Raw genomic sequence first — 44,917 nt, 5'->3', positions numbered from 1 at the left:
GCGAGGGCGGGGCCGCCGGGGCGCCGGCCCACGCGGGATCGCCCGCAGGGTGACCCGGAAGCGCCCTTCGCGGCCGCGGCCTCCGCCCCCTCGTCCGACCAGCGCAACGACCACCACGGAGTGATCCCTGACGGCACGGGTATGGACGACCCGGCCCGCGGAGCCGGCGGAACCGCGGACCGGGAGGTGACCGGGGGCGGCTACTTGCGGCGGGCCACGTCGTAGAGGGCGCAGCCGATCAGTTCGAGGGACACTTGCAGCCGCTCCAGGCTGACGTTCTGGGCGATCGTGTCCTCGGGGGTGTGGTAGAGGGGCTCCAGCTGGCTGGGCGCCTCACCGCCGCGCCAGCTGAAGTTGCCCGCCGGGATACCGCGCTCGTAGAAGGCCTCGTGGTCGCTGGAGCCCCGGGCGGTGGGGCCCTTGGTCTGGTCGGAGTAGCCGAGGCGGGCCGCGGCGGCGTTCACCGCGGCCGTGGTGGTGTTGTCCGCGCCGTCCACGGACAGCAGCCAGTACGTGCCCGCGGGGGGATGGCTGGTGGCCACCATGTCGTTCTGGAAGCAGCCGGTGATCTGCCCGACGCCCTCCGCGTCGAGTTGCTTCACGTAGTGCCGCGCTCCGACCAGGCCGGACTCCTCCGAGCCCCACAGGCAGACGCGGATCGCCTGCTGGGTCGGCAGCCGCTTCAGCACGCGGGCCAGTTCCAGGCACAGCGCGGTTCCGCTGCCGTCGTCGTTGGCGCCGGGCGAGCCCGGGACGCTGTCGTAGTGGGCGCTGACGATGACGGCCTTGCCGGTGGGATTGGGCAGCGTCGCCTTCCGCTCGGCCAGGACGTTGTACGAGGTCAGCCCCGAGTGGTGGGTGATCCCGAAAGACAGCCGCCGGGCGCCCGCGCGGATCCGCTCGCCGTGGTACTCGGCCAGGCCCAGCACCGGGATCGCGACCGTCTCCTTCAGGGTCGGGACGAAGCTGCCGGCCTTGCGCTCGGGGTAGGTGACCGAGCGCGCGTTGACGATGAGCGCCGCGGCGGCGCCCGCGCCCGCGGCGGCCTTGGCCTGCTCGGTCTCCATGCCGGGTATCCGGTCGAACAGCACGAGGCCGCCGCGCACGTCACCGGTGACCTCGGTGACCCGGCCCACGTCCACCACCGTGCCGTCCATGGAGGCGACGGCGCCCTGCGGGGAGGCACTGCACTGCCAGACCCGCTCGCCCTGGGACCGGATCTCCGCCAGGTACTTGTCGGCGACCGGGAAGGGCTGGAGTTCGACCGTGTAGCCGAGATCGCGCAGGCATCCGGCGATGTAGCGGGCGGCCCGGTGCTCCGACGGCGTGCCGGCGATGCGCCAGCCGATCTCGTCGCTGAGCACTCTCAGGTGCCGCAGCGCCCGGCGGGCGTCGACGCGGGCGACCACCGCCTTGTCGCCGGCGGTGAGGGAGGGCGGCCGGAGGGCACCGGGGCGCTGCCGGGTCGCGGCGGCGGCGGTGCCGGGGAGCAGACCGACGGTCGCGAACCCGGTGAGGGCGGCGACCCCGGCCAGCAGATCGCGGCGTTTGACCTCGGACATGGCGTCTCCTCGGGAGATCGGCGGCCGGCGTCGCCGGCCCGGATCCCGAGTCGGCGGCGGACGGCGGGACAACGGACTTCCCCCGGTTGAAGTGAACATACAAAAAGGCCATAAAACCGACAAGACTCTTACCGTCCGCAGACCGGATCGTGATCAGGTTCGAGAGCCGTCCCAGGCCAATGGACCTCCGGTTTCCGCTGGGCAACCCGGCTTGCCCGGTAGGCCAATAAGGGAAGCCGGCTGGATTGAATGGAGTTACGGCATTACAGCGGAAAACGGCTGAGTCTTGGGGTAGTTCCGGTTTCGGATGTCCGCGGGGTTCAGGGCCTGGGCGCCAGGCCCGAGTAGACCGACGCGACGTACTCCGGGGCCTTGGCCCCGCGGCGGGGCCGGAAGTCGAACGCGGACCCGTCGGTGAAGTCGATCCGGATGAACCATTCCGGCTGCGGGGTGCGGCCGAGCGGCACCGCCCGCAGTCCGCGGACGGCCGCGAACGGGATCTCCCAGCAGGTCGTCAGGGGCACGGCGGAATCGCCCGAGTCATCGCCCCGGGCACCGCGGACGCGACCTCGCAGCCCGCCAGGCCGCCCGGAGGGACGCGCGAACCGCGACTCCACGGACACCGCGAGCCGCCGGTCCGTGAGCAGCAGCCACGCCTCGTCGGCGTAGCCGGTCATGTGGCCGGCGACGGCGGCCGCCGCCGCGTCCGGTCCGGGCGCGTGCGCCCACCCCCAGATCACCGGATCGTCGGGCCATTCGTCGTACCAGAACCGGCCCGTCCGGACCGGATCGGTCGGCAGGGGCCAGGACGGGTCCGGGACGGACGAGCCGTCCGGGACGGCGGACGGGGCCGGGGCCGTGCTCAGCCCCCGCACCGTCGCGCCGATGTGGCCGGCCGCGTGGTCGCCCATGACCAGCCTCTCGCCGGGCGCGCACCAGTGCGCGCGGGCGATCTCATACAGTTTCTGCTCGTTGCGCGGCATGTGGTCGCCCGTCAGGAACGTTGCGTGGCGAGGTGGAGGAGCCGGCCCGCCGCCTCGTCGTCCGGTGCGGTGACGTCGAAGCCGGAACCGTCATGGAGCCCGATCCGCAGGACCGGGACCTTGCGGGGACGGAACCCGGACGGCAGCTTGCGCCGGTCCAGGCCGAGGTGCGCGATGTGCGCCGACGGGATCTCGGCGAGGCCCGCGACGCGTGACAGCGGCACCGGTTCGCCCGGTGGATAGGGATGGTCGCGAGCGAGCGAGCGCCCGAGCTCCGCCGCCCCGGCGGCGATCCTCCGGGCCCGTGACAGCACCCCCGCCTGCGGCTCGCGCCGCACCCCGGACTCGGCGGCCTCGCCCGGCATCATCGCGACGATGCCGATCCGGAACGGGGTGAGGACGAAGCAGCGGGGCTCCGCGGAGTCGGGAAGCGCCACCCGCGCGGCCATGCCGCCGCCCGGCCCGAAGACCACCATCGCCGGCGGAGTGAGGCTGTCTTCGCGGAACGCCGAGTCCACACCGGCTCCGACGGCGTTCAGCACGGCGCGTCCGGCGCCGCCCGGGACGCCCCGCCAGTCGTGGCCGTCCACGTCGAAGCGCAGGGCGGCGCCATGGCAGTACAGGCACAGCAGGACGGGCTCGTCCGGCCGGCACCAGTGCCGCCGCACCGCCAGCGTCCCGCTGAGCTCGCGTCCGCTCATCCCCGGCGCCCTCCCCGACCGTGATGGCGAGATCCTATTAGAATCACCGCAATTCAGCCCTCACCAGACCTTCGGGGAATCCGGGTACGGGCGCTCCGGCGCGGCCGCCGCTGGCTGCTGTCGCGGGAGCCGGTCGTCGTCACGTCGTCCGATCCCGATCCCATGCGAATCTCGGCTTGGGCGGGCCGTTCCAGCGTTCGGCCATGCGGTCGAGTTCCGCTCTCACCCCGGACCGGCCGAGCCGGCCGAATCCGGCGTACTGGAGCTCGCGGCAGAGGGCGTCGAAGTCGTCCTCTGTCCACTCGGGAGCGGCCCGCCCTTCCAGACCGCGGAGGGTGAGGAAATTGGTCAGGAACGGCCGTGCCCTGTCGTCCCAGTCCGACGGGTCCCGCACGCGCAGTTCCCAGTCGAGCTCCCACACGCGCACTGTGCCGTCGAGGCCCGCGGCGAGGACGTGCCGGCCCGCGTCGGTGACGCGCACAAGGGCCACCTCGCTCCCGCCATCGGCCAGGACGTGGTGCGGTTCGCCGCTGCTCCGCCGGCGCAGATCCCACATGGTCACCGCTCCGTTCGCGGAGCCGGTCAGCCCCCAGCGCCCGTTGACCATGGCGCAGGCGGCCGTAACCCCGGTCCCGTACGCCCCGACGATCGAGACGTTGCCGAGGCGGCGCAGGAAGAGCATGGAGTCCTCGGACCGGACGTCACCGGAGAACCCGGCGGAGACGCCCAGGACATGGCGGCCGTCCCGGGTCATGCCGACGCCCGCGGCGCCGTCCGGCCAGATCCTCGCGGTGGCCTCGGCGTCGCCGAACAGATCCCATACCTCGTTCCGGCCACCGATGATCAGATGGCGGCCGTCGGGAGTGACGGTCAGCGCCGTGACGCCGCGGGCCGGGGGGATGCCGGGGCCGCCCTCCCGACCGCCGTGCAGAATCGCCGTGCGGCCGGATTCGATGTTCCACAGCCGTATCTCTTCGCCGTCCCCTCCCGCGGCTCCCGCCGTGATGACATGGCGGCCGTCCGGGCTCGCGCACACGGCGACGAGCCGCCCGCGCCCGGACGCGCCCGTCCGCAGGGTGCGCACCAGCCGCCCGGCGGCCAGATCCCACACGTTCAGCTCTTCGCCTGACGACGAGGTGACGCAGCGATGCCCGTCCGGGGTGAGGCAGGCGCGCACGCCCGGGCTCTCCTCGACCAGTCGGTGCACGAGGCGCCTCGTGGCGACGTCCCATACCCGCACGGCGCCGTCCGCGCCCGCCGACACGGCCCGTTCACCGTCGGGCGTGACCTCAAGGCACGTCACCGGCCCGGCGTGGACGGCCAGCGTCCCCAGCTGCCATGACGCCCGGACCCCGGCACGGGTGGACACCAGCGCGAGCCGGTGCCACGCGTCGAGGGCGGGCGCGCTTCCGCCGAGATCGGGCTCGCTCCGGAGCCGTTCGAGCATCGCCGCGGCCTCGGTGTACCGCCGCGCGTCGATCTGCCGCTCCGCCTCCGCCACCTGCGCCCTGACGCGGGAGTCGAGCCCGCTCAGCTCGCCGTGGGAACGGGGGCGGCAGATCTGCAGCGGGGCCGGGCGCCGCCGCCCCAGATCCACGACCCGTGGCCGACCGTGACCGGGCCCGATCACGACGCGGCGGCCGTCCGGGGCCGCGCAGACGCTTCGCGGATCGGGCGGGGCGCTCATCGTCCTGATGCAGCGCCAGGTCTCCAGCTCCCAGAGCCGCAGCACGCCGTCGATCATCACCAGGTGGCGTCCGTCCGGAGTGACGCACATCCTCTTCAGCTCATGGGACGAGGGATCGGCGAACGTGCGCGCGACCCGGCCGGTGGCCATGTCCAGCGTGACGACGACGCCCCGGGGGAAGGCCGCGACGGCGTGCCGGCCGTCGGGGGTGACGTGCACCAGCGACGCGTCGTGCAGGAGGCGGCCGCCCGTCTTCTCCGGGATCTTCGTCGTCCAGACCGTCTGCCCCGTGACCAGATCCCACAGGCACAGTCGGGGACCGCGGTGTGCGGACAAGGCATGGCGCCCGTCAGGGCTGACGCAGACCGCTTTCATGACGCTGTGACCGTTCTCGTCCCGCAGCCCCGGCATCGTGCGCACTCGCCGGAGCGTGGCCACCTCCCAGAGATGGATGGAGTCGCGCCGACCCGCCGTCAGGGCGAAGGCCCCATCGGGCGTCAGGCAGATCGCGTCCGTCCCCGATTTCCTCCCCCGCCACGGACCTGTGCGTTCGCCGGTGACCAGGTCCCACGCCTGCAAGCTGTTCTTCCCGGCCAGCGCGTGCCGCCCGTCGCGCGTCACGCAGAGCTGGGAGATCACCCAGTTGTCGGTCGGGATGATCCGCACACGGCGGCCCGTGTCCAGCTCCCAGACGAGCAGACGCCCGCTCGAACCCGCGCCCACGACGTGCCGGCCGTCAGGTGTGGGGCACAGGGCGAAGACGGTCTCGTTCCCAGGCGTGTCGAACTCGACGTCCTCCTCGACCTCCGCCCGGAACTCGGTGTCCTCCTCGTCCTCCGTCTCGACGTCGGCGCCGCGCTCTTCGCGGACCTCGGTGTCACCGCGCTCGCAGTCGACCAGGCGGAGGAGCCGTCCCACCCGCTCGGGGTCGTCGCGGCGGACCGACTCCAGCTCCGCCGTCAGATCGGCGTCGGTGACGCCGGCGGCGCGCCAGCGCAGCAGGCCGGAGTTGTAGATCACTTCCGGATGGCGCGGGTCGGCGGCGCGTGCCTCCCGGAAGGCGGCCGCCGCCTCTTCCGGCCGCCCGAGGTCGAGCAGCGACAGCGCCCGGTTGTTGAGCTCGTTGGCGCGCAGTTCCGCCGTCCTGGGCAGGGCCCGCGGGTAGGGCGTCTCGAACTCCGCCTCGTAGAGGGAGACCAGTTCCGCGGCGACCGAGGCCATGGCTCGCGGGCGGTGCTCCGGCTCGTCGCGCAGGCACCGGGCCAGCAGGTCGGCGAGCCCGGCGGGCATGGCGCCCATGGGCGCGTCGGGATTCTGACCGTCCAGGTAGCGGGCGAGGCCCGTCCCCGCGGCCGGGCCCAGGCGCCAGCGGACCCGGCCGGTGAACATCTCCAGCACGCTGACGGCGAAGCTGTACACGTCCGCGCGCCGCCCGAGGGGGCGCCGGGCCGCCTGCTCGGGCGAGGCGTAGGCAGGGCTCAACCCCCCGGTGGTGACCAGAAGCGTGCCGTCGCCTGGCTCCGCCGACGACCGTCCAGCCATCAGCTCTCCGGCACGCGCCAGCCCGAAATCGCTCACCTTGGCGTTCCCGGCCGAGTCGAGCAGGACGTTGGCGGGCTTGACGTCCTGGTGCACCACGCCGAGGCGGTGCGCGTGCGCCAGGCCCCAGGCGGTCTGGATCGCCACGTCCAGGATCCGCTCCAGCGCCGCCCGCGGGCCGCCCTCGTACAGGCGTCCGCCGCGGATCCACTGCCGCAGGCTTCCCCCGTCGACGAACTCGGCGAAGACCCGTGGAACCGCGCCCAGCGTCTGCACGTAATGGCAGGTGCAGATGTTGGGGTGCAGCCCCAGCGCCACCCACGTCTCGGCCTCCTGGACGAACAGCCGCACAAGGCCCTCGCTCGCCAGCATGTCAGGGCGCGGGCACTTGACGGCCAGGTCGATGTCCCAGCCAAGGTGGCGGACGCGGTAGACCAGCCCCATGCCGCCGTCGCCGTACAGCTCGCGGACCTCGTAAAGGTCCAGGATGCGGTCGCCGACCGCCCACTCCTCCGTGACGCCGTCCGCCGCCGCGGCCGCGGACGTGGCAGGGTCCACGAGCGTCGGCGCGGGCGGCGGCCGGTAGACGCTCGCGCCCCGCGACCATGCCCGTCTCGCCACGGCTTCCCTCACCTCGGCCGCGAATCATCACGCCGGTACAAGGATGATCCACGGCCGGCCGGACGAACAGCCCTCAGAGGGCTTGGGCGGGAGGCCTCGTGGTCGAGTTGGTCCAGCGCTTGTTGGTGTCGTTGACATCGCGCTCGACCGACGTGAGCTCCACCTTGAACGGGATGCCCGGGCGGCCGCCGACCTTGACCAGGAACCTCCCGCGTCCCGGGGGCTCGCTGTCCCGCTTGAGCTCGGGGTTCCAGGACGGCGGCGTCGACCAGTCGATGATCATGCGCTCCTCGATGGAGGACATCCGGACCACCTCGTTCACCATCGGCATCTCCGCCTGGGGCAGCCCACCGCAGATCACCATGCCCGCGCGCTCGGCGAAGCCCTTGGCCTTGAGCCGGTCGGCGCGGTCGCTCAGCGACAGCAGGTCGGCCATGGTGTGCGTGATCATCACCTGCCCCGTGCCGCGCTGCCGGTTGAGGCGGGTGAGGGCGTCGACCCGGTCCACCAGGCCGCGCCCCGACCGCAGCACCCGCCACAACTCGTCCAGGACGACGAAGAAGTGCCGCTGCGGTTCGAGCCCCTCGTCGGCCAGCGCGTGCGCGGCCTCGATCGAGCCGAACCCGTCCGACCAGCACGCCAGCAGGACGGCGGCCTGCAGCTCGGCGTCGGCGTCGTCGATCCCGCTGATGTCGATGCAGACGCCGCCAGGATTGTCGAGCTCGATCGCGGTGGTGGTCTGGTGCGCGAACGTCTCGCCCATCGGACCGTCCAGGACGCCGAGCAGCGAGGCGTGCAGCGGGTCGACGGCCGCGCGGTACCGCGCCTCGTCCCCGCGCGCGAGGGTCACCGCGCGCAGCCGTTCCGGCCCGTCGTCGATCACCTTGATGAGGTCCGGCAGGACGGGCACGCCGCGGTGGCGCTCGTCCAGCACCCGCAGGGCCGCGTTCAGAACGGTGCGCTCGGTGTCGGCGATCGGCCCGCCGCGCAGCAGCGTGACCAGCGCGCTGACCATGTTCAGCCGGCGGCCGTGCGCGTCGGCGATCAGCTTGGCCCGCGCGGCCTCGGGGAGCCTGGCCGCCGCGTGCGCCGTCGCCCCCGGGTCGAGCACGTTCAGCGAGCCGAGCCCGCGGCCGAGCTTGATGATCTGCCCGCCCATCGCCCGGACCAGGTCGACGTAGTCGGGCTTCAGGTCGCCGAGCACCATGGGGAACACCCCCTGCCCGACCAGCCCCACCACCATCCTGCGGATCAGCGTCGACTTGCCCAGCCCCGGCTTGCCCAGCACCAGGGCCGACGGGTTGTGGATCAGGTTCGCCCGCTGGAACCACGAGATCGGATCGCAGCACAGCGCCGCGCCGGTGGTCAGCTCGCGGCCGAGCGGCACGCCCACCATCGGCGTTCCCGACCCGGCCCCGAACGGCCACAGCCCGCACACCTGGACCGTGGTCCCGCGCCATTCCGACGGCATCTCCACGTAGGAGGCCCGGCCGCCGCCGCGGCGGGAGAAGCCCCTGAACCCGGGCTTGAGCTCGGGCTTGGCCTTCTTTTCCTTCTCCTTCTTCTTCTTGCTCTTCTTGCCCTTCTCGTCATCCTGTTCGGCGAGGAGCTCTCCGACCACTCCGGGAACCGGTTCGGCGGGACGCTTCACAGGGCCTCCCTCACCAGCGCCGGGACCTGAAGGTGGTCGGGAATGACGATGCCCAGCGGAAGGGCGGCCGCGAACGCCGACGCCTGCGACCCGTACATCTGCCGCAGCCGCAGCCGCGCGGGGCCCGTGAGGGTGTCGACGGCCGCCGCCGCGACCGGGAGCTCCTCGGCCGAGCGGACGGTCGCGGTGACGAGGACGGTGAACCGGATCACTCCCGCCCCCCTGGCCTCCTCCAGGGCCGACTGGTCGCTCTTGATGACGTCGATCTCGTTCCGGGCGGCGCTGGAGGCGCCGTCGAGGCGGAAGCGCGAGTCCCGGCGGTCCCGTTCCACGATCCGGGCCGCGGAGGCCGGATCGTGCGGACGGTAGAGGAAGGTGACGCGCTTGCGGGCGATGTCGTGGTGCGGGGCCACCAGCCCCGTCATCACGTTGGACAGCACCTCGCCTCGCGGCGCCTCCGACATGCCCCAGGTGATGGAGCAGCCGCTGTCGTGGACGTAGTGGTCCCACGACTCCTGCGCCGCGACCGGGCCGGCGTCCTCCCAGCGGATCTCCTGGTCCTCGGTGGCCTCCAGGACCTGCTGCGCGTCCGGGTCGTAGGCGATCCGGACCGCGCGGGCGAGTTCCTTCGCGGTCAGCGCGCGGGCGGATCCGGCGCCGGTCATCGCCAGCCCGGAGATCAGTCCGGGAATCCGCATCCCGATCTCCCGCACCATCGCGTCCTGGTCGCGCCGCTTGCCCCCGAGTTGCGGCAGGGCCGTGTAGGTGACCGCGATGCGGGTGGAGACCCGCGCGCTGCCCACCGGGTAGTTCCAGACGATCTCGTCCAGAGCCTGCCGGGCCAGCTCGGGCGCGTTCGGGTCGGTGTTGGCGTAGATCTCCTCCCGGAGGCGGGTCCCGGTGTCGGGAGCCGTCTCGATGGTCACGCTCGCGGCGGCCAGCCCCGGCTCGTAGCTCAGCGAGGCCAGCCACTGCCCCCAGTGGGAGACCCACGTGTCGATCTGGGTCTGGTCGACCAGCGCCGCCCCTTCGGCGTTGCACTCGAACACCACGGTGTAGTGCTTCGTGGACGGGACCATGACCAGGGCGAACGGGCGCCCGTAGGAGTCGCGGCCCTCGACCAGCCGGGACTGGGCGAGCAGCCCCGGAAGGCGGCACGTGCCGTGCGGGACGACGCTCAGCGGCCCCGAACGGTAGAGGTGCCACCCCTGGGAACGGCCCGACCACCAGGTCACCCGTGCCGTGAGCGACTGGAGGGCGGTCCGCCCATGCGCGTCCTGGATGATGAGCGGCAGCATGACCACACCCAGCGCGACGGCGCCGAACAGGGCCAGCATCAGCGACAGCGTCGCGACCAGGGTGATGACGATCAGCCCGATCATGAGGATCAGCGTGCCCGCCAGTCCCAGCCGCCCGATTCCAGGGGACACCGGCTTCCGCCAGTTCCCGTACGTGGGTTCACGGTAGTCGGACGTCACGCCGCCTCCACCTCATTCCTTCGGCTACGCACTGCCACTGGGACCGCCCCCGCCTCCGCTGCTACCGCTCGGACCACCGCCCCCGGAAGGGGGTGAATATCCAGTACCTCCGCTGGAGGAGGAACCGGGATCGGGGGGCCGATAGCTGGGCGGCTGGCTGCCATTGCCTCCGATGGAGGAGAAGTCAGGAGCGGGAACGTCATACGGGGGGACGCTGGAAGAAGGGTCGGCCCCCGAGGGGCCCTGCGGACCCCCGCCGCTGCCCGGGCCGCTGCCCGAGCCACTGCCCGGCCCGCCGCTCGGACCACCACTCGGTCCGCCGGTCGGTCCACCGGTCGGTCCACCGCCCGGCCCACCGGTCGTCGGTCCACCGCCCGGCCCGCCGGTCGTCGGTCCACCGCCCGGTCCGTTGGGCGGCCTGGGGGTCGTTCCGCCGCCGCCCGAGCCACCGCCCGAACCGCCGCCTCTGTTACCCCAGCCCCAGCCCCAACCGCCGCCGGAGCGGGTGCGCGGCGCGGGAGCCGCCCCGCCGCCGCCACCGCCCCCGCCGCCACCGCTCGCCAGCAGGCCCGTGAAGAGACCCGTCGCCGACTTGCGCATGGTCACGGCGGTACCGCCGTAGGTGAAGTGGCCGACCTGGCGGATGCCGAAGAAGCCCAGGCCCTCCGTGGCCACGGGCATCACGGCGCGGATGGTGGCCGGCATCGCGAACACCGACCCGGCGGCGAGGGCCAGCCCGGCGAGGCGGTCGGCCTCGTACTTGGACGCCATCAGGGCCAGGGCGCTCGCGTCGATCGTCGCGATGACCGGCTGGACCACGGTGAAGGCGACCAGCAGGCCGAGGCATCGCTTGTAGGCGGCATCTCCATACGAGGTGAACCTGGCCGCCGCGACCGTCGGGAGAATTCCCACCAGGACGACGAGAGCGCCGTTGCGGAAGAGCATCAGAACGAACTGGATCGCCGACGAGAGCGCCGCGGCGAGGGCGAAGAAGGCAAGGATGAACGACGTGTCGTCCTGGTTTCCCCCGAGGAGATCGATCCCGTTCTTCCAGTTGTCGATCCAGGCGTCGCCCTTCGGGCCCATGCCCTCGACGATCCAGTGCGAGTACCTCTGCCCGGCGATGTTCAGCAGGTTGACCAGCGTGGCCAGCGTCAGGACGATGACGGCCAGTTCGAAGAACTGGGACATCGCCTGTCTGAACGGCTCGCCCTTGCGTTTGACCGCGATCCGGAACGCCGCGACGAGGAAGCCGACGAAGGCTCCTCCGGCGGTCATCCAGTTGCTGTACTCGCGGATCCCGTAGAGCACTCCGCCCTGTTCTCCGCTGATCTGCACGCTGTAGGCGTCGCTCATCCACCAGGTGAGGAACGTCTGGAAGCTCGACAGCGCCCAGTCCAGCAGCTTACTGACGAGCCATGCCCACGCCTGGTTGAGGAGATCGTCCATTACGAACCCCCCGAACGACGTGGAGCGGAGACTGCGAAATCGCTCGACCTAAACACGACGGGCCTTCTTCTCAGAAATCGTCGATGAGAAGGGTGACGAACGCGAGGGCCAGCCCCGAGCCCGCCATGACGCACGCGAGCAGCACCCACCTCAGGTCGGTGGCGTGCGCTCCGAACTCGCCCCTCTTGTGCTTGAGCCCCATATTGCCCCCGACCAGGATGAAGCCCAGGACGCATGCCGTCAGCGCGGTCCAGACCATCCAGCGGAGCAGGGGTTGGATCGGTTCGGTGACCGTTCCGACGCCCTTGGCGTGGCCGCGCGGCAGCGAAGCGTCGGGCCTGGCGTTGACGTCCGGCTTTCTGCCGGTGGGAGGCTTGAGTACGCTCGTCTTCTTCTCAGAATGGTCCTTCTCGCACTGCTTGGGGAACATTCCGCTGGTGTGCTGCCACTGGTTGCAGAACTCCTCCACTCCCCCCACGCAGTCGATCTTCTCGTCATCGGTCTTCAGGTCCCAGCAGGAGTCGTTCTTCTTGTCTTCCTTCGGCCACTGGGTGGTGTTGCTGGTGTTGCAGTACCCATCCGGGTCTGAATTGCTTCTGGCGATGCAGACCTTGAACTGGTAGTTCGTGGTGCGCTTGTAGTCGGGGATCTGGATCTCGTCGCAATGCCCCTTCGTGCCCTTGTGCACGAAGGCCACCTCTCGCCCGTCGAGGATGGCGTAGCCGCGCGCGACGTGACCGTCCGAGTTGGTGTCGCACACTCTGATCCGCCCCGACTCGGGGTCGAACTGGAGCTTGCCGCCGGGGTCGGTGTCGATCGACTCGATGTCTTCCGTCTTGTCCCAGTCGACGGGCGCCGCCAGCGCCGCGAGGCCGACGGTCTCCACCCGGCCCGGTCCCTGGACGGCCGGGAGGGCCTCGACCGCGAGCCGCGCCGGGCCCGCGGCGAGCGGGCCGGCCGGTTCAGAGCGTTCCAACGAGGCCGCCCCGCGCTGCCCGTCCAGGGCGATCTCGGGTGCGGGAGCGGGGAGAAGGCTGATCGTGAGCAGGGCGGCGCCCAGCGCCAGGAGCGCGGCGGACAGGACCGACACGCGCCGGCGCGCGGGCGCCCGGCCCCTGCGGCCCCTGCCGCGTGCGCCGAGGTGCCGGGGCGCCGGCATCAGGCCGCGAGGTTTCTGACGATCAATCCCGCGCTCACGATGAGCAGGCAGCCGAAACCCACGATGAACATGCTTCCGAGGTGACTGCCCCCCTCGCCCTTCTTGTGCTGGATCCCCATCCGGGCGCCGATGATGACGAAGCCCGCCACGCAGGCGAGCAGACCGCCCCAGGCCGCCCAGCCGAGCAGCTTCTCGATCTTGTTCGCGAACGGCGGCGCCTCGCCCTGCCCGGGGTTCGGGATGTCCCTGGCAAGGGCTGCCGCATGGTCGAGCAGGTGGGCCGTCCACGTGATCGTCGCGTCGAGCATGCGCGTCCTCCGAGATGATGCGATGAGGGTTCTGTCCGGCCGGAGTTGGCGGACGGCGACTTGGCCGGGGCTCACCGGCGCGCGTCGCGGCGCGTTCCGCCGTCCGCGCGATCGATGGGCCCCTTTCCGGAAGGGGTCGCCGCCTGTCAGCGCTGGACCGGCGGGGCACCTTCCGAGCACGGTTCTGTACTTGTACTGGACGGTCCGGGGGCCGCACTGATCGTCAAGCGCCGCAGGGCGGCGACTGTGTTGCGATCAGACGGGAGCCAGACCGCCCACGTCACGGACCAGACGCGCGTAGGCGGGGGGAAGCCTCACCTTGTCCGGAGGGTCGCCGAGGCGGAAGGCCTCGACCCACGGCAGGTCCCAGAGTCGCGGAACGCCGCCGGCGATCAAACGCACGAGGTCCGCCAGCGGTTTCGGACGCTTTCCGGGAGCGTCGGCCACCACGGCCAGACCGATCAACTGGACGCTCGGGAGGGTTCCCGCGGCCCACTGCGCCACGGCCGCCTGGGCGGCGCACAGCCCCGCGGCGTGGCTCCTGGCGACAAGCAGCACCTGGGACTGACCCGGGGGTGCTGGCGTCGGCCAGTAGCGTCCCGCGCTCACACTGTTGGGGATGAGCGCGGCGAGTGTGGAGGCGCCGGCTCCCCCATGACAGGAGGAGAGCCAGATCCCTGGAGCTCGTCCGTTGTAGGTGACCAGGCCGAGCGCGCTTCTCGGCACCGGTCCTTGTTCTGCTGGTATGACCGCTTGCGCAGCATACCCCTCATGCTGAGGCCGGATCTGCCGAACAGGATAAGCCGGCGCACCCGGCATGCCGTGCGGCGCCTCGGGGCCGATCCCCCCGCGCTGCGGGGCGTCGCTCTCTGTTGCCCGCACCACGGGTGCCCACCTCCGGGAATGTCACGAGCGGCTCTGCTCTGGCTTGCTGGCTCCGCACCAGCGGGGATCAACCTACTGGGACCGACCGTCCGCGAGCCGCCGCTCCCGTCAACCCGTCGGCCTGCGGTCTCCTGACGCCCGTTCCCGCGCGCGACCGCAGGACGCACCTTGCATCACCGCGCGTTGACCGCACTGTCTTGGTCGGCGGGTCCGTGCAGGCGGGCACGCCCGCAGAGGACGCCGACGGTGGCGGCTCGGCCCTCCGCCCCCCGGCGGGAGGGCCGGCGACGTCACCGCCGATCTGGGAGGGCCACATCATCAACCGTTCCGGGATTGATCCCCGATGGTGACCTTCAGCCTGGGCAAGTTGATCTTCAGGACGGGCTGCCTCGGGTCGATCGCCATCGCGTTGCTCCTGATCGCGGCGATGTTCGTGGCGGTCCAGAACGTCCTTACGCCGGGCTTCACCAATGTGTGCGGACCGGCGAATCCCGACGGCCCCGAACTGCTGAGCCCGGCGCCCAAGCCGAGCCGGACCGGCGGCCCGACCGTGGCTCCGGCGGCCTACGAACGCGCTCCGGGCAACGGGCCGTTCGGCTCCGCGGCCGTGCAGAACGTCGCCGCCGCGGCCAAGGCCCCCGCGGACAGCATCCCCGCCAACTACGTCAAGCTCTACAAGGCCGCGGGGCCGAAGTACAACATTCCCTGGTACGTGCTCGCCGGGATCGGAAAGGTGGAGACCGACCACGGTCGCTCCAAACTGCCGGGCGTTTCCTCAGGGGAGAACTATGCGGGCGCGGGCGGTCCGATGCAGTTCCTGCAGAGCACCTTCGACGCTTATTCGATCGACGGCAACAACGATGGGAGAAAGAGCCGCTACGACCCGGCGGATGCGATCTTCAGTGCCGCGAACTACCTGCACGCCAGCGGCGCGCCCGGCGACACCAGGAAGGCGATCTTCGCCTACAACCATTCCTGGGACTATGTGAACCTGGTGCTGTCGTGGGCCGAACGCTACGCAGGCGGTCAGTTCTCCCTTGGCGGCCCCAACAATGCCGGAATGTCATGCGCCTCGTTCGGCAGCGGTCCCGCGTCGGCGATCGGGCAGAGCATCATCTCCTATGCCAAGAAATGGCTGGGCACCACCTATGTGTGGGGCGGCGGCGATATCAACGGCCCCACCATGGGCGGTTTCGACTGCTCGGGCCTGACCCTGTACGCGGTCTACCATGCGACCGGCGGAAAGATCCAACTGGCGCACTACACCGGAGACCAGCTCAGGGACCGCCGCGGCACGAAGGTGAGCCGATCGAACCTCCAACCCGGCGATCTCGTCTTCTTCACGAAGCCCGGCGACGCCGATCCGCACCACGTCGGGATCTACGTCGGCGGAGACCAGATGCTCCATGCGCCGTACACGGGCACCGTCGTCAAGATCGGCCCTATGAACGAGAAGGAATTCAGCGGCGGCGTCCGGTTCAGCACGCCGAAGACGGTGAAGGCATGATGCGGAATCCTCGCCGTGAAATGCCGTCCGGGCGCTGCCGCCGGCCCGCCGTTCTGGCCGTGACCGCGCTGCTGCTCGCCTCGGGCTGCGGGCTGCCGCACCGGGGAGAGGCGGCCGGCTCCGCCACGTCCCCGCCGGCCGCGGTCCCTTCGACTCCTCCCGCACCGACCGGGACCCCCTACGGCGGCCTCCCCGACCCGGCGGACGTCGACCGGAGCGACCCGACCGCGGTGTCGCGGGCCGCCGTCCAGACGATGTGGACCGTCGACGCCGTGATCGACCGCGGCCAGGGCGACGCCTACCGGCGAGCCCTGCCCTACCTGACCGGGCAGTACGCCGAACGGTTGCAGACCCTGCCGCTCGGGGGCGTGCCGCCCGCCTGGCGCGACCACCACGCCTACGCCCGGGTCCGCCTGTCGCCCCAGACGCTCGAAGACGGGGCGCCGCCCGACAACGCCCGGACCGCCCACCGCCAATGGGAGGTCACGGTCACCCCCACCGGCCGGGACGGCTGGAAGGGAACGGCCACCCGGGCCATCGTTTTCGTCACCCTGACCAGCGACGCCGAGGACATCTGGCGGGTCTCGGCGGTCACCACGGCATGACCCACGCACCACGAACGAGGAGAACCCATGGCCGGTAGCGACGACGACGACGTTTACGTGGTCTTCATAGGTATTGGCTTTGTGAGCGCGCTGCTGGGCGGGGCGAGCAGTTTCCTGACGTGGTTGGCGGGCCAGCTGTCCGGGGTCCTCTCGGGCAGCGGATGGCCGGATTCCAGCCCGACGGACTGCCTGCGCATCACCTACAACCTCCTGCGCCATCCCAACGATCCGCGGGGTGCGTGGCCGCCCGCCGCCGCGGCCGCCCTTGGGTCGGCCCCCGTTTTCTTCACCCTGCTCATCGTGCTGCTCGCGGCGATGGCCCTGAGCGCCTACGTCCTCATCCGGCTCCTGCTGAACTGGCGGCGCCACCGGGAGTTCCGCCGCCTGCGGCTGGGATTCGCCTCCGGCTGGGAGGTCCGCAAGCTGCTGAGCGCCCGGACCGTCCAGAGCAAGGCCGCACAGGTCCGGCCGTCCACCCAGAAGGTCCCCGCGCGCTCCGTGAACCCCGAGGACGTCGGGTTCTACATCGGGAGGGACATCAGGTCCCGCCGGAAGCTGTACGCGTCCCTGGAGGACACCGCGATCATCCTCGCGGCGCCGCGGCAGGGCAAGGACGTGCACTTCGTCACGCCGTTCACCATCGACGCGCCCGGCCCCTGCATCGTCACGTCCAGCCGCCGGGAGACCTTCATCAACACGGCCATGGTGCGGTCGCAGTTCGGCGAGGTGTACGTCTTCGACCCGTACAACTGGACCGGCTGGCCCAACCGGATGCGCTGGTCGCCGCTGCAGGGCTGCGAGGACCCGAACGTCTGCGCGGTCCGGTCGGGGACGCTCGTCCAGTCGAGCGGTTTCGACCTCGGCCATGAAGGCGGCAAGCTGCTCAGCGGCATCGTCACCATCATCCGCTGCCTCCTGCACGCCGGCGCGATCGGCAGGCTCAACTTCCGCGAGGTGATGCGCTGGGTCTACGAGGCCAACGGGGAGGAGGCACTGGAGATCCTGCGCCAGGGCGAGCGCGAGGGGCGGGTCGCCGCCGGCTACCCCGGGCAGCTCGAGTTCAACATGCGGAACCAGGACCTGTGGGCCGGAGTGATCCAGGTCATGTCGTGCTTCTCGCAGCCCGAGGTCCTGGAGGACTGCACGCCGGACCCGGGCGAGGAGTTCGACTTCAGGAAGTTCCTCCAGGGCCGGAACACCCTGTACTTCGTCGCCAAGAAGCAGAGCGACTGGGGAGGCATCGCCCCGATCGTCACGACCATCATCGAGCAGTACTTCCGCACGGCGCGCGGCACCGCGATGAAGAATCCGACCGGTCGCCTCGACCCGCCGCTGACGTTCGAGCTGAACCAGGTGGCCGACATCTGCCCGCTCGGCGGCCTGGCCACCTACATGGGCGAGTCCGGCGGCTACTCGATCAGCGTGCACGTCTACCTGACGTCGCTGGCGGAGGCCCGCAAGGTGTGGGGCTCCGACGGGGCCGCGTCCCTGTGGGACAACGCCACGGTCAGGATCATCTCGGGTGGCTCCGGTACGGCCAAGGACCTCTCCGACCTCGCCGACCTCGTGGGCAAGCACAACGGAAAGCACATTCTCACCCCCGAGGAGCTGCGGACCATGCCCTTCGGCCGCGCCGCCGTCGTCGCCGGCACCGCCCGTCCCGTCGAGATGTGGCTCACCCCCTGGTGGAAGCGCAAGGACCGGGACGCCATCGCGCGGGGCAAGGCGGCGGCCGAAGCGATGATCCAGAAAATGAACGCCGGTCAGCCGGCCGCGACCGCCACGCTCCACGACGTGGCCGCGCCGGGCGACGAGGGAGGGGACGAGTCGGCCGTCGTCTGGTGAGATCGAGCGGCGGATCGGGAGCCCTGGGGGGTTGCGCAATGACCGCGCGCACGGACGTCTAGAAGGGATGGGCTATACATTCATCGACAGGTCAGCGAGGAGGGTCCCTGTGCCGACGTCCGACCTTCTCGACCGGGGCCTGAGGTAATGGTCACCGCACCGAACCTCATCGTGGCGGGGAACCCGGACCTCTCCCGGAGGCTGCGCGCCACCGGCCGCTTCGCCGCCGTGTTCGACGCCGCCTCCGCCAGCGGGCTGCGTGACCTGTCCAAGAGCGGCAGGGTCCGCGCCCCGGCGGCGTTCATGTTCGCGCCGGACTTCGAGGAGGACCTTCCGGAGGCCGGCGTCCCCTTCCTGGCCGACAGGCTCGCGGCGAGCGGCCACACCGTCATCGTCCACGGTTTCTACACCGAGCGCGGCGACGTCTTCTCCCCCGAAGTGATCGCGACGGCGAAGCCGCTGACCCTGGCGGAGCTCCTGGAGCTGCTCGGCGCCCCCCGGTCCGAGCCGGCGACGGGTCCCGCGGGGACGACGTTCACCTGGCCGTCCGACGGGCCCCCGCCCGAGCTGAGGGTCGCCGCCGCCCCCCGCGCCACCGACTCGTCGAGCCTGATCCCCGGGTACGGCGGGCTGTCGATCCTCCGTCGCGGCGCCGGCTCGGTGACCTACCGCGCCGTGCACGAGGCGTCCGGCGCCGCCGTCGCCGTCAGGGTGCGGCTCGACGGTTCCGAGACCCCGGCGGAGGAACTGGCCGCCCTCGAACGCGCCTCCCGCAGCGAGCACCTGGTGAGCGTGCTGGAGAGCGGCCGCGCCACCAGCGGGCAGCGGTACACGGTGGCCGTGTACTGCCCCGGCGGCGCCCTCCCGCCGGAGCCTCTGCCGGTCGCGGACGCGGTCGGGACCGCCGTCGCGACGGGCCGGGCCCTGCAGGCGCTGCACGACGAGGGACTCGTGCACGGCGACGTCCGTCCGAGCCGGATCATGCGGGGCGAGACGGGACCGCTGCTCACCGGTTCGGCGACCGCGCGGGGACTGGCGGCGCACACCGCGCCGGGCGTCCTGGCGCCGGTCGCCCGGGACCGCGTCGAGCCCGGGTTCGCCGCGCCGGAGGCGCTGCTGGGGCGTCCGCAGACCGTGCAGGCCGACGTGTTCGGGCTCGGCGCCACCCTGTGGGGCCTGCTGGCCGGGCGTGCCCCCTTCGCCCCCGGCGGTGGACGCGCCTCGAACGAGGCGGCCCCCCGGGTGCCGCGCGACGACGTGCCGGAGTGGCTCGGGAACGTCCTCGGAAAGGCGCTGGCGAGCGAGCCCGCCGACCGGTACCCGACGGCGCGGGCGTTCGTCGAGGCGCTGGAGGAAGGGCCCCGCGCGGTTCCTCCGCAAGACGTCCAGATGCAAAACGCGCCATGGTCGCCGTGGGACAAGGCGGCACCGGAGCCCGATCCGTCGCCGGCCGCCGTCCCGGAACCGCAGGCGCCTTTCGCGGACCAGCCGGTGCCCTTCGCGGAACCGCAGGCGCCTTTCGCGGACCAGCAGGTGCATTTCGCCGAACCGCAGGCGCCTTTCGCGGACCAGCAGGTGTCTTTCGCGGAACCGCAGGCGCCTATCGCGGACCAGCAGGTGCCCTTCGCGGAACCGCAGGCCCCCTTCGCGGACCAGCCGCTGCACTTCGCGGAACCGCACGCGCCATTGCCAGAGCCGCAGGAGTCTTCGCCGGACCGGCAAGCGCCTCTCTCGGAGTGGCAGGCGGCCTTCGAGGAGCAGCAGGCGCCGTCCGCGTACCAGCAGGTGCCGTTCGAGGAGCAGCAGGCGCCGCCCGCGCACCAGCAGGTGCCCTTCGCGGAACCGCAGGCACCGCCCGCGCACCAGTATGCGCAGCCCTCCTACCAGCACGTCCCCTTCGAGGAGCCGCAGGCACCGCTCACGGAGTTCGCGGACCAGCCGCTGCACTTCGCGGAACCTCAGGGGCCTTTCACGCAGCAGGTGGAGCCCGCGAAGTCGCGGCGCCCGAGGATCGTGCTGCTGGCCCTGGTGGGGCTCGTGCTCGCCGCGGTGGTGTTCAGCGCGATCGCCCTCCTGACGGGCTCAGGCTCGGCCGACAAACGCCGTGCGGACCCGTCTCCGGCGTCGCCGCCCGTGTCGCAGGCTCCCGTGTCGCAGGCTCCCGCCGCCCCGGCGCCCGGTTCGGGCTCGCCGACGCCCACGTCCACCCCGACGGCGGTGCGGCCGGAGAGCAAGTTCAGCCCGAGCCAGGTGCGGATCGTCGACAGCCGCGTCTCGATCGAGATCAGCTGGAAGGACGCCACCGGGGGCAAGGCCGCGTACTACGTGGTCGGCGGTCCGGCGGGGCGCACGCCGTCCACCATGGCCAACGTGCCGGCGGGCACGGCGAAGGCCGTGATCCTCGCCCTGAACCCGAGCGTGGAGTACTGCCTGACGGTCGTCGCCGTGCTGGACGTCGACCGGGTCGCCTACGCCAAGCCCGTCTGCACTCACCGCGGCAAGCGGGAGGGCTGAGCCGCCCACAGCGGCGCGCGCGGGTCCCACCACCAGAGCAGGCGGCGCGGCAGCGGCCGGGAGCGGCGCAGCGCGGCGGTCACGGAACGGACTTCCGAGACCGTGAACGCGGCGTCCTCCAGGGTGACCGAGCCCCCGTAGCGGACGGCGTTCACCAGGCGGCCCACCCTGCGCAGCCGGGCGGGGTCCGTGCGCGGCAGTTCCCGCGCGAGCCGCTCCGCCATCTCGACGGGGGTGGCGGACGCGGGAACGGGCAGCCCCGCGACGCGCGTCGCCACCAGCAACTCGGTCCAGGCCGCCCGGATCCGGTCGGGCGCGGTGCCCCGGCGCAGCCGCCGGGACCGGATCGCGCCCAGCAGCGGCGCTCCGAGCAGGAAGGCCAGCAGGACCAGCGCCGGGAGAACGAGCAGGCTCTCCGGGCCCGAGCCCGAACCCGAGCGCCCGCCGCCGCCCGCACCGCCCTGGTCGCCGAGGTCCTGGGCGTCGGGACCGTCGGCCTGCGCATCGCCTTCTTCGATCCGCTTCCCGGAACCGGTCTGGGGGGACGCCTGCGAACGCTCGCGCGGGTTCGGGTCGTAGGGCACCCAGCCCAGGTCCCGGAAGTAGATCTCGCCCCAGGCCACCGCGTCGCCGGTGCGGACCACCCGTTCGCGGTCGCCGCTGCCCGGCCCGAACCCGACCACCACCCGGCTCGGCAGACCGGCCGCCCTCGCCAGCACCGCGAACGCGCTGGCGAACTGCTCCGACGTCGCGCCTCCGCCCCTGCGGCCCGGGGCGACGAGCAGCTTCGCGAGTTCGGCGTAGCCGTGACCGCCGGGGGCGCCCGGCTTGAAGGTGTAGGAGGCGCGCAGGTACGCGGCGAGGCGGGACGCGCGCTGGTGCGCGGTGCCGTCGCCGGCGGCCCTGAGGGCGATGTCCTCGAGCTTCCGCGGCGCACCGGGCGGCAACCGGAGGTAGCGCTGGTACTGCTCGCCGGAGTCGATCACGGCTCCGGCCGCCTGCGAGCCGCTCCACTCCGGGACGTCGCCCGTCGCGGCGTACTTCCGCCCGGCGACCGGGCCCTTCGAGGACAGGAGCGTGCCGGACTCCTGGTCCTGCTCGACCGCGAGGCCGTCCACCCGGGTCGGGATGCCGGGAACCGGCACCCAGCCGCCGGGCAGCCTGCCGACCGAGACGCGCACGCTCGTCCGCACCGTCTTCGGAGGCATGTCGGCGGGAGGGAGCAGGGTCGCCCCGCTGGGCAGGTAGGTGCTGTCGGGCAGCCAGGTCGGGCCGGTGAACTCGGAGAGGACGGCCCACCGCAGTTGGGTCTTCGGCCCTGACACGTTCATCAACGGCACATCGGGCTCGGCCGACCACGCCGAAAGGTAGGACAGGGGGTTGCGTTCTTCGGCCGGCGCCGCGGGGGCCTCGGCGGCCCGGCGGGGATCGGCCGCCTTGACCGGCCAGTCGTCCAGCATGCCGGACCCGCCGACCACGGCGACCGCGCCGGGCAGGGCCACCGCGCAGGCCACCGCCGCGACCATCGCGCCGATCCGCGGGCGAGACCGGCGGCGGGCGGGCGCGGGCCCCGCGTCCGCCAGGTCCGGGACGCGCACGGTGAAACCGGCGCTCGCGGTGTCCGGACGGGTCCGCGGCGCGGCGGCCAGCAGCACGGCGGCGCCCGCGGCGACCAGGGCGGCCGACCAGTAGCCGGGCCCGGCCGCCTGCGGGTTGAGCGCCGTGGCCCCGCACAGGAGCAGCGCACCGGGCAGCAGCGCGGGCAGGACGCGCCCGTCGCGGCGCAGCACCGTCGCGATGGCCGCGGCCAGCCAGATCGCCGCCACCGGGAACGCCAGCAGGTCCACGGTCACCGGGGCCCGCGGCGAGGTCGTCAGGATGCGGGCGCCGGAGTGCAGCACCGCGTCCACGGCGCCCGGCACCGGTCCCTTGACCGGCCCGGGGGCCCAGGAGGCCAGGGCGACCAGCCAGACCGCCGCCACGGGCAGGCCCGCCAGGATCGCGGCGGGTCCGAGCCCGCGCAGCATCCGGTACGCGGCCGACGTCACCGCGACGGCGAGGGCCGCGGTCACCGCCAGCACGGTGAACGCGGGAAGGGGCCGGTCGTACCCGGCCGCCAGCAGCGGCGCCGACGCGGCGGAGGCCAGCGCGACGGCGGCGGACGACAGCGCGGTCCGGATCCGGTTCACTGCGCCCACCACCGGCTCTCGTTCCACCGCTCGGCGAAGCCGGCCGGATCGGCCGCGCGCAGGAGCCGCACCCCGGCGGGCGGCACGAGGCCCCCGCCGTCGCCGGGGCCGATCAGACCGACCAGGGAGACGGTGTGCCGCGCCGCGAGGAGCCGCATGGCCGCGGCGGCGTCCTCGTCCGCAGCCGTCGTGGACAGCAGCACGATCGCGCGTCCCGTCGGGGCCGAGCGCAGCCCCGCGCAGGCGCCCGGGAAGTCCGCGCCGGGCCGGGCCACCGCCTCGGCGAGCACGTCCAGGTGCGCGACGACCCCCGCGGCCGCGGCGGAACGCGCGCCGCCGGCCAGCCGCAACTCGACCGGGACGTCGGGGCCGGACCGCACGATCGACGCCGCCGCCTCCACGAGGGCGTCCAGTTCATCCGGACCGTACCGGTCGTCGACCAGCACGGTCATGCCCGTGCCGGCGGAGTCGGCGTGCTCGCGGACCATCAGGCGCCCGCGGCGCGCCGACGTCCGCCAGTGGATCTGCCGGACGTCGTCGCCGGGCGCGTGCTCGCGCAGCCCCGCGAAGGCCCCCTCGGAGGCCCGGACCGACGCCGACGAGGTGTCCCGGCCCCCGCCGCCCGCCGCCGGCACGGGGGCGAGGTGGTGGTGGCGCGGATGCACCAGCAGCCGCACCGGCACGTCGTCGGCCGCCCCGACGGCGCGTGCGAGCCCCAGCGGGTCGGTGCGGACCAGGCTGAGCGGTCCCGCCTCCACCACGCCGCGCCGCCGCGGGGTCAGCTCGTACCGGATCCTCGGGCGGGCGAGGCCCAAGGGCAGGACGACCGGGTCGCCGATCCCGGTGACGCGCTCGGCGACGGTGGCGCTCCCGGCGCCTTTTCCGGCCGTGACGTCCAGGACGACGGTCACGGGTTCTCCGGCGCGGACCCGCGACGCCGTGATCCGGCGGCCGACCCGGGCGGCCGGGACCCGGCCGGCGAGGACCATGGCCAGCGCGACCGCCGGGAAGGCGAGCGCCCCCAGCGCGCCGGGCGCCGGGTAGCCCAGGCCGAAGCCCCAGCCGCACAGGACGGTTCCGGCCGCGAGCAGCGCCCAGCCGCGGGCGGTGGGGCGGAGGGTGCCGCCGGCCACGGCCTAGCCGTTCCCCTGCGCCGCCGGGACGGGGACTTCGGCCAGGACGCCGTCCAGCAGCTCCGCGGTCTCGGCCGCGCCCGCGGCGCCCGAGAGCGGCACCAGCCGGTGCGCCCAGACCGGCCGCGCCAGGGCCTTGACGTCGTCCGGGGTGACATAGCCGCGTCCGTCGGCCAGCGCGTAGATCCGCGCCGTCCGGCACAGCGCGATGGAGCCCCGGAGGGAGACGCCGGCCCGCAGTTGCGGATGCCGCCGGGTGCGCTGGGCCAGTTGCAGGACGTACCGGTTGACGGAGTCGGCGACCGCGACCCGCTCGGCCGCCGCGCCGAGCCGCGCCATCTCCTCGCCGATCAGCACCGGCGCCAGGTCCTCGGGCTCGGTCAGGGACGAGCCGCGCAGCAGCGACAGCTCCGCCTCCTCGCCCGGGTACCCCAGCGACAGCCGCATCAGGAAGCGGTCGAGCTGCGCCTCGGGCAGCGGGAACGTCCCCTCCAGGTCGATGGGGTTCTGCGTGGCCACCACCAGGAACGGGCGCGGCACCGGATGCGCCTTCCCGTCCACGGTGATCCGCCCTTCCTGCATGACCTCCAGCAGCGCCGACTGCGTCTTCGGGGAGGTCCGGTTGACCTCGTCCACGATGACGACGTTGGCGAACACCGGGCCCGGGTGGAACTCGAACTCGCGGCTCCGCTCATTGAAGATCGTCACTCCGGTGACGTCGGAGGGCAGCAGGTCGGGGGTGCACTGCACGCGTCCGATCTTCCCGCCGGTCACCGCCGCCAGGGCGCGCGCCAGGGTCGTCTTGCCCATGCCGGGCAGGTCCTCCAGCAGGACGTGCCCGCCCGCGGCGAACGCGGTGAGGATCAGCCGCACCGTGGCGGGATCGCAGCGCGCCGCCGACTGGATGCCGGAGGCCATCCGCTCGAAGGCGGCGGCGGCCAGCAGCGCCTCCTCGTCAGGCAGCGCCGGCGTCGCGGTCGTGGTGCTCACTCATTGCCCTTCATTAGCCGCAGTTGCCCCAGCCGGCCGAGGCGCTGGCGCCGGAGGCGCCGCCCGAGTACCGGACGCAGTCGCCCGGCGCCAGGACGAAGACCGGTCCGGCGTAGTACTTGAACGAGCCGTTGTCGGAGGCGGTCTTGCCGCCGTTCTGGCTCTGGAGGCGGACCCAGACGTTGGTCGCCTTGCCGATGTCCGCGGTCTTCATCGTGACCGCGCAGTTCTTCTTGGTGGACGCGCTGTAGAGCTGGTAGATCCGTCCGCCCGCGAACGCCGACGACCGCTGGACCTGGTAGTTGCCGCCCGCCGTCGCGTTGCAGACCTGCGCCGGCGTGTACGGGTTGCGCGTCTGGGTGGGCTTCGGCTTCGGCTTGGTCGGGGTGGGCTTGGGCGTCGTCGGCCTCGGCGTGGTCGGCCTTGGCGTCGTCGGCCTCGGCGTCGTCGGCCTGGGGGTGGTCGGCCTCGGCGTCGTCGGCCTGGGGGTGGTCGGCCTCGCCGTGGTCGGCTTCGTGGTGGTCGGCCTGCTCCCGCTGGGCGACGTCGTGGGCGTCCGCGAGGGCACCCGAGGCGACGGAAGGCGCGGGCCGGGCGTCGCCGACGGCCGGGGCGCCTCCGTACGGGGGTCCGCAGGCGGCGTTCCGGGGGTGGACGGTGGCGTCTCGGGTCCCTCAGAAGGGGGGTCCGGCTCGAACGGGTCCGGGAAGACCGGATCGGCGGGCGGCGCCGGCACCGGCGGCGGACTGCTCGCCCCGCCGCCCGGCTTGTCCGGGCGGCCTCCGCCGCGCCCCGGCCCGCCCGGGTACTTGCCGACCTTGCGGGCCACACCGTCGCCGCCGACGACCAGGGCGTCCGTGCTGCCCGGCGAGTTGACGAACAGGTTGCCCTCGCGGACCTGCAGCTCCATGTCACCGCGCCCGGCCGGCATCGACAGCATGCCGGTCTGCCGGCCCGCCGGTTCGAAGACCCGCACCTGCCCGGTCTCCCGCACGGGCAGGTACACCTTGCCGGCGAACGGCACGGCGGGCTCCTGGACGGGATCGGTCAGGGGGAACGACCGGACCGGTCCGCCCTTGCGCACGTCGCCCAGCGTGACCACCGCGCCGGCCGCGGGCACGGTGACCGCGGCGAGCGCGCCGTGGGTGCGCGCCGGCACCATGGCGCCGATGAGCGACACCGGCGTCGCGACCCGGCGGGTGCCGCCGCCCGTCGCGACCACCAGTCCGCGCCCGTCGCGGTCGACCACGAGGGCGCCCTCGTCCAGGACGGTCATCGCCAGATCGTGATCGGGCGGGGCCGCCTCGGCCGTGCGGACGACGCTGGGGCCCTGGCCGGCGACCTTCACGGCGAGGACGGTGCCCTGCCGGGGCGCGGCCACCCACAGCAGGCCGGCGTCGTCGAACTCGCCGCCGACCAGCGGGCCGGGCAGTTGCAGGACCGGGCCCACGGGACGCAGCGTGGCCGGGTCGAGCGCGCGCACCGCGCCGGTCGTGCGCTCGACCAGCGCGGCTCCGTCGGAGCCCATCGCCAGGTGCGGATCGCCGCGGGTGCCGATGTCCAGCCGTCCCGAGAAGCCCAGGCCGTTGAGGTCGAGCGACGACACGCGGCCGGTGTCGAGGTCGTGGATGAGCAGGAACCTGTCGTTCTGGGTCACCTGCACCCGGTGGCCGCGGGAGTCGGTCACCTGGCGGCGCTGCTCCACCCGGCCGCTGTCGGGGTTGACCCGGTCCACCTCGCCCGCCGTCCGGCTCCACAGCCAGGCGCTGCCGTCGGTGGCGGCGACGGCGAGGCCGACCCGCCCCCCGCCCAGCATCGTGGCGAGCAGCAGCACGGTGACCAGGGCGGCCGCGGCCCACCAGCCGATCCGCGAGCGAGCCATCTCGGCGCCCTTCTTCTGCGGCTTCACGGCCACTCCTTCGTCCCGTGGGCCTCGCTGCGCGGGCTCGGCCCTCTCACGTCATGCGGGTACTGGTCTTCGAGCCGGGCCGAGCCGGGCGGACGGAGGCGGCGCCGGACCCGAGCCGGTCGCCCGCGCCGCCGCGGCAGGGGCTCCTCGGAGCGCATGTCGACGGCCATCAGGACAGGTCTTCTCCACAGGTCAGAGATGTTCCGCGGCCCGGTCGGCGAACGGCCGGACCGCGGCGGCGCCGGTGATGCCATGGACCGGCCATCGCCGCACCGACACCGCTTACAGGACACCGTCCGGAGTCCCGTCGATCTTGCAAGCGCGGAAGCCGTGGAAATCGCCGCACCGGTTCGGCGGCCGGAGGGCCACGCGGGCCAGTTCGGCTCCGTGGTCAGCTCGCTGTGTCCCGCCTTCCTCGGGTGGTGCTGACCCCGTCCCCTCAGTCGGCCTTGGCGGGAACGCGCACGCCCTTGCTCAGAGCGGCGTCGTGGAAGACCACGGAGACGGGCTGCGCCGTGGCGGCGATCTCGAAGATCAGCATGCCGTTGAATCTGGCACCGGGCGCCAGCACCTCGGCGGACGAGGCGTTGCGCGCGTCCGCGGTGCCGCTCCGCAGCATCGCCCGCGCCTCGCGTGACGTCCCGCCGTCGTCGAGCAGCTTCTGATGGTCCGCGGAAAGCGTGCGGGTCCTGGTCCCGGTGTTGGTGACGGTGACCTTGACGCGGCACAGCTTTCCGCCGGTGTAGGGCTTGAGGCCGCGCACGGTGACGCCGCAGGCCGTCGGGGACGCCACGAAGGTGAACTGGCCGTCCCTGGCCGGCGTGTTCTGCCGTCCGTCGACGGGCTGGAAGTAGCGGTATCCCGCGACTCCCACGACGGTCATCAAACCGATGACCACGATGGCGGCGGTCAGGCAGCCCGAGCAGCCGCGCCCGCGTCGACGCCTCGGGGGCGCGGGGGCCGCCGCCGGAGGCTGCGTCCACGGCGCCGCGGGTGGCGGCGGCATCGGTGCCGGCGGCATCGCGCCCGGCGGCATCGGTGCCGGCTGCGCCGGAACCGGGGCCATCGGGGCGGGCTCGTAGACCCGGGTCCGGGGCTGCACGCCCTGCGGCGGGGACGGCGGGATCCAGGGCGGGGGCAGCGCGTCGGCCTGCCAGTTCCGGGTCAGCGCGGCGTCGACGGCGGCCTGTGCCGCGCTGGGCGAGGCAGCCCCGGGCGACGCGCCGGAGACCAGTTCCAGCAGCAGGTCCTGCGCCTCCGGACGTCGCGCCGGGTCGGGGTTCAGGGCACGCTCGACGAGCGTTCGCAGCGGCTCGGCCAGGCCGGTCAGGTCGTGCTCGCCGTTCTCGGCGCGGGCCGCCATCGTCATGACCGTGCCCGTGCCGTGCGGGTGGCGTCCGGTCCCGGCGAAGGCCACCAGGCAGCCCCACGCGAAGACGTCGGCGGCCGTGGACACCTCGCCGAGCAGCACCTGCTCGGGCGCCATCCACCCCGGCGTGCCGACGACGAACCCCGCCAGCGTGTGCCCGGAGGGCGCGTCGGCGGCCCTGGCGATACCGAAGTCGATCACCCGTGGACCCGACACCGACAGGATCACGTTGGGCGGCTTGAGGTCACGGTGGATCAGCCCGGCGGCGTGGATCGCGGTCAGCGCCGCGGCCACCCCCACCGCGACGCCGTTCAGGGTGCCGTCCGGCAGCGCCCCTCCGGTCTCGATGTAGGCGTCCAGCGGGGTGCCGTCCACGTACTCGGTGACCAGGTAGGGCCGCCCGGCCTCCTCACCGTGGTCCAGCACCTTCGCCGTGCAGAACGAGGCCACCCGGCGGGCGTTGCGCACCTCGTCGCGGAACCGGGCCCGGAATCCCTCGTCGGCCGCCAGCTCCGCGCGGATCACCTTGATCGCGACGTGCCGCCCGCCGCCGTCCCGGGCCAGGTAGACGGCGCCCATGCCGCCCTCGCCCAGCCGTCCGACCACCTCGTACTCCCCGATGGCCGGCGGGTCGCCGGGCCGGAGCGGCTCGCTGCCGCTGGGCAGTCGTGTACGCCTCGGCTGCTCCTGCACAGGGCGCACCTTTCTGGGTACGTGCGATCACGTCTCGGGCAAAAGGCAAACCTATCCAAATCACGGAGGCGGGCCTCGCGGTTCCGCTCGGAGACGGCACTAAGGCACGGCGAGCGGGCTCCTTCCGGCCGGGGGCGTCCGGACGGGCGGGGCGACGCGTTTGGCGTAGGAGGTGATCGGGGCGGTTTCCACGCGTTCGACGCCGTCCAGGGATCCGATCCGGTCGCTGAGGTAGCTGTAGAGGGCGTCCTCGTCCCGGCAGACGGCGATGGCCAGCAGGTTGTGCGCACCGGTGACGGCGCCGACGAAGGCCGCTTCGGGGTCGGCGGCCAGGGCTCGGGCGGTGGCGGCGAGCCGAGACGGAGCGACGGTCAGCCAGATCAGGCACTGGGCCGGGAAACCCAGCGCCGCGGGGTCGACCTCGACATCGAAGCGGAGCGTGCCGGAGCGGCGCAGCTCGCCCAGACGCCGGCGGACCGCCGACTCCGACCAGCCGACGTGGCCGGCCAGTCTCGGATAGGCGGCGCGGCCGTCCGCGGTCAGGACGGGCAGCAGCCGGCGGTCGAGATCGGTCAGGGCGACCGGGGTTCGGGCGCCGCCGGGCGGCGGCCGGAGCGCGGCGACCTGCTCGCCGGTGAGCGCCGACGTCCGGCCGAGCCAGCGGTGCTCCATCAGGTGGCGCAGCAGCCGATGCGCCTCCACGCCGAGGATGCGCGGATGGCGGGCCAGCCCCGCCAGCGGGGCGGCGCGTCCGGCGGGAGTGCGGACGATGAAGACGATCTCGGTGCCGCTCGACAGCACGGTCACCCAGGCGGTGTCGGGGCGCCGCGCCAGGTCCCAGGCCAGGCCGGCGGCGTCGGGGGGCGGCACGCGGAGCCGGACGAGCCACTCGGCGTGGCCGGTGCCGCGGCTGTCGACGACGGCCGTGACCCGGGCCGTGCCGCCGGCGCGCAGCCGCGCGAAGCGGCGGGCGGCCGTGCGGTCGGAGACGCCGAGGACCTCGGCGATCCTGCTGAACGGGGCACGTCCATCGAGATGGAGCGCATGCAGCAACTGCAGGTCGAGCTGCCCGAGCGTGGCCGAATCCACCAGAAAAGGGTACGGCGGTGTCGGATCGCGGCCTCCCGGGCGCTCCTCGGTGACGTGGCGGGGACGGAGACCGCAGCATCGGCGCATGACCCGCGACATCCATGGTTTCCACCACACCGGCATCGTCGTCCGCGATCTCGACGAACTGGAGCGCACCTACATCTCGCTCGGCTTCACCTTGAGCCCCCGCTCCCGGCACCTGCTGAACGAGCGGCCCGGAGAGCCGCCCGTGCCCGGCTGCACGGCCAACCGGTGCGCCCTCTTCGGCGGCGCCTACATCGAACTGCTCGGCATCGTGGACGACTCGGCGCCCGACCCTTGGCACACCAGGGCGATGGTCGACCAGCACGAGGGGTTCCGGCTGCTCAACTTCGACACCGGCGACGCGGAGGCCGCGAACCTGCGGCTGACCGGCGCCGGTCTGCGCACCTCCGGCGTCCTGGATCTGGAACGCGACGTCGACACCGAGGACGGGACCCGCACCATGCGCGCCCGCGCCGTACACCTCGACCCGCGTTCGACGCCCGAGGGGTACGTCGGCATCGCCCAGCACCTCACCCGCGAGTACGTGCACCAGCCGCGCTACATGCGCCACCCCAACGGCGCGCGGGCCTTGGAGGCGGTGCTGATCGTGGTCGACGACGCCGACTTCGACGCGGTCGTGACCCGGTACGCCGGCATCCTGCAGACCTCGCCCGTGCGGCGAGCCCACCTCACGGTGGTGGAGATGAAGGAGGGCCGCCTCGAACTCGTCCGCGCCTCGGACGCGGAGCTCGCACTGCCCGCGGAGCCCGCCCCGGCCGCGTCCTATCCCGCCGCCATGACCATCGCGGTCGACGACCTCGCCGCCGCGCGCACCCTCGTCGAGAACGGCGGGACCGCCACCCGTACGGTCGGCGGCGGGTTCTTCGTCTCCGCCCGCGACGCCGGCGGCGCCGGCCTGACCTTCACCGCCCGATGATCGTCGAAACGACCGCGGGCCGGGTGCGCGGGGTTCCCGAGGGGCCGCTCACCGCGTTCCGCGGCATTCCCTACGCCCATGCCGACCGCTTCGCCGCCCCCGGGCCGGCGCGGCCCTGGCCCGGGGTGCGGGACGCCTCCGCACCGGGTCCGGCCGCCCCGCAGCCCCCGTCCCGCCTCGAACGGGTGATGGGCGGCTTCCAGTTCCCCCAATCCGAGGACGAGTGCCTGACGCTGAACGTCTGGGCGCCGCCCGGCGACGGCCATCCGGTTCTCGTCTTCCTGCACGGCGGCGGCTACACCAGCGGCTCGGGCGGACTGGACTGGTACAGCGGGGCCGAACTGGCCGCGCAGGAAGACCTGGTGGTCGTGACCCTCAACTACCGCCTGGGCGTGCTCGGCTTCCTGCGGCTGCCCGGGCTGAGCGAGGGGAACCTGGGACTGCTCGACCAGCTCGCCGCGCTGCGCTGGGTGCACGACAACGTCGCCGCCTTCGGCGGTGATCCCGGCAACGTGACGGTGGCCGGCCAGTCCGCCGGCGCCCAGTCGATCCTGGCGCTGCTGTCCGGTGGTCGGGCCCGCGGGCTGTTCGGGCGCGCGATCCTGCAGAGCACGCCCGCGGGCATGCTCCCCGCTTCGCCGGACGCTGCCGAACGGACCGGCGCCCTCCTGCTGGAGGAGCTCGGCATCGAGCCCGGACGGGCCGCGCGGCTCGCCGGCCTGCCCGTCGCCGACCTGCTCGCCGCCCAGGGCGCCGTGGCCCGCCGCACCGCCGTCCCGCTCAGCGCCGTGCCGCCGTTCCAGCTCGTCGCCGACGGCGACCTGGTGGCGGCCGACCCGGTGGCGGAGGTCGGGCGGCGCGCCGCCGACGGCGTCCAGCTGCTGATGGGGACCACGCGCGACGAGGCGGCGGCGTTCTACGCCCTCGACGACCAGGTCGCGGCGCTCGGTCCCGGCGAGCTCGCGCGGCTCGCCGCCCGCTGGTTCGGCGACCCCGGCCGCGCGGCGCCGGAGGGCCGGACGGCCGCCCGGATCGCCATCGACCTCGCCACCGACCAGCTGTTCCTCGAACCCGCGCTCCACCTGGCGGAGTCGCTCACCGGCAACGGGGCCGCGCCGTGGCTCTACCGCTTCGACTGGCACCCGCCGCACAGCCCCTACGGCGCGTGCCACTGCATCGAACTGCCCTTCGTCCTCGGCACCCCGGACGCCTGGCGTGACGCGCCCATGCTCGCCGGCGACCCGCCGGCCGGCCTCGTCCGCGAGGTACGCCGCCGTTGGGGCGGCTTCGTCCGCCAAGGCGACCCCGGTTGGACCGCGGGCACCACTCACCGCTTCACGGGCGAGCCCACCGACCCCGGGTGAGAGCGAGCCGCCGTGCTTCGTTCCCGCGGCGGCCAGGCCCGTCGGGGCCAGGCCCGTCGGGCCCCGTCTCCGGCTCGTGTCCTTCGCGTGTTCATGAGGCCATCACGCCACGTCAACCACGGGTGCCGGGCCTCGGTCTAGCGTCGCGGGAGTTGATCGGAGCACGACGGAGCGGAGGTCTCGATGTCCGTGCGCCTTGTCCTGACGAGTCTGGCCCTTGCGTCCGCGGTCGCCGCGCCGGCGCCCGCCCGCGCGGCGACCGCCGGAGGCCCCGGGGTACTACCTCAGAAGACCCGGTTCGACCTGCAGGCCCACCGCGGCGGCATCGGCATGACGACCGAGGAGTCGCTGGAAGGATTCGGCAAGGCGATGCGCCTGGGCGTCAGCACCCTGGAGCTCGACACCCACGTCACCAAGGACCAGAAGGTCGTCGTCAACCACGACCGGCAGATCAGCGCCCAGAAATGCCGCGACACCGCTCCGGTCACGCCCGGCGACCCGATGTACCCCTACGTCGGCAAGTACGTCAAGGACCTGACACTGGCCCAGATCAAGACGATGGACTGCGGGTACCAGCAGTTGCCCGGCTTCCCCGAGCAGGAGGTCGTCCACGGCTTCCGCATGGTCGAGCTCAGGGACGTGCTGGACCTGGTCAAGCGCTACCGCGCCAAGCAGGTCAAGCTCAACATCGAGACCAAGGTCGAGGCGGGAGCGCCGGACCAGACCGCGCCGCGCGAGCTGTTCGTCCGCCGGGTCTTCGAGGAGATCCGCGCGTCAGGGATCGAGCGGCAGGTCACCATCCAGTCCTTCGACTGGGGCGCCTTGGAGCGCATGCACCGGCTCGCGCCGAGGTGGCCGCTGGTGGCGCTGACGAACTACGACTTCCTCCAGGTCGGCCGGCCCGGCGCCTCCCCCTGGCTGGGCGGCCTCGACGTCGACGACTACGGGGGCGACTTCGTGAGGGCGGCCGCCGCCGTCAAGGGGGTCACCGCCCTGTCGCCCAACTACGGGTTCCCGCAGAACGGCCAGGTCGGCGACCCCGGCTTCCGCTTCTACCCCGACCGCGCGATGGTGTCGCGGGCACACGCCCGGGGCCTGAAGGTCGTCCCGTGGACCTGCGACGACCCCGCCACCGTCGAGGCCCTCATGGACATGGGCGTGGACGGCGTCATCACCAACTACCCCGACCGCGTCCGCCGGATCATGGCCGAGCGCGGCATGCGGCTGCCCAAGGCGTATCAGTCGCCCTGACCCTTGCCCACATCGCTCCAGACGGCCTTCGCGCCGCTGTGCCCGATCCGGACCACCTGAACGCCCGAGACGACTGCCGCGCCGACCGCGATGACCACGGCCACCAGTGTCACCGCTCTGGTCCAGTTCGGCGGCCGTTCCGGCTTCCGCCGGACGTAGAAACCGATGGCGACGATGACGGCGAGCGCCACCCAGAGCGCGGCCACCAGTGGCAGCAGGGTGTCTCCCAGTTCCGCGTGCTCTTCCACCAGGGAAGAGCGGGGGACTTGCCCCTCCAGGTGTTCGCCGCTTTCGGTGGCCAGGGGGATCGTTGTCAGGGCGACGGTGGCCAGGCCGAGAACCCAGGGGGCCGCCGGTCGCCGCGCTTTGGGCCAAAGCGCCACCGCCAGGGCGGCCAACACGGTCAACGGAATAAGGAAGACCACTAGATGGACGATGAGCGGGTGGACGGGCAGGCCCCACAGAGTGTCCGGCATGGTCAGCCTTTCGGGAAACTGTTGATCGGTTGACCGTATCCGGGGGGCGATCGCGCCACTACCTTCCCCGGATCTTTCAGAGGGTTTTCATAGGGACCGTTCCAGGTCTTTCCAGAAACTCGGGATATCGGCTGGGACGAACCGGGTTTCTTCCTCGAAAGCGAGGAGAGGCACCGGATCCGAGCAACTTCGGCGTGCACCATTCGGGCGAGGCGCCGCCCGCCTCCGGGGCCGCGGCTCGCCGGCGGAGCGCGGGCCCGCGAGACCTCCCCGGCGGGCGGAGGCCGGGAAGCGGAAGGGTTTCCACGGGGAACTGAAACCTGACCGTAGCGGTGAGGTGGAGTACTCGCATAGCGGGCGAGAAGCCTCTAATCGGCCGTCGAATTGGCTCGTTCTCCCGGTATCGGCGGATCGGCGCGGCCGACTTTCCCGCCATTGACCTGTCCCGCACCACCTTGTTATGGTCACTCTGCGTAAGGAAATGCGCACGCAGAGTTTTCCTGATGTCCGTCCCGCGGGCCGCCCGAATGGCACCGAAGAATTGCGCGTCCGGCGGCCGAGAACGCAAGGAGGGTGAGCCGTGAGGTCTGGCCCGAAGCCGCCCAGCGACCTGACGAAGCACAAGGGCATCGAGACCGTCCGCCAAATCCAGTTCCTGATGGTCCTGTGCTCGGTGCTGCCCCCGGACGGGAAGGCGCGCGAGATGCTCAGGCTCGCGCTCGACGTCCGCAACGAGGAGTTCCCGGACGGTGTCGAGCCGATCCGCGACCTCCACCCGCAGGCCACCAAGACCTGGCTCGAGTTCTTCTGGACTCGGGTCGGCATTTCCCCCGAGGAAAGGGAGTTGATCGACTGGCAGAACGACAAGCCGAGCATGGACATCGCCGTCGAAGAGCTCCAGGAGGCCGAGCGCCGACTCGGCATCAGGCTGGCGCCTCGAACGGTCGAGTGAACAGCAACTCACCAGGAGGAAGAAATGTCACCCAGCACGATCCTGCGGCACGCCGCCGCCGACGCCGACATCCGCACGGAACTGCTCGCCGGAGCGGGACGGTTCGGGGTGCCCGCCACCGCCGTCCCCGCCGCCGTCGCGCAGCCGGACACCGCCTCGCTGGGCTACTGGACCGAGGGCGTCGCCGCCGTCGACGCCTACGCCTGCGCGTCCACGTGCAGCTCGGGGCCGTTCACCTTCGCGTGCGACGGAAGCACCAAGTAACGCCTCGGCGTTAGCGCCCGGCCGCAGCGCCGGGCTCGCGGAAGCACCGATGGGCCGAAGCCATCGGCCCATCACCCCGAACTTCTTCCCAGGCGAGGAGCCCGCCCGAGTGAAGCCGACCTTTCCCGTGGACCTCGCGGCCCGGGCCGCGAACCTGTCCGAGCGGATCCGGATCGTGTCCGCCCTCGGCCCGCCGTCCGGCGCGGAGCCGCTGGAGGCCTTCGACGCCTGGAGGATCGACCGGCTGGCCGCCAAGCTGGCCGCCAAGTTCGGCGCGGAGACCAGCCCGCGATCGGAGCGGCACACCGAGGAGTCGCTGCGCGAGAACCTGCGGGCCTACCGCGCGCACGAACTCGGCCTCACCGACCCCGGGAGCCCGCTCGGCCGGATGCTGGCCGACCTGCACCAGGGCTGGCTGCCGGTCTACCGGGAGGCGCTGGAGAGATTCGACCCCGGCGACGAGGCGTTCGCGGCGGCGGACTGGCGCGCGGACGACGTCTACCACGGCCGGCTCGCCACCGCCTGCGAGCCCTTCCTGGTGGAACTCGGCCACCGCCTGACCCGGGCGATCGACTCCGGCGCGTCCGCGGTCCGCGTCGACTCCCGGCTGGTGGCCGACTTCCAGGGTTACCTGCTCGACCGGTTCGAGCTGGCGCTGGCCTGGGCGGTGGAGACCGACGCGAAGGTGCACTGCCGGCTGCACGGGATCGACCCGGCGAACGCCACCCGCGACGACTACCTCGCCTACCTCGACAAGACGTTCGCCGACGCCGCCGCCCACCACCGCTTCTACCTGGAGTTCCCCCTGCTGGGCCGCTGGCTCGCCCAGACGACGGGGCAGCTCGCCGAGCACGGCGCCCAGATGATCGGCAGGCTTCGCGACGGCGCCGCCGAGCTGTCCGGGGCGTTCTTCGGGCGTCCCGTCGCGGCCGTGCGCACCGCGCGGCTCGGCCGCTCCGACCACCACGCCGGGGGCCGCAGCGTCGCGATCGTCGAGGTCGAGCTCGCGGACGGCGCGCGCGAGTCCGTGGTCTACAAGCCCCGCGGCCTTGAGGGCGAGGCCGGGTTCCAGGGGCTGCTGGCGCGGCTGCGCGACGACGGGGTCCTCGACTACGCCGAGCGGGCCGTGCTCCCGAAGGACGGCTACGGCTTCGAGGCGCTGATCCCGCCGGGGCGCAACCGGGTCGCCACCCGGGAGGAGGCCGAGCGCGTCTACGCCGAACTCGGCGGCTACCTGGCGATCTTCTACGTGCTGGGCGGCGGCGACCTGCACTTCGAGAACGTCCTCGTCGCGGACGGCCACGCCTTCATCTGCGACTGCGAGACGGTGCTCGGGGCGCTGCCCAAGGGGTGGCCGCGCCCGTCCGGGACCCTGATGGACTCGGTCTTCAGGACCGGCCTGATCGAGTGGCCGAGGAGCGGCGCGTCGCCCGAGGGCGAGATGCGGATCAGCGGGTACACCGGCGGCGGCGGTTACGAGATGCCGATGCCGGTGCCGCAGGTCGACCGCGTCGTGTCCTTCGCCTCGTCCGTCAGCTACCGCGAAGGGGTGCGCGTCGACCCGGGGGCCGCGAACCGGATCTTCGTCGGAGACGAGCTGACGCACGCCGAGGATTTCGTCGACGCCATCGGGTCCGGGTTCGACCGGGTCTACGAGTGGTTCCGGCGGCGGCCCGACGAGGCGACCGCCTGCGTCCGCGAGCTGTTCTCCGGCTCGGGCGTGCGCTTCGTCAACTGGAGCACCCAGGTCTACTCCCAGCTGCTCGCGGCCGCCCTGCACCCCCGCTGCCTGCTGGAGCCGCTGGAGGCCGACCTGCTGATCGAGACCGTTCGCACCTTCCCGCGCAAGTGGGACCAGGACGCGGCCCTCCCCGACTGGGAGGTCGCGTCGATGTGGCGCCGGGACGTCCCGCTGTTCAGCGTCGAGGCGGGGAGCACCGGGCTCGTCCACGACCATGCGTCCGCGGTCGGCGCGGATCTGGAGACGAGCCCGCTCGACCACGCCGCTTCGCGGATCAGGGGCCTGTCCGCGCGGAACCGCGCCCAGCAGCGCCAGTACATCGCCGCCGGGCTGTCCGGCGGCGACGTCACCAGCGCCGACTTCGCCGAGACGTGCGTCGGGCGCGCGGCCGCGCTCGGGGAGCGGCTCTGCGCGATGCTCCGCGAGCCGGGCGCGCCCGCCCCCTGGACGTCCTTCGTGATCACTCCGGACGGGCGGGACGAGGTCGACATCGAGGGCGACCTCTACAACGGCTCGGGAGGCATCGCCCTGTTCCTCGCCTACCTCGACGCCCTCGACCCGCGTCCCGAGTTCCGCGCGGCGGCGCGGCGGGCGCTCGACCACGCCGTCGCCACCTGGGAGCGGCGGCGCATCGGGGCCTTCACCGGGCTCGGCGGCATGATCTACGTCCTCACGCACCTGTACCGCCTGTGGGGCGAGCGCCCCCTGCTCGAGCACGCCCTCGAACTGAGCGACGAGCTCGCCGGACGCATCGACGGGGACCGCCACCTGGACGTCTTCCACGGCGCGGCCGGGCTCATCCCGGTGCTGATCGGCCTGGCCGGCGCGGCGGACGGACGGGGCCTGGAGCAGGCGCACCACTGCGCCGCGCATCTGCTGTGCCGCGCGGAGGCCGAGGGCGACACCCTGTCCTGGCCCGGCTCCGACCTCGGCGCCGCCGGGGCCAACCTGACCGGGCTGTCCCACGGCGCCGGCGGCGTCGGCTGGGCGCTGATCACGCTGGGCCGGCTCACCGACCGGGCCGAGTACGTCTCGGCGGGGCGGCGGGCCTTCGCCTACGAGGCCCTCCACTTCGACCAGAGCGCGCAGGACTGGTACGACCTGCGCGAGTTCCCCGGCGGAATGCTCTGGGAGGGGCGCCACTACGCCAACGCCTGGTGCAACGGCGCGGCGGGCATCGGACTGAGCCGCATCCAGAGCTGGGCGGCGCTCGGCAAGGACGACGACGCGGTGCTCACCGAGGCGAGGAGCGCGCTGACGGCGACGATGCGCAACTTCCCCCGCCTGATGAACGACTCGCTGTGCCATGGCCGGTCCGGCAACGCCGAGCTGTTCCTGCGGTTCGCCCTGCTGGCGGACGAGCCCGCGTTCCGCCTGGAGGCCAACGTCCAGGTGCAGGCGCAGTGGCGCAACCTGGAGGACGCCCCGCCCTCGTCCGCCACCGGGTTCTTCCCCGGGCTGATGCTCGGCATGTCCGGGTTCGGAATGCACTTCCTGCGGCTGGCCCATCCGGAGCGGGTCCCCTCGGCGCTCCTGCTGGACCCCCCGCCCGCGTCGATCTGAGGAGTGAACTGACCTATGTCCGTCGAATCCTGCGCGGCCTTCCTGCGGTTCGCCGTCCACGACACCGGGATCAGGCAGCAGATGAAGGCCATGACCGCGGTCGCGGAGATGATCCGCCTCGGCCGGGCGCACGGCTACCTGTTCGACGCCCGGGACCTCGCGGCCGCGTCGTCCTCACCGGACTTCTCCGAGGCCGCGCCCGAGGCGGCGTCCGAGAAGACGGCCGGCAAGGCTACCGGTCCGAACCCCGCCGCGGCAGCGCCCGCCGCGACCGAGATGACCGCGTTCTACCACTACGAGTACGACATGGCCGACCTTCCCGGGTTCGACGCCGTGCTCGACGTGCTGCCCGCGCTGAAGATCAAACCGTCCACGGTCGACCTCGCGGAGTTCGACGCCGAGTTCAGCGCGGACGACCTGCGCTCCACGTCCCTGGCCCCGAACAGCCCGGAGTACCGGCGGTGGCGCGCCGCGCTGGACACCCGGCGCAGGCGCGACTTCCACCTCGTCAACCTGGACTCCCACACCGACCACGCGGACTACGAGGCCTACTACGCGGCCAAGATCCGGCTCGTGGACGCGCTGGAGAAGGTGTTCGGCGGCGAGGTCCGGCTGTCCGGCAACCTGTGGTACCCACCGTCCGGCTACCGGCTGTGGCACACCAACGAGGACCAGCCGGGCTGGCGCATGTACCTGATCGACTTCGACGAGCACTTCCCCGACGCCGAGCACACCTCGTTCTTCCGCTACCAGCACCCGGAGACCGGCGAGCTGGTCACCCTGCGGGAACGTCCCCGGCTGGCGCGGTTCTTCAAGGTGGAGCAGGACCCGGAGCGGCTGTTCTGGCACTGCATCGTCAACCCGACGCCCCGGCACCGTTGGAGCTTCGGCTGCCACGTCCCCGACACCTGGCTCGACGCCATCGCGGGCCGGTCGTGACGGCGCGTCCCGCCACCGCCGCGCCCGGCGCGGCCGCACCCGCCGCGGCGACGCCCGCGATCAGGGCGGTCGGGCTGCGCAAGCGGTACCCCGGCGTCGAGGCGGTGGCCGGGCTCGACCTGACGATCCCTCCCGGCGAGAGCTTCGGATTCCTCGGGCCCAACGGGGCGGGCAAGACCACCACGATCGCGATGCTGTGCACGCTGGCGGTGCCCACGTCCGGCCGGATCGAGATCGCCGGCCACGACACGCGGACCGACGCCGCCGCGGCGCGCCGCCGGATCGGGCTGATCTTCCAGGAGTCGACCCTGGACGTCCAGCTGACCGCGGCCGAGAACCTGCGGTTCCACGCCGACCTGTACAACGTCCCGACCGGCCAGGTGGCGGCGCGGGTCGAGGAGACGCTCGCCCTGGTCGGGCTGACCGACTGCCGCGACCGCGCCGTGCGCACCTTCTCCGGCGGCATGCGCCGCCGCCTGGAGATCGCCCGTGCGCTGCTGCACCGCCCGCAGATCCTCTTCCTGGACGAGCCGACGATCGGGCTGGACCCGAACGCCCGCGCCCAGGTCTGGCGCCACCTGCGGCACGTGTGCGAGACCGAGTCCGTCACCCTCTTCCTGACGACCCACCACCTCGAAGAGGCCGAGCAGTGCGACCGCATCGCGATCATCGACGCGGGCCGGATCGTCGCGCAGGGCAGCCCCGCCGAGCTGAAGTCGGTGCTGGGCGCCGACCGGGTGCAGCTGCGCACCGGCGACGACGCGGCCGCGGCGGCGCTGATCGCCGAGCGCCTCGGCCTGGACGCGACCCGCGACCGCCACGGGCTGCGCCTCCAGGTCCCCGACGGCGCCCGGGTGCTGCCGCGCCTGCTCACCGAGCTCGACGTCCCCGTGTACGAGGCGCGGGTCACCCCGCCCAGCCTGGACGACGTCTTCCTGCACCACACCGGGCACCGGATCCGCGACGAGGCCCCGCCGGAGCCGTCCGCCCGCCCGATGCGGGTCCCGTCGGCGTCCGAGCCGGGCAGGGGCGGGCTCCGCGCCGAGCTGCGCGCCATGGGGATGGTGTGGCGGCGCGAGATGCTGCACTTCCGGCGCGACCGCGTCGGAGCCGCCATCTCCCTGGTCCAGCCGCTGATCTTCCTGTTCGTCCTCGGCACCGGCCTGTCGAACCTGATGCCCGGCCCGAGCGGCGACGCCTACCAGCTCTTCCTCTTCTCGGGCGCGCTGGTGACGGCCGCCCAGGGGCCCGCGCTCGCCACCGGCACCTCGATCATGTGGGACCGGCAGGGCGGCTTCCTGCGCGAGATGCTCGCGGGCCCGGTCAGCCGCGCGTCACTCCTGATCGGCAAGTGCCTGGGAGGGACCACGGTGGCCACCTGCCAGGCCGCCGTCCTCCTCGCCACCGCCGCCCCGGTCGGCGTCCCGCTCAACGGCGTCCTGATCGCCCTCCTGCTGGGCGAACTGGTCCTGGTCTCGCTGGCCATGACCGTCCTGAGCGTCCTGCTGTCGACCATCCTCCGCCGACCGCAGACCTTCGGCACCGTCATGACCGTGATCATGGCCCCGATGGTGTTCCTGTCCGGCGCGTTCTTCCCGCTGAGCGCGATGCCCGTCTGGATGAAGGGCCTGGCGCTGGCGAACCCGCTCACCTACGCCGTCGACGTGATGCGCCGCACCATCGCCGCCTACCTGCCGGACGCCCCGCACCACCTGTTCCGGCCGCTGGCGCTGGGCTCCTGGCACCCGCCGCTCCCCCTCGAATGCGCCCTGATGGCCGCCCTGACGACCGCGGCCCTCCTTCACGCCGCCCACCGCTTCACCCGCCTCCCCTGACGCCCCTTCCGGACGCCTAGGCCGGCGGGTGCGGCGTCCCGTCCCCGGGCAGGCCCTCCCGCAGCTGGGCGTTGATGCGCTGGGCCTCGGCGAGCTGGTCTTCCAGGATGATGATGCGGCAGGCCGCCTCCAGGGGGGTGCCCTGGTCGATCAGGTCGCGGGCGCGCTGCGCCAGGCGCAGCTGGTAGCGGGAGTAGCGGCGGTGCCCGCCGGACGAGCGTTGCGGGACGATCAACCGGGCGGTGTCGAGGCTGCGGAGGAACGCCGGGGTCACGCCCAGCATCTCGGCGGCGCGGCCCATGCTGTAGGCGGGGTAGTCCTCGTCGTCGAACTTGTCTTCGAGCCCCGCGGAGTCGTCGGGTTGGCCGGGTCGGTCGCCGGCCTGAGCCATGTGGGGTGCTTTCACAAAACCTTCCGTACTGCCGAGAGATCGGAAGGCGGCGACGGCAAGGGGCCCCGACGCCAGACTGCGGCGCCGGGGCCCAGAGGTACAACACCATCTACCGGCCTTGATGAGCCGGTCTTCCGCGTCGGCCGCGCAACAGGCGGGGACGCGGGGATCGCGTATGCGTGACCGTAGACCACCGTCCAATCCGGGGAACTGCGGTACCCGCGCGGCGTGACTGGAGCCTGCTGCGGGCGATCCCGATGGCGCCGATCCCTCCTTTCCTCGACATCACTACCTGTACTGCGTGTACTACCTGTACTGCGTGTTCCGGTACTTCGTTGTGTTGCGGTACTGCGTTCTTGCTGTTCTCCACTGCTGCCGGCGGCTCGTCCGCCACCGGTCCGACCGGCTGCCGAGGCCCCTTCCACTGCGTTGGCCCCGGCACGCCCGGCCGGTGTCATCCATACGTTCCGGCAGTTCGTCCTCTGCCGCTTCTCATGGACCCGTCTCTCTTCGATGGAAGGAACACTACCCGGACTCCGCTCGAAAATCTACTCCGGCCACTACAGAGTTTCGTAGATCACATCTCTTCTTTCTCTCCACTGGCCGCTCCCCCCGGCTGGTTCGCGTCGGGGGGCTACAGGCTCTCGCTCGTCCAGCGCCACGCGCCGTTCTCGTGCCGCGCGCGGACCAGTTGCGTACCGCTGGAGTCCGCGAGTTCGGCGATCAGCCGGATCAACTGGCGGTGGAAGTCCGCTGGCGGGCGGGCGCCGCCCGGCGAGCCCTCCAGGAGCGTCACGCTGACCTTCGCCTCGTCGCGGAGCTGCACGGTCAGCCGGCCCGTCCTGTCCATGCGGAGGATCACGATCGCGTCGGCACGGATCAGGTCGTCACCGTCGGCGGCGGAGATCCACACTTCGCTCATGTGCGTCCCCTGCCCGGATCGAGGGCCCCGTACGCCCTGTCTCCCCTGCCCGTCCGCCCTGTCTCGCCTACTCGTGCGCTCTGCGCGCTCGTCCAGGCGCTCGGGCGCGGCTCACCGGCGTCGGCGCTGGTCAGCGCGGTGCCGTTCGCTCGTGCCGCCCCGGGGGCCGGGTGGACGGCGGACTCCGGCGTGCCTCGGGCCGGAGGGCGTAGACTCTGGGTGAGCCAGAGGTTCCCGATGCGGGCGGCCAAGCCGGCGTCCCCCTGGTTCCGAGGATCGGTCTCCCCGAGGCCAGACAGGCCGGCGCGCATGACGCCGCTCCACCGTCCCTCTCGAACACGGACGCCTGTTCTCGGCGCCGGATCCGCCGCCCGGCCGGGCCGCGGTGCAGCGACCGCGGGGCTCTGAGAGGTCCCGGCCACACGCACACTCCTGATCGGAGCCCCAGATGCATACCGCAGGCACCGCCTTCCCCGAGGCCGGGCTGCGCCGCGAGACGCTCGCGGAACACACCGTCATCACCATCACCGGCGATCTCGACGTCTCCTCCGCGCCGTCCCTGCGCGAGCCCCTGGAGACCGCACTGCGGGACGCGGGTCCCCACGTGGTCATCGACCTGTCCGAGGTGACGTTCTGCGACGCCGCCGGGCTGGCTCTGCTCACCGGCGCCCGCCGCCTCACGGAACCGGAGGGCGTCGCGATCGTCCTGGCCGCACCCCGCCCGCACATGGCCAGGCTCCTGCGGGTCAGCGGCCTGTCCCGGGTCTTCGCCGTCCGCCCCACCGTCGATGCCGCGCGCCTTCGATCGGCCGCGGCCTGAACGCGCGGCCCGGCCCGGGCGGAGTGGGCGGACGGGATGACGACATGACGGGCGACCCGGGATCGATCGGGTGGGGCGCCGCCGGCGCCGCACCGAGCGAGACGGACCGCCGGCGCCTCGCGGCCACGTTCGAGCTGATGAGCGCGGTGGTCCTCGGAGGAACCGGCGTGCCGGGCATGCTGGCCCTCGTGGCGGCGCACGCCCGGGAACTGGCGCGCGTGCCGCTGGCGTTCGTCGCCCTTCCGGGCGAGGACGGCAACACGCTGCGGGTCGAGGTCGCGGACGGCCCCGGCGGCGAACGGATCCGCGGGTTGACGGTGCGGCGGGGCCGGTCGATGCTCGGCCGGGCGTTCACGTCCCGCCGGGCCGTGTCCGCGCGGATCGCCGCCGATCAGACGCTCACCGGCCTTCCGGCCGGTCCCATCCTGATCCTGCCGCTGGAGACGGGGGAGGCCACACGGGGAGTGCTCGCGGTCCTCGGACGGGTCGGTGCGGAGCCCTTCAGCCCGGCGACCGCGCGCCAGATGCTCCTGTTCTCCGACATGGCCGCCCGGCTGATCGAGGTGGCGGGGGCGCGCCTCCCTGGCGCCCCGCCCGGAGTCGCCGAGCCGACCCTCCGACCTCAGTCGTCCGGCTGAGTCCGCCCCGGCGGCGCCTTCGCCGCCTGGGGAACGGCCTCCGCGGGCCTGTCCGGGCCCGGCCGGCGGCCGCCCGCCCCGTGGTTTCGGGCCGTGCCGCGCCGGGGCCCCGGCGGTGTTCCTAGAGCCGGAAAAGCTTCGTGAACGGCGAGAGGATCTTTACTTTCCGCGTCCCGAAGTCGACCAGGACGGCGTTGCCCGGCTCGACCTCCAGGACGCGCCCGAGCCCGTACTTGTCGTGCGTGACCTGGTCGTCGAGGGTGAACTCCTTGGCCGGCGGAGCGGCGGGCGGAGGCGCGAAGGGGCTGGTGGGCAGGTGTCGCCGTCGGGCGGGACCGGTGGGTTTCATTACCTCATTATGCGCGTACCGGGCGGTTCCCTGAAGGCTTCTCGCAGACCGGCTGGTAAATTATCGTGCTGGACACCGCCCCGATCGGCCGCCCGAAATCCTGTGGTACAGTAGAGGCAGTTGCGGTTCCCATAGACATGTGCGTGCGCCTGTTGGAAGTGACCTCAGGCGCACTTTTGTTTTTTCTGGATCTTCCGGATGGGCCATCGCGGCGTCCCCGCCCGCGCACGGTGTGCGGACGGGGCACACCCTGAAGGAGACGACCATGGCCACCGGCACCGTCAAGTGGTTCAACGCGGAAAAGGGCTTCGGCTTCATCGAGCAGGACGGCGGCGGCGCCGACGTCTTCGCCCACTACTCCAACATCGCGGCCCAGGGCTTCCGTGAGCTCCAGGAGGGCCAGAAGGTGTCCTTCGACATCACGCAGGGCCAGAAGGGCCTGCAGGCGGAGAACATCGTCCCCGCCTGATCGCGGCATAGGCGGTGCGCGGCCCCGAGGGCCGCGCCCCGCCCGGCGGCGGGCCCTTGTCCGCGCCCCCCAACACCCCGCCCCCCGCGGGACCCCCCCCGGGGGCGGTCCCGGGG

Annotated in this window: 35 protein-coding genes; 15 read left to right on the top strand and 20 right to left on the bottom strand. The window is 72.9% G+C overall.

What is annotated here, in order from left to right:
• Window positions 1-200: 200 nt before the first annotated feature.
• The 10 genes from AB0K37_RS15085 to AB0K37_RS15040 all read right to left on the bottom strand — a co-directional run bounded on the left by AB0K37_RS15085 (window position 201) and on the right by AB0K37_RS15040 (window position 13,957).
• Window positions 201-1,562 carry a M20/M25/M40 family metallo-hydrolase gene (locus AB0K37_RS15085; protein ID WP_363980367.1) on the bottom strand — a complete coding sequence of 454 codons (1,362 nt, stop codon included), beginning with the start codon at window positions 1,560-1,562 and terminating at the stop codon, window positions 201-203.
• A 320-nt stretch (window positions 1,563-1,882) separates the two neighbouring features.
• Complete coding sequence (locus tag AB0K37_RS15080) at window positions 1,883-2,545, bottom strand: hypothetical protein (RefSeq protein ID WP_363980364.1); 663 nt, start codon at window positions 2,543-2,545, stop codon at window positions 1,883-1,885.
• Between the two features lie 11 nt (window positions 2,546-2,556).
• The gene (locus AB0K37_RS15075; protein ID WP_363980361.1) at window positions 2,557-3,246 is read right to left on the bottom strand and encodes a hypothetical protein; all 690 of its coding nucleotides are present in this window, start codon (window positions 3,244-3,246) and stop codon (window positions 2,557-2,559) included.
• A gap of 139 nt (window positions 3,247-3,385) precedes the next feature.
• The gene (locus AB0K37_RS15070) at window positions 3,386-7,093 is read right to left on the bottom strand and encodes a serine/threonine-protein kinase (RefSeq protein ID WP_363980358.1); all 3,708 of its coding nucleotides are present in this window, start codon (window positions 7,091-7,093) and stop codon (window positions 3,386-3,388) included.
• Window positions 7,094-7,166: 73 nt separating this feature from the next.
• Window positions 7,167-8,744 carry an ATP/GTP-binding protein gene (locus AB0K37_RS15065; RefSeq protein ID WP_363980355.1) on the bottom strand — a complete coding sequence of 526 codons (1,578 nt, stop codon included), beginning with the start codon at window positions 8,742-8,744 and terminating at the stop codon, window positions 7,167-7,169.
• The gene (locus AB0K37_RS15060; protein WP_363980352.1) at window positions 8,741-10,222 is read right to left on the bottom strand and encodes an SCO6880 family protein; all 1,482 of its coding nucleotides are present in this window, start codon (window positions 10,220-10,222) and stop codon (window positions 8,741-8,743) included. Before AB0K37_RS15060 ends, AB0K37_RS15065 begins: the two co-directional genes overlap by 4 nt.
• A gap of 24 nt (window positions 10,223-10,246) precedes the next feature.
• Complete coding sequence (locus tag AB0K37_RS15055; protein ID WP_363980349.1) at window positions 10,247-11,671, bottom strand: hypothetical protein; 1,425 nt, start codon at window positions 11,669-11,671, stop codon at window positions 10,247-10,249.
• Window positions 11,672-11,741: 70 nt separating this feature from the next.
• Entirely contained in the window at window positions 11,742-12,830 is a 1,089-nt protein-coding gene (locus AB0K37_RS15050) for a hypothetical protein (protein WP_363980347.1), read from the bottom strand.
• On the bottom strand, window positions 12,830-13,138 hold the full coding sequence (locus AB0K37_RS15045; RefSeq protein WP_345179637.1) for a hypothetical protein: 309 nt from the start codon (window positions 13,136-13,138) through the stop codon (window positions 12,830-12,832). The genes AB0K37_RS15050 and AB0K37_RS15045 overlap by 1 nt, the downstream gene beginning before the upstream one ends.
• Before the next feature lie 255 nt (window positions 13,139-13,393).
• Window positions 13,394-13,957 (bottom strand): DUF6668 family protein, encoded by a 564-nt coding sequence (locus AB0K37_RS15040; protein ID WP_363980370.1) that lies wholly within the window; start codon window positions 13,955-13,957, stop codon window positions 13,394-13,396.
• 409 nt (window positions 13,958-14,366) lie between these two features.
• On the opposite strand from AB0K37_RS15040, the gene AB0K37_RS15035 reads away from it, so the two are divergent.
• From AB0K37_RS15035 to AB0K37_RS15020, 4 genes are all read left to right on the top strand, one after another.
• A complete protein-coding gene (locus AB0K37_RS15035) occupies window positions 14,367-15,530 on the top strand; it encodes an NlpC/P60 family protein (protein ID WP_363980344.1) in 1,164 nt (387 codons plus the stop codon).
• Window positions 15,527-16,135, top strand: coding sequence for a hypothetical protein (locus AB0K37_RS15030; RefSeq protein WP_363980341.1), 609 nt, complete (start codon window positions 15,527-15,529; stop codon window positions 16,133-16,135). The genes AB0K37_RS15035 and AB0K37_RS15030 overlap by 4 nt, the downstream gene beginning before the upstream one ends.
• A 27-nt stretch (window positions 16,136-16,162) precedes the next feature.
• Window positions 16,163-17,980, top strand: a complete 1,818-nt coding sequence (locus AB0K37_RS15025; RefSeq protein WP_363980338.1) for a TraM recognition domain-containing protein — start codon at window positions 16,163-16,165, stop codon at window positions 17,978-17,980.
• Window positions 17,981-18,127: 147 nt separating this feature from the next.
• Window positions 18,128-20,494: a protein kinase gene (locus AB0K37_RS15020; RefSeq protein WP_363980335.1), complete on the top strand. Its 2,367-nt coding sequence runs from the start codon at window positions 18,128-18,130 to the stop codon at window positions 20,492-20,494.
• Here AB0K37_RS15020 and AB0K37_RS15015 read toward each other — a convergent pair.
• The 6 genes from AB0K37_RS15015 to AB0K37_RS14990 form a co-directional block, all read right to left on the bottom strand.
• A complete protein-coding gene (locus AB0K37_RS15015; protein WP_363980332.1) occupies window positions 20,470-22,692 on the bottom strand; it encodes a transglutaminaseTgpA domain-containing protein in 2,223 nt (740 codons plus the stop codon). The genes AB0K37_RS15020 and AB0K37_RS15015 overlap by 25 nt on opposite strands.
• On the bottom strand, window positions 22,680-23,816 hold the full coding sequence (locus tag AB0K37_RS15010) for a DUF58 domain-containing protein (protein ID WP_363980329.1): 1,137 nt from the start codon (window positions 23,814-23,816) through the stop codon (window positions 22,680-22,682). Before AB0K37_RS15010 ends, AB0K37_RS15015 begins: the two co-directional genes overlap by 13 nt.
• 3 nt (window positions 23,817-23,819) lie before the next feature.
• Window positions 23,820-24,806, bottom strand: coding sequence for an AAA family ATPase (locus tag AB0K37_RS15005; RefSeq protein ID WP_353835228.1), 987 nt, complete (start codon window positions 24,804-24,806; stop codon window positions 23,820-23,822).
• 13 nt (window positions 24,807-24,819) lie between these two features.
• Window positions 24,820-26,715 carry a hypothetical protein gene (locus AB0K37_RS15000; protein WP_363980326.1) on the bottom strand — a complete coding sequence of 632 codons (1,896 nt, stop codon included), beginning with the start codon at window positions 26,713-26,715 and terminating at the stop codon, window positions 24,820-24,822.
• Between the two features lie 439 nt (window positions 26,716-27,154).
• Window positions 27,155-28,777, bottom strand: a complete 1,623-nt coding sequence (locus AB0K37_RS14995) for a serine/threonine-protein kinase (RefSeq protein ID WP_363980323.1) — start codon at window positions 28,775-28,777, stop codon at window positions 27,155-27,157.
• A 99-nt stretch (window positions 28,778-28,876) separates the two neighbouring features.
• Entirely contained in the window at window positions 28,877-29,866 is a 990-nt protein-coding gene (locus AB0K37_RS14990) for an AsnC family transcriptional regulator (RefSeq protein ID WP_363980320.1), read from the bottom strand.
• Between the two features lie 85 nt (window positions 29,867-29,951).
• Between AB0K37_RS14990 and AB0K37_RS14985 the strand changes: the two genes are divergently transcribed.
• The 3 genes from AB0K37_RS14985 to AB0K37_RS14975 all read left to right on the top strand — a co-directional run bounded on the left by AB0K37_RS14985 (window position 29,952) and on the right by AB0K37_RS14975 (window position 33,442).
• Window positions 29,952-30,827 (top strand): VOC family protein, encoded by an 876-nt coding sequence (locus AB0K37_RS14985; RefSeq protein ID WP_363980317.1) that lies wholly within the window; start codon window positions 29,952-29,954, stop codon window positions 30,825-30,827.
• Window positions 30,824-32,191 carry a carboxylesterase family protein gene (locus tag AB0K37_RS14980; protein ID WP_363980314.1) on the top strand — a complete coding sequence of 456 codons (1,368 nt, stop codon included), beginning with the start codon at window positions 30,824-30,826 and terminating at the stop codon, window positions 32,189-32,191. Before AB0K37_RS14985 ends, AB0K37_RS14980 begins: the two co-directional genes overlap by 4 nt.
• A gap of 183 nt (window positions 32,192-32,374) precedes the next feature.
• Window positions 32,375-33,442, top strand: a complete 1,068-nt coding sequence (locus AB0K37_RS14975; RefSeq protein ID WP_363980311.1) for a glycerophosphodiester phosphodiesterase family protein — start codon at window positions 32,375-32,377, stop codon at window positions 33,440-33,442.
• Here the strand turns inward: AB0K37_RS14975 and AB0K37_RS14970 are convergent.
• Complete coding sequence (locus AB0K37_RS14970) at window positions 33,430-33,918, bottom strand: DUF2231 domain-containing protein (protein WP_363980308.1); 489 nt, start codon at window positions 33,916-33,918, stop codon at window positions 33,430-33,432. The two genes, AB0K37_RS14975 and AB0K37_RS14970, sit on opposite strands and share 13 nt — an antisense overlap.
• A gap of 580 nt (window positions 33,919-34,498) precedes the next feature.
• On the opposite strand from AB0K37_RS14970, the gene AB0K37_RS14965 reads away from it, so the two are divergent.
• The 5 genes from AB0K37_RS14965 to AB0K37_RS14945 all read left to right on the top strand — a co-directional run bounded on the left by AB0K37_RS14965 (window position 34,499) and on the right by AB0K37_RS14945 (window position 41,212).
• A complete protein-coding gene (locus AB0K37_RS14965; protein ID WP_089310449.1) occupies window positions 34,499-34,870 on the top strand; it encodes a DurN family substrate-assisted peptide maturase in 372 nt (123 codons plus the stop codon).
• A 24-nt stretch (window positions 34,871-34,894) separates the two neighbouring features.
• A complete protein-coding gene (locus tag AB0K37_RS14960) occupies window positions 34,895-35,134 on the top strand; it encodes a cinnamycin family lantibiotic (protein ID WP_363980304.1) in 240 nt (79 codons plus the stop codon).
• A gap of 109 nt (window positions 35,135-35,243) precedes the next feature.
• The gene (locus tag AB0K37_RS14955) at window positions 35,244-38,438 is read left to right on the top strand and encodes a type 2 lanthipeptide synthetase LanM family protein (RefSeq protein ID WP_363980301.1); all 3,195 of its coding nucleotides are present in this window, start codon (window positions 35,244-35,246) and stop codon (window positions 38,436-38,438) included.
• Window positions 38,439-38,453: 15 nt separating this feature from the next.
• Window positions 38,454-39,377 carry a Nif11-like leader peptide family natural product precursor gene (locus AB0K37_RS14950; RefSeq protein ID WP_363980298.1) on the top strand — a complete coding sequence of 308 codons (924 nt, stop codon included), beginning with the start codon at window positions 38,454-38,456 and terminating at the stop codon, window positions 39,375-39,377.
• Window positions 39,374-41,212 (top strand): ATP-binding cassette domain-containing protein, encoded by a 1,839-nt coding sequence (locus tag AB0K37_RS14945; protein ID WP_363980297.1) that lies wholly within the window; start codon window positions 39,374-39,376, stop codon window positions 41,210-41,212. Before AB0K37_RS14950 ends, AB0K37_RS14945 begins: the two co-directional genes overlap by 4 nt.
• Window positions 41,213-41,228: 16 nt before the next feature.
• Here the strand turns inward: AB0K37_RS14945 and AB0K37_RS14940 are convergent, their stop codons facing one another.
• Together AB0K37_RS14940 and AB0K37_RS14935 are read right to left on the bottom strand one after the other, a co-directional pair.
• The gene (locus AB0K37_RS14940) at window positions 41,229-41,603 is read right to left on the bottom strand and encodes a MerR family transcriptional regulator (protein ID WP_363980294.1); all 375 of its coding nucleotides are present in this window, start codon (window positions 41,601-41,603) and stop codon (window positions 41,229-41,231) included.
• Between the two features lie 634 nt (window positions 41,604-42,237).
• Window positions 42,238-42,525: a hypothetical protein gene (locus tag AB0K37_RS14935; protein WP_363980291.1), complete on the bottom strand. Its 288-nt coding sequence runs from the start codon at window positions 42,523-42,525 to the stop codon at window positions 42,238-42,240.
• Window positions 42,526-42,973: 448 nt separating this feature from the next.
• Here AB0K37_RS14935 and AB0K37_RS14930 point away from each other — a divergent pair, with 448 nt between their 5' ends.
• Both AB0K37_RS14930 and AB0K37_RS14925 read left to right on the top strand, forming a co-directional pair.
• The gene (locus AB0K37_RS14930; protein WP_363980288.1) at window positions 42,974-43,345 is read left to right on the top strand and encodes an STAS domain-containing protein; all 372 of its coding nucleotides are present in this window, start codon (window positions 42,974-42,976) and stop codon (window positions 43,343-43,345) included.
• A 44-nt stretch (window positions 43,346-43,389) separates the two neighbouring features.
• Window positions 43,390-43,983 (top strand): GAF domain-containing protein, encoded by a 594-nt coding sequence (locus tag AB0K37_RS14925; RefSeq protein ID WP_363980285.1) that lies wholly within the window; start codon window positions 43,390-43,392, stop codon window positions 43,981-43,983.
• 121 nt (window positions 43,984-44,104) lie between these two features.
• On the opposite strand, the gene AB0K37_RS14920 is transcribed toward AB0K37_RS14925, so the two are convergent.
• Window positions 44,105-44,332, bottom strand: coding sequence for a hypothetical protein (locus AB0K37_RS14920; protein WP_345183416.1), 228 nt, complete (start codon window positions 44,330-44,332; stop codon window positions 44,105-44,107).
• 265 nt (window positions 44,333-44,597) lie between these two features.
• Between AB0K37_RS14920 and AB0K37_RS14915 the strand changes: the two genes are divergently transcribed.
• A complete protein-coding gene (locus tag AB0K37_RS14915; protein ID WP_024936225.1) occupies window positions 44,598-44,801 on the top strand; it encodes a cold-shock protein in 204 nt (67 codons plus the stop codon).
• Window positions 44,802-44,917: the final 116 nt, after the last annotated feature.

Origin of the sequence: Actinomadura sp. NPDC049753 (genome assembly GCF_040674655.1) — a bacterium.
In the GTDB taxonomy this organism is placed as follows: domain Bacteria; phylum Actinomycetota; class Actinomycetes; order Streptosporangiales; family Streptosporangiaceae; genus Spirillospora; species Spirillospora verrucosospora.
Note: the sequence above shows the minus strand (reverse complement) of the source record. Positions and strands in the feature narration are given on the sequence as shown.

What these genes read in the sequence shown, in the direction of transcription:
- AB0K37_RS14935 (WP_363980291.1), bottom strand. Translation starts at nt 42,525, where the DNA reads ATGAGCGAAGTGTGGATCTCCGCCGCCGACGGTGACGACCTGATCCGT.
- AB0K37_RS15045 (WP_345179637.1), bottom strand. Translation starts at nt 13,138, where the DNA reads ATGCTCGACGCGACGATCACGTGGACGGCCCACCTGCTCGACCATGCG.
- AB0K37_RS14960 (WP_363980304.1), top strand. Translation starts at nt 34,895, where the DNA reads ATGTCACCCAGCACGATCCTGCGGCACGCCGCCGCCGACGCCGACATC.
- AB0K37_RS15040 (WP_363980370.1), bottom strand. Translation starts at nt 13,957, where the DNA reads ATGCCGGGTGCGCCGGCTTATCCTGTTCGGCAGATCCGGCCTCAGCAT.
- AB0K37_RS15055 (WP_363980349.1), bottom strand. Translation starts at nt 11,671, where the DNA reads ATGGACGATCTCCTCAACCAGGCGTGGGCATGGCTCGTCAGTAAGCTG.
- AB0K37_RS14940 (WP_363980294.1), bottom strand. Translation starts at nt 41,603, where the DNA reads ATGGCTCAGGCCGGCGACCGACCCGGCCAACCCGACGACTCCGCGGGG.
- AB0K37_RS14975 (WP_363980311.1), top strand. Translation starts at nt 32,375, where the DNA reads ATGTCCGTGCGCCTTGTCCTGACGAGTCTGGCCCTTGCGTCCGCGGTC.
- AB0K37_RS15025 (WP_363980338.1), top strand. Translation starts at nt 16,163, where the DNA reads ATGGCCGGTAGCGACGACGACGACGTTTACGTGGTCTTCATAGGTATT.
- AB0K37_RS15035 (WP_363980344.1), top strand. Translation starts at nt 14,367, where the DNA reads ATGGTGACCTTCAGCCTGGGCAAGTTGATCTTCAGGACGGGCTGCCTC.
- AB0K37_RS14915 (WP_024936225.1), top strand. Translation starts at nt 44,598, where the DNA reads ATGGCCACCGGCACCGTCAAGTGGTTCAACGCGGAAAAGGGCTTCGGC.
- AB0K37_RS15075 (WP_363980361.1), bottom strand. Translation starts at nt 3,246, where the DNA reads ATGAGCGGACGCGAGCTCAGCGGGACGCTGGCGGTGCGGCGGCACTGG.
- AB0K37_RS14920 (WP_345183416.1), bottom strand. Translation starts at nt 44,332, where the DNA reads ATGAAACCCACCGGTCCCGCCCGACGGCGACACCTGCCCACCAGCCCC.
- AB0K37_RS14930 (WP_363980288.1), top strand. Translation starts at nt 42,974, where the DNA reads ATGCATACCGCAGGCACCGCCTTCCCCGAGGCCGGGCTGCGCCGCGAG.
- AB0K37_RS15080 (WP_363980364.1), bottom strand. Translation starts at nt 2,545, where the DNA reads ATGCCGCGCAACGAGCAGAAACTGTATGAGATCGCCCGCGCGCACTGG.
- AB0K37_RS15020 (WP_363980335.1), top strand. Translation starts at nt 18,128, where the DNA reads ATGGTCACCGCACCGAACCTCATCGTGGCGGGGAACCCGGACCTCTCC.
- AB0K37_RS14970 (WP_363980308.1), bottom strand. Translation starts at nt 33,918, where the DNA reads ATGCCGGACACTCTGTGGGGCCTGCCCGTCCACCCGCTCATCGTCCAT.
- AB0K37_RS14985 (WP_363980317.1), top strand. Translation starts at nt 29,952, where the DNA reads ATGACCCGCGACATCCATGGTTTCCACCACACCGGCATCGTCGTCCGC.
- AB0K37_RS14980 (WP_363980314.1), top strand. Translation starts at nt 30,824, where the DNA reads ATGATCGTCGAAACGACCGCGGGCCGGGTGCGCGGGGTTCCCGAGGGG.
- AB0K37_RS15030 (WP_363980341.1), top strand. Translation starts at nt 15,527, where the DNA reads ATGATGCGGAATCCTCGCCGTGAAATGCCGTCCGGGCGCTGCCGCCGG.
- AB0K37_RS15050 (WP_363980347.1), bottom strand. Translation starts at nt 12,830, where the DNA reads ATGCCGGCGCCCCGGCACCTCGGCGCACGCGGCAGGGGCCGCAGGGGC.
- AB0K37_RS15085 (WP_363980367.1), bottom strand. Translation starts at nt 1,562, where the DNA reads ATGTCCGAGGTCAAACGCCGCGATCTGCTGGCCGGGGTCGCCGCCCTC.
- AB0K37_RS14925 (WP_363980285.1), top strand. Translation starts at nt 43,390, where the DNA reads ATGACGGGCGACCCGGGATCGATCGGGTGGGGCGCCGCCGGCGCCGCA.
- AB0K37_RS14950 (WP_363980298.1), top strand. Translation starts at nt 38,454, where the DNA reads ATGTCCGTCGAATCCTGCGCGGCCTTCCTGCGGTTCGCCGTCCACGAC.